At 69.9% G+C, this 57,671-nt stretch carries 43 protein-coding genes and 1 pseudogene (1 of these 44 running past the window's edge); 25 read left to right on the top strand and 19 right to left on the bottom strand.

Features of this window, described 5'->3' with window-relative positions; translation table 11 throughout:
* The 3 genes from AC16DP_RS36005 to AC16DP_RS35995 form a co-directional block, all read left to right on the top strand.
* Positions 1-1,207, top strand: the 3' portion of a protein-coding gene (locus AC16DP_RS36005) for a hypothetical protein (protein ID WP_329733812.1). It extends 275 nt beyond the left edge of the window; only the last 1,207 of its 1,482 coding nucleotides appear in the window; its start codon lies beyond the left edge, outside the window; the stop codon is at positions 1,205-1,207.
* Positions 1,208-1,243: 36 nt separating this feature from the next.
* Positions 1,244-3,067 carry an AMP-dependent synthetase/ligase gene (locus tag AC16DP_RS36000; RefSeq protein WP_329733813.1) on the top strand — a complete coding sequence of 608 codons (1,824 nt, stop codon included), beginning with the start codon at positions 1,244-1,246 and terminating at the stop codon, positions 3,065-3,067.
* Between the two features lie 200 nt (positions 3,068-3,267).
* Positions 3,268-3,489 (top strand): hypothetical protein, encoded by a 222-nt coding sequence (locus tag AC16DP_RS35995; RefSeq protein ID WP_329733814.1) that lies wholly within the window; start codon positions 3,268-3,270, stop codon positions 3,487-3,489.
* 50 nt (positions 3,490-3,539) lie between these two features.
* On the opposite strand, the gene lepB is transcribed toward AC16DP_RS35995, so the two are convergent.
* On the bottom strand, positions 3,540-4,109 hold the full coding sequence (gene lepB / locus AC16DP_RS35990) for a signal peptidase I (protein ID WP_329733815.1): 570 nt from the start codon (positions 4,107-4,109) through the stop codon (positions 3,540-3,542).
* A 39-nt stretch (positions 4,110-4,148) separates the two neighbouring features.
* Positions 4,149-4,421 (bottom strand): hypothetical protein, encoded by a 273-nt coding sequence (locus tag AC16DP_RS35985; RefSeq protein WP_329733816.1) that lies wholly within the window; start codon positions 4,419-4,421, stop codon positions 4,149-4,151.
* A 178-nt stretch (positions 4,422-4,599) separates the two neighbouring features.
* Between AC16DP_RS35985 and AC16DP_RS35980 the strand changes: the two genes are divergently transcribed.
* The 3 genes from AC16DP_RS35980 to AC16DP_RS35970 all read left to right on the top strand — a co-directional run bounded on the left by AC16DP_RS35980 (position 4,600) and on the right by AC16DP_RS35970 (position 8,572).
* Positions 4,600-5,775, top strand: a complete 1,176-nt coding sequence (locus tag AC16DP_RS35980; RefSeq protein WP_329733817.1) for an SRPBCC family protein — start codon at positions 4,600-4,602, stop codon at positions 5,773-5,775.
* A 39-nt stretch (positions 5,776-5,814) separates the two neighbouring features.
* Positions 5,815-7,497, top strand: a complete 1,683-nt coding sequence (locus AC16DP_RS35975) for a bifunctional metallophosphatase/5'-nucleotidase (RefSeq protein WP_329733818.1) — start codon at positions 5,815-5,817, stop codon at positions 7,495-7,497.
* 88 nt (positions 7,498-7,585) lie between these two features.
* Positions 7,586-8,572: an alpha/beta fold hydrolase gene (locus AC16DP_RS35970; protein WP_329733819.1), complete on the top strand. Its 987-nt coding sequence runs from the start codon at positions 7,586-7,588 to the stop codon at positions 8,570-8,572.
* 6 nt (positions 8,573-8,578) lie between these two features.
* On the opposite strand, the gene AC16DP_RS35965 is transcribed toward AC16DP_RS35970, so the two are convergent.
* Positions 8,579-8,851, bottom strand: a complete 273-nt coding sequence (locus AC16DP_RS35965; RefSeq protein WP_329733820.1) for a hypothetical protein — start codon at positions 8,849-8,851, stop codon at positions 8,579-8,581.
* A gap of 227 nt (positions 8,852-9,078) precedes the next feature.
* A complete protein-coding gene (gene clpP / locus AC16DP_RS35960) occupies positions 9,079-9,696 on the bottom strand; it encodes an ATP-dependent Clp endopeptidase proteolytic subunit ClpP (RefSeq protein WP_043389552.1) in 618 nt (205 codons plus the stop codon).
* Positions 9,697-9,794: 98 nt separating this feature from the next.
* Between clpP and AC16DP_RS35955 the strand changes: the two genes are divergently transcribed.
* The 8 genes and pseudogenes from AC16DP_RS35955 (at position 9,795) to AC16DP_RS35920 (ending at position 17,137) form a co-directional block, all read left to right on the top strand.
* Entirely contained in the window at positions 9,795-10,481 is a 687-nt protein-coding gene (locus tag AC16DP_RS35955) for a phospholipase D-like domain-containing protein (protein ID WP_329733821.1), read from the top strand.
* A 261-nt stretch (positions 10,482-10,742) separates the two neighbouring features.
* Complete coding sequence (locus AC16DP_RS35950; RefSeq protein WP_329733822.1) at positions 10,743-11,585, top strand: DUF2169 family type VI secretion system accessory protein; 843 nt, start codon at positions 10,743-10,745, stop codon at positions 11,583-11,585.
* Positions 11,582-12,184: pseudogene (locus AC16DP_RS35945) on the top strand (3-oxoacyl-ACP synthase); the annotation flags it as partial. The gene AC16DP_RS35950 and the pseudogene AC16DP_RS35945, both read left to right, overlap by 4 nt.
* 451 nt (positions 12,185-12,635) lie before the next feature.
* On the top strand, positions 12,636-13,733 hold the full coding sequence (locus tag AC16DP_RS35940) for a DUF4150 domain-containing protein (RefSeq protein ID WP_329733823.1): 1,098 nt from the start codon (positions 12,636-12,638) through the stop codon (positions 13,731-13,733).
* Positions 13,734-13,774: 41 nt separating this feature from the next.
* Positions 13,775-14,509: an SMI1/KNR4 family protein gene (locus AC16DP_RS35935; RefSeq protein WP_329733824.1), complete on the top strand. Its 735-nt coding sequence runs from the start codon at positions 13,775-13,777 to the stop codon at positions 14,507-14,509.
* 30 nt (positions 14,510-14,539) lie between these two features.
* A complete protein-coding gene (locus AC16DP_RS35930) occupies positions 14,540-14,989 on the top strand; it encodes a hypothetical protein (protein WP_329733825.1) in 450 nt (149 codons plus the stop codon).
* A 17-nt stretch (positions 14,990-15,006) separates the two neighbouring features.
* Positions 15,007-16,290, top strand: a complete 1,284-nt coding sequence (locus AC16DP_RS35925; RefSeq protein WP_329733826.1) for a HEAT repeat domain-containing protein — start codon at positions 15,007-15,009, stop codon at positions 16,288-16,290.
* A gap of 103 nt (positions 16,291-16,393) precedes the next feature.
* Positions 16,394-17,137, top strand: a complete 744-nt coding sequence (locus AC16DP_RS35920; protein WP_329733827.1) for a hypothetical protein — start codon at positions 16,394-16,396, stop codon at positions 17,135-17,137.
* An 8-nt stretch (positions 17,138-17,145) separates the two neighbouring features.
* Here AC16DP_RS35920 and AC16DP_RS35915 read toward each other — a convergent pair whose 3' ends face one another.
* Positions 17,146-17,538, bottom strand: coding sequence for a hypothetical protein (locus AC16DP_RS35915; protein ID WP_329733828.1), 393 nt, complete (start codon positions 17,536-17,538; stop codon positions 17,146-17,148).
* Between the two features lie 31 nt (positions 17,539-17,569).
* Positions 17,570-18,673 (bottom strand): D-TA family PLP-dependent enzyme, encoded by a 1,104-nt coding sequence (locus tag AC16DP_RS35910; protein WP_329733829.1) that lies wholly within the window; start codon positions 18,671-18,673, stop codon positions 17,570-17,572.
* 226 nt (positions 18,674-18,899) lie between these two features.
* Here AC16DP_RS35910 and eutB point away from each other — a divergent pair, with 226 nt between their 5' ends.
* Positions 18,900-21,206: an ethanolamine ammonia-lyase subunit EutB gene (gene eutB / locus AC16DP_RS35905; protein ID WP_329733830.1), complete on the top strand. Its 2,307-nt coding sequence runs from the start codon at positions 18,900-18,902 to the stop codon at positions 21,204-21,206.
* Between the two features lie 133 nt (positions 21,207-21,339).
* Positions 21,340-23,241, top strand: a complete 1,902-nt coding sequence (locus AC16DP_RS35900; protein WP_329733831.1) for a glycoside hydrolase family 88 protein — start codon at positions 21,340-21,342, stop codon at positions 23,239-23,241.
* Between the two features lie 141 nt (positions 23,242-23,382).
* Here the strand turns inward: AC16DP_RS35900 and fumC are convergent, their stop codons facing one another.
* Positions 23,383-24,780, bottom strand: a complete 1,398-nt coding sequence (fumC, locus tag AC16DP_RS35895) for a class II fumarate hydratase (protein ID WP_329733832.1) — start codon at positions 24,778-24,780, stop codon at positions 23,383-23,385.
* Positions 24,781-25,261: 481 nt separating this feature from the next.
* Here fumC and AC16DP_RS35890 point away from each other — a divergent pair, with 481 nt between their 5' ends.
* The 3 genes from AC16DP_RS35890 (at position 25,262) to AC16DP_RS35880 (ending at position 31,971) form a co-directional block, all read left to right on the top strand.
* Positions 25,262-28,438 carry an Ig-like domain-containing protein gene (locus tag AC16DP_RS35890; protein WP_329733833.1) on the top strand — a complete coding sequence of 1,059 codons (3,177 nt, stop codon included), beginning with the start codon at positions 25,262-25,264 and terminating at the stop codon, positions 28,436-28,438.
* Positions 28,439-28,512: 74 nt separating this feature from the next.
* Entirely contained in the window at positions 28,513-31,365 is a 2,853-nt protein-coding gene (locus AC16DP_RS35885; RefSeq protein WP_329733834.1) for a Kelch repeat-containing protein, read from the top strand.
* A gap of 123 nt (positions 31,366-31,488) precedes the next feature.
* Positions 31,489-31,971 (top strand): MOSC domain-containing protein, encoded by a 483-nt coding sequence (locus tag AC16DP_RS35880; RefSeq protein WP_329733835.1) that lies wholly within the window; start codon positions 31,489-31,491, stop codon positions 31,969-31,971.
* A 9-nt stretch (positions 31,972-31,980) separates the two neighbouring features.
* Here AC16DP_RS35880 and AC16DP_RS35875 read toward each other — a convergent pair whose 3' ends face one another.
* The 3 genes from AC16DP_RS35875 to AC16DP_RS35865 form a co-directional block, all read right to left on the bottom strand.
* Entirely contained in the window at positions 31,981-32,538 is a 558-nt protein-coding gene (locus AC16DP_RS35875) for a Uma2 family endonuclease (protein WP_329733852.1), read from the bottom strand.
* 91 nt (positions 32,539-32,629) lie between these two features.
* The gene (locus AC16DP_RS35870; RefSeq protein ID WP_329733836.1) at positions 32,630-33,193 is read right to left on the bottom strand and encodes a Uma2 family endonuclease; all 564 of its coding nucleotides are present in this window, start codon (positions 33,191-33,193) and stop codon (positions 32,630-32,632) included.
* A 201-nt stretch (positions 33,194-33,394) separates the two neighbouring features.
* Positions 33,395-33,760, bottom strand: a complete 366-nt coding sequence (locus AC16DP_RS35865; RefSeq protein ID WP_329733837.1) for a PspC domain-containing protein — start codon at positions 33,758-33,760, stop codon at positions 33,395-33,397.
* Between the two features lie 318 nt (positions 33,761-34,078).
* Between AC16DP_RS35865 and aceB the strand changes: the two genes are divergently transcribed.
* Together aceB and aceA are read left to right on the top strand one after the other, a co-directional pair.
* Complete coding sequence (aceB, locus tag AC16DP_RS35860) at positions 34,079-35,668, top strand: malate synthase A (protein WP_329733838.1); 1,590 nt, start codon at positions 34,079-34,081, stop codon at positions 35,666-35,668.
* 76 nt (positions 35,669-35,744) lie between these two features.
* Entirely contained in the window at positions 35,745-37,031 is a 1,287-nt protein-coding gene (aceA, locus tag AC16DP_RS35855; protein WP_329733839.1) for an isocitrate lyase, read from the top strand.
* Between the two features lie 64 nt (positions 37,032-37,095).
* On the opposite strand, the gene AC16DP_RS35850 is transcribed toward aceA, so the two are convergent.
* The 4 genes from AC16DP_RS35850 to AC16DP_RS35835 all read right to left on the bottom strand — a co-directional run bounded on the left by AC16DP_RS35850 (position 37,096) and on the right by AC16DP_RS35835 (position 46,982).
* Positions 37,096-41,421, bottom strand: coding sequence for an immunoglobulin-like domain-containing protein (locus tag AC16DP_RS35850; protein WP_329733840.1), 4,326 nt, complete (start codon positions 41,419-41,421; stop codon positions 37,096-37,098).
* 226 nt (positions 41,422-41,647) lie between these two features.
* A complete protein-coding gene (locus AC16DP_RS35845; protein ID WP_329733841.1) occupies positions 41,648-42,442 on the bottom strand; it encodes a hypothetical protein in 795 nt (264 codons plus the stop codon).
* Positions 42,443-42,507: 65 nt separating this feature from the next.
* Positions 42,508-45,729 (bottom strand): AAA family ATPase, encoded by a 3,222-nt coding sequence (locus AC16DP_RS35840; protein ID WP_329733842.1) that lies wholly within the window; start codon positions 45,727-45,729, stop codon positions 42,508-42,510.
* Positions 45,726-46,982 (bottom strand): metallophosphoesterase family protein, encoded by a 1,257-nt coding sequence (locus AC16DP_RS35835; RefSeq protein ID WP_329733843.1) that lies wholly within the window; start codon positions 46,980-46,982, stop codon positions 45,726-45,728. The genes AC16DP_RS35840 and AC16DP_RS35835 overlap by 4 nt, the downstream gene beginning before the upstream one ends.
* Positions 46,983-47,170: 188 nt before the next feature.
* Here AC16DP_RS35835 and AC16DP_RS35830 point away from each other — a divergent pair, with 188 nt between their 5' ends.
* A complete protein-coding gene (locus tag AC16DP_RS35830) occupies positions 47,171-50,647 on the top strand; it encodes a chitobiase/beta-hexosaminidase C-terminal domain-containing protein (RefSeq protein ID WP_329733844.1) in 3,477 nt (1,158 codons plus the stop codon).
* Positions 50,648-50,757: 110 nt separating this feature from the next.
* On the opposite strand, the gene AC16DP_RS35825 is transcribed toward AC16DP_RS35830, so the two are convergent.
* A complete protein-coding gene (locus AC16DP_RS35825) occupies positions 50,758-52,038 on the bottom strand; it encodes a TIGR04013 family B12-binding domain/radical SAM domain-containing protein (protein WP_329733845.1) in 1,281 nt (426 codons plus the stop codon).
* A gap of 199 nt (positions 52,039-52,237) precedes the next feature.
* On the opposite strand from AC16DP_RS35825, the gene AC16DP_RS35820 reads away from it, so the two are divergent.
* Positions 52,238-52,654 (top strand): hypothetical protein, encoded by a 417-nt coding sequence (locus AC16DP_RS35820; RefSeq protein ID WP_329733846.1) that lies wholly within the window; start codon positions 52,238-52,240, stop codon positions 52,652-52,654.
* On the opposite strand, the gene mug is transcribed toward AC16DP_RS35820, so the two are convergent.
* Positions 52,655-53,161 carry a G/U mismatch-specific DNA glycosylase gene (gene mug / locus AC16DP_RS35815; RefSeq protein WP_329733847.1) on the bottom strand — a complete coding sequence of 169 codons (507 nt, stop codon included), beginning with the start codon at positions 53,159-53,161 and terminating at the stop codon, positions 52,655-52,657. It abuts the gene before it with no gap.
* A 188-nt stretch (positions 53,162-53,349) separates the two neighbouring features.
* Between mug and AC16DP_RS35810 the strand changes: the two genes are divergently transcribed.
* Positions 53,350-53,652, top strand: a complete 303-nt coding sequence (locus AC16DP_RS35810; RefSeq protein WP_329733848.1) for a hypothetical protein — start codon at positions 53,350-53,352, stop codon at positions 53,650-53,652.
* Here the strand turns inward: AC16DP_RS35810 and AC16DP_RS35805 are convergent, their stop codons facing one another.
* Both AC16DP_RS35805 and AC16DP_RS35800 read right to left on the bottom strand, forming a co-directional pair.
* Positions 53,653-55,170, bottom strand: coding sequence for a pyridoxal-dependent decarboxylase (locus AC16DP_RS35805; RefSeq protein WP_329733849.1), 1,518 nt, complete (start codon positions 55,168-55,170; stop codon positions 53,653-53,655). It abuts the gene before it with no gap.
* Positions 55,171-55,268: 98 nt separating this feature from the next.
* Positions 55,269-56,192 carry a polysaccharide lyase family 20 protein gene (locus AC16DP_RS35800; protein WP_329733850.1) on the bottom strand — a complete coding sequence of 308 codons (924 nt, stop codon included), beginning with the start codon at positions 56,190-56,192 and terminating at the stop codon, positions 55,269-55,271.
* 309 nt (positions 56,193-56,501) lie between these two features.
* Between AC16DP_RS35800 and AC16DP_RS35795 the strand changes: the two genes are divergently transcribed.
* Entirely contained in the window at positions 56,502-57,527 is a 1,026-nt protein-coding gene (locus AC16DP_RS35795; RefSeq protein ID WP_329733851.1) for an arginine N-succinyltransferase, read from the top strand.
* Positions 57,528-57,545: 18 nt separating this feature from the next.
* Here AC16DP_RS35795 and AC16DP_RS35790 read toward each other — a convergent pair.
* Positions 57,546-57,671: Imm52 family immunity protein (locus AC16DP_RS35790; RefSeq protein ID WP_483956828.1), on the bottom strand; the 126-nt coding region annotated here is incomplete at its 5' end.

The raw sequence follows: 57,671 nt of genomic DNA, 5'->3' as shown, positions 1-57,671 counted from the left end.
ATCCCGCTTCGGATACCTGGCCATGGCGAGCTGGGGCTCGGACGCTCGGGGTGGGGTGGCGCTCGCCGCCGTCTGGGCGCTCCTGCGTGCGCGCAATCCCTCCCCCGAGGATCGCGCCTGGGTGGACAAGAAACTCGAAGAGGCGGACAGCCCGCTGCGAGGCGCCGGCATCGCCGCCCACGGGTTGATGGCCGCCTCGCGCGGAGACCTCGAGACGGCACGCGTCCTGTGCCGCAGCGTGAGCCTCCTCGACAAGCGCGTCGCGCCCCGGCTCGCCCGGAAGCTGGCGCTGGAGTGGTGCCTCGCCGACGCCGCCGCCCACGGACGGTGGCGCGAGGTGCTCGAACTCTCCCTGAAAGGCAGCGGCTCCTACTCGCTCGCCGCCTTCTTCCGTGCCTCGGCCCGGCGCCTGCTCGCCGAGCCTCGCGCGGGCAGGTTGCCCCTCGGGGTGTGGTGGGTGCTCGCCCTCCGGTGGAGGTCCACCTGGCCCCTGCTGAAGCGCGCGTGGGGGACACCTCGCCGCCCGTTCTCCCTGCTGGACCTGGAGGCGGGCGAGACCCAGGCCGTGGATCCCCTGGCACGCGCGCTGGAGCTGCATGCCGCCCTCGCCCGGGTGCCCGTGGGACACGAAGCGGTGGCCCTCTCCGCCGCGGCGGTCGCCTGGGACGAGGCACTGGCCTCATCGAAGGTGCAGGACCTCGCGGCGGAGCGGGCACAGGGACTCGGCCCCCACGCGGGCGCCGAGGCCCTGGACGTGCTCGAGGACGAGGTCGCCGAGGAGCTGGCGGCCTGGGCCCTGGCCCGGGAGGTGAAGCTCGCGCAGCTCGAGCCCGGCAGCGACATGGTGGAGAACGTGGCCTACCGCGTCCGCAACGAGCTCCTCGAGCGCATCGAATCCGCCGCCCAGGACGTGAGCGACCGGCTCGCGGAGCGGCGGCCCCTGGCCAGCGAGGAGGAGTGGCGGCACTTCCTGGCCCTCCAGCGCCAGTGCACCCTGGCCACGCAGCTCGGCGGGCTCGAGGTGCGGCGGCTCGCCTTCGACGCGGTGAACGTCCCCCTCTGCAACCTGGGCGCGTGGCTGTTCAACGAGCGCCAGGAGAAGGCCATCGCCAACGGCATGTTCCGCTGGCTGCTTGAGGAGTCGCGCGACGTGGGCACCGAGGAGGATTGCCGTCGCTACCAGAACAACGTCGGCTGCAACCCGTAGCAATCCCGGCCTCCAGCATGATGGTGTGCGCCCTATATGAGTGGGAGCACACAGACGAAGGAAGCCGTGGGTCAGGGGCAGGTCACGCTCGCGCAGGACGCACACCTGCTCCAACCCCTCCTGGAGCACGCTCGCAAGACGCCGGACAAGACGCTGTTCTCGCGCCGCGTGGGGGACAGGTTCGAGCCCCTCACCGCCGCGGAGATCGTTCGCACGGTGCGCCGGCTCGCCCGGGGGTTGCTCTCGCTCGGCGTCGAGCCGGGTGACCGCATCGCCCTGATGTCGAAGACGCGCGTGGAGTGGGTGCTGCTCGACTACGCCATCCTCGCCACCGGCGCCACCACGGTGCCCATCTATGAAACCTCCTCCGCCGAGCAGGTGGAGTGGATCCTCTCGGACAGCGGCGCGGGGGTGGCCTTCTTCGAGACCGACACCCTGCACGGCCTCTACCGGCAGGCCGCGGACCGGCTCCCGTCCTGCCGCCACACCTTCGTCATCGACCAGGCGGCGCTCGAGCACCTCCAGCAGCGCGGGGACGCGGTGGACGAGGCCCGGCTCGACGAGCGGCTGTCCGGGCTGAGGACGAGCCACCTCGCCACCCTCATCTACACCTCGGGCACCACCGGGCGGCCCCGGGGCTGCGAGCTCACGCACGGCAACCTCCGGATGAACGCCCTGCAGGTGCTGGGCTACGCGGGCAACATCATCACGCCCGAGGACCGGACGATGCTGTTCCTCCCACTCGCCCACGCGCTGGCCAAGATGCTCTTCCTGGCGTCCGTGGAGCGCGGCAACGCGGTGGCCTTCGCCACCAGCCCCGGCAAGCTGACCGAGGAGCTGGCCCTGGTGCGGCCCACCTGGTTCGGCACGGTGCCCCGCGTCCTGGAGAAGGTCTTCCAGCAGGCGCAGCAGAAGGCCGAGCAGGCGGGCCGCGGACACGTGTTCACCCTCGCCGCGGGCGCGGCCATCCGGTACTCGCGCGAGCAGTCCGCGGGCAGCGTCTCGCTCGTGGCGCGGCTGCAGCACGCGGTGTTCGAGCGGCTCGTGTACCGCACCCTGCGCTCGGTGCTCGGCGGCGAGCTGCGCTTCGTCGTGTCGGGCGGCGGGCCCCTGCCGGAGCGGCTCAACCACTTCTACAACGGCATGGGCGTGCAGGTGCTCGAGGGCTACGGCATGACCGAGACGAGCCCGGTGCTGAGCATCAACTCCGACCAGGCCTCGCGCATCGGCACCGTGGGCCGTCCGCTGCCCGGCACCACCGTGCGCATCGCGGAGGACGGCGAAATCCTCGTGAAGGGCCCTCAAATCTTCCAGGGCTACTGGCACAACGAGGAGGCCTCCCAGCGCGCCTTCACCCCGGACGGGTGGCTGCAGACGGGAGACCTCGGGAGCCTGGACGCGCAGGGCTTCCTGCGCATCACCGGCCGCAAGAAGGAGATCCTCGTCACCGCCGCCGGAAAGAACGTGGCGCCGGGGCCCCTGGAGGACCGCATCCGCGAGCACCCGCTCGTCAGCCAGGCCCTGGTGGTGGGCGAGGGCAAGCCCTTCGTGGCGGCGCTCGTCACGCTGGACCCCGGCGCCTTCAAGCAATGGGCGAAGAAGAACGGCAAGGAGGGCCAGCCCCTGGAGTCGCTGCTGGAGGACCCCGCGCTGCGCACCGAGGTGGGCCAGGCCATCGAGGGCGCCAACCGCTCGGTGTCGCGCGCGGAGTCCATCCGCAAGTTCGCCCTCCTCCCCCAGGACTTCACCATCGAGCGCAACGAGCTGACGCCCTCGCTCAAGGTGCGGCGCCACATCGTCGCCGAGCACTACGCCCAGGTCATCGCGCAGCTCTTCGAGCGCGGGGGCGGAGGCGACTGACACCACCCTCCTGGCCCACCCACACTCCCTCCAGACAAATACAGACACACCGAATCCGCTCCCCGCTGGATCAATCCAACACCATCAAATCTGGATATACGGATTTGAACTTGTTGTCCTGTCTGGCTCGTTTTGGTAGGTATTGGACACGCCACGGCAATGACTGCCGTTGCGTGTACCTCGACAAGGGAGGAAACCACATGAAGGCTCTGAAGATCGCGCTGTTTGGCTTGGCGGTGGCGGTGGGTGGCGTGCTGGGTGCCACCACGGGTGTCGAGGAGACGGCGGCCATCCCGTGCTGCTCGAGCTGTCTGCCCACCTACGACCGGTGCGTCACGGGCTGTGCCGGCAGCGCCTCCTGCCTGGCGACCTGTGAGTCCCGCCTCGCCTCCTGCGAGAACAACTGCAGCGACGGCTGCTAGCCGCCGCTCCCCCCGCGGAGCCGGCGTCCGCCCGTCTCCGCGGGTGCGTCTCAGAGGCTCCCGGCACGCCCGGGGGGCCAGAATCGCAGGCCCACCCGGCCGAGCACGTTGCGCCGCGGCAGGAATCCCCAGACGTGGGAGTCCGCGCTGGCGTTGCGGTTGTCCCCCAACACGAAGAGCATGTCCTCGGGCACTCGCGCCGGTCCCCACTCGTACGCGGGCGGCTCGGCCACGTAGGGCTCGCGCAGCGGCTGCCCGTCGATGAGCACCCGGCCCTCGTGCACCTGCACCACCTGCCCCGGCAGACCGATGACCCGCTTGACGTGGGCCTCCACCCGGAGCGCGCCCCGCCGGTCCACGCCCGGAAGCGGCTCGAAGACGACGATGTCCCCGGCGCGCGGTGGGTGCAGCCGGTAGGACACCTTCTCCATCAGCAGCCGATCCCCATACGCCAGGGCCGGCTCCATGGAGTCCGAGATGATCAACCGGGGCTCCGCCACGAAGACGCGCACCAGCACCGCCAGCAGCAGGGCCACCGCGACCAGGACGAGCCCGCTCCACGTCCGGCCCCTCGTCCCGGCCCGGCGCTTTGCCTCGCTGTCGTTGGCGGCCTCGTCCACGCGCCGGAGTCTACCGCCGGCGCGCGGAGACGGCGGCACTCACGCGATGACGTCGGGGGGCGAGCCCATCGGCTGCCCGCCGGGGTCCGGCGCCTCGTGGATGCCCGGCGGAGTGAGCTCCGGCTCCGCCTGGCGTCCCGGCTCCTCCATGGGCGGCTCGCGCCGGGAAGGCGGCTCTATCTCCGGCTGGTGCCTCCGGGTGGGCGGCTCTATCTCCGGGGACGGCGTGGGACCCGGCTCCTGATTGGGGGCCTTGCGCGGCTCCGGCTCGTGCATGGGTGCTCCAGGTGTCGTCGGCGTCTTCTCGGGCATGTGTCCCCCTCGGTGGTGACCGGACCGTGCGTCCAGCGTCCCCAATCTGCGCATCCAGGTGGGGACAGGTATGAGACGGCCAGGGAGACAACCCCTCGCCCGCCTGCTGTCGAGCACGCCCGTCAGCCCCACGTTGGGGGCACCGGAGTTCCAAGGAGGGCGGGAGATGAGAGTTCCGATGGGAGTTCTTGGGTCGCTCGTGGGCGGAGTGGGGTTGGGCGCGGGGCTCATGTACCTGACGGACCCGCGCAATGGCCGGCGGCGCCGGGCCGTGGTGCACGACAAGGCCCTTCACGTCGTGCACGAGACCGGGGAGGCGGCCGAGGTGGTGGTGCGCGACATCGTCCACCGCACGCGCGGCTTCGTCTTCGAGACCCTGGGACGGATGCGCCGGGAGGAAGTGGACGACCGGACCATCGAGGCCCGCATCCGCTCGGCGCTCGGCCGCGTGTGCTCGCACACCCACGCCATCCACGTGAGCGTCCAGCAGGGCCGGGTGCGGCTCGACGGCGTCGCGCTCGAGGCCGAATATCCGAGAATCCTCTCGCGCATCGCGCACGTGCGCGGCGTGCTGGATGTGACGGACAACCTCCAGGTCTTCGAGCAACCCGGCGGCCATCCGGAGCTACAGGGCGGCAGCATCCGGCCCGGAGACCGGCCCGAGTTCCTCCAGCACAACTGGTCCCCCGCGGCGCGCTTCGTGGCGGGGCTCGGGGGCGCCAGCCTGCTCACGTGGGGACTCAACCGGGGCGGCGTGGGCGGCCTGGGCTCGCTGCTGCTCGGCTCGCTCCTCACCCTGCGCAGCATCACCAACATCGGGCTCAGGAACCTCACCGGCGTGGGCGGCCGGCGGCTGGCCATCGACGTCCACAAGAACATCATCGTCCACGCCCCGGTGAAGGAGGTGTTCGGCTTCTGGCGCGCCATGGAGAACTTCCCGCGCTTCATGAGCCACGTGGAGGAGGTGCGCACCAGCGGTGAGGACCGCTCGCACTGGCGGGTGAAGGGCCCGGCCGGCATCGCCTTCGAGTGGGATGCCATCGTCACCCGGCTCATCCCCCACCAGGTGCTCGCCTGGAAGAGCGTGGAGGGCTCCACGGTGGAGAACGCCGGCACCATCCACTTCGCGCCGTGCCACGGCGGGCGCTCCACGCGGCTGGACATCCGCATGTGCTACCACCCGCCCGCGGGCGCGCTGGGCCACGCCTTCGCCCGGCTGCTGGGGGCCGACCCCAAGAAGCAGATGGATGATGACCTGATGCGGCTCAAGTCGCTCATTGAGGCGGGCAAGGCCCCGCGCGAACAGGTGTCCCCCTCGATGCCGGAGTGGACCGGACCCCGGCCCCTCCACTGAGGGTGCCCCGAGGCAGCGGGTTGTGTATAGGGGCCCCCCATGCGCCTCCCTCCCCCCCGCTGCTTCCCGCCCCTGCTGCTCACCGCCTCGCTGCTGCTGTCCTGTGTCCACGGCGGCAGCGCCCCCACAGCGGACCTCCGCCCCCGCAAGGTGTCCCTGCAGGTGCTGGCCATCAATGACTTCCACGGCAACCTCGCGCCCCCCGAGGGCTCCTCGGGCGAGCTGCGCACGGGCAGCAACCCCGATGGCAGCCCCGTCCGGGTGAAGGCCGGCGGCGCCACCCACCTCGCCCGCCACCTCGCCCGGCTGCGCGAGCTCGCGCCCAAGAACACCGTCATCGTGTCCGCGGGAGATCTCATCGGCGCGAGCCCGCTCGTCTCCGCGCTCTTCCACGACGAGCCCACCATCGAGGCGATGAACCTCGCGGGCCTGGACTTCAACGCCGTGGGCAACCACGAGTTCGACGAGGGCACCACCGAGCTGCGGCGCATGCAGACGGGCGGCTGCCACCCGGTGGACGGCTGCCAGGACGGCACGCCCTTCGAGGGCGCGACGTTCAAGTTCCTCTCCGCCAACGTGATGGACGCCCAGGGCACCACCCTCTTCCCGCCCTACGGCGTGCGCGAGGTGGAGGGCGTGAAGGTGGCCTTCATCGGCATGACGCTCGAGGGCACGCCGGAGATCGTCGACGCCGCCGGCATCCGGGGCTTCCAGTTCCGCGACGAGGCCGACACCGTCAACGCCCTGGTACCCGAGCTGAAGAAGCAGGGCGTGCGGGCCATCGTGGTGTTGATCCACGAGGGCGGTGTCCAGAAGGGCTCCTATGACGGCTGCGAGGGCATCTCGGGGCCCATCGTGGACATCGTCCAGCGCATGGACGCGGAGGTGGACGCCGTCATCTCCGGCCACACCCACCAGGCCTACAACTGCGTCATCGCCGGCAAGCGCGTCACCAGCGCGGCCTCCTACGGGCGGCTCATCACGGCCATGAACCTGGTGCTGGATGGGGCCACCGGGGACGTGGTGGAGATCACCGCGCGCAACCTGCCCGTCACCCGCGACACCGAGGGCGTCCCCGAGGTGCAGGCGCTCGTCGAGCGCTATGACGGCCTGTCCGCCCCCCGGCGCAACCGCGTCCTCGGCCAGGTGACGGCACCGCTCCAGCAGCCCAACGCCCAGCGCTGGCCCTCGGGCGAGTCCACCCTGGGCAACGCCATCGCCGACTCGCACCTCGCCGCCACGAAGGACGCCGGGGCCCAGGTGGCCTTCATCAACCCGGGCGGCATCCGGGCGGAGATCGACGCGGGCGACGTCACCTATGGCGAGGCCTTCAGCGTGCAGCCCTTCGGCAACGCCCTGGTGACGATGACGCTCACCGGCGCGCAGCTGCACACGCTGCTGGAGGAGCAGTGGGAGGGCACCCTGGTGCGCATCCTCCAGCCGTCCCAGGGCTTCGGCTACACGTGGAAGGCCTCGGCGCCGGTGGGCCAGAAGGTGGACCCGGCCAGCATGCGGCTCAATGGCGCGCCCGTGGACCCGGCGGGCCGCTACCGCGTGACGGTGAACAGCTTCCTGGCCAATGGGGGCGACAGCTTCCGGGTGTTCACCGAGGGCACCGAGCGGCGCGGCGGCCCGCTGGACGTGGACGCCATGGAGGCGTGGCTGAAGGCCCGCTCGCCCCAGCCCCCGCCCGAGACGAACCGCATCCAGCGGGCGCAATAGCCGCCAGCCAACAGTCGCGCCGGACAACCGTGGACAGTTCCCGCGCGGGGCACGGGCAACCCCGGGCGGGAGACACCACATAGGGGCCATGCGTTTCTCGCGTCCTGGCTTCCTGGCCTGTGCCGTCCTGTTGTCCGCCCTGGTGACCGCCTGTGCGCACCACGTGCCCCTGTCCGATACCCACGCCGGGCCCCCGCTGGCCCCGGGAGAACACCAGCGCGTCATCAACGGGGTGCGGCTGTACTACCGCATCGCCGGAGAGACTCCGGCCGGGCGCGCCCCGGTGCTCTTCCTGCACGGAGGCCCCGGGCACAACAGCTACAGCTTCGCCCGGCTGATGGGGCCGCACCTGGAGAAGGGCCGGCGCATGGTGTACCTGGACCAGCGCGGCTGTGGCCGCTCCGAGCGTCCGTGGGATGGGCGCTACTCGCTGGACGTGCTGGTGTCGGACCTGGAGGCGCTGCGCCAGGAGCTGGGCGTGGAGCGCTGGGTGCTGCTGAGCCACTCCTTCGGCGGGACGCTCGCGCTGGAGTACGCGGCGCGCTACCCCGAGCACGTGGCGGGCCTGGTGGTGGTGAGCGGCTTCTCCGACGCGGCGAGCACCTTCGCCACCTGGAAGCGCGAGCTGGAGCGCCTGCACCCCGGGAAGATGACCGCGCCGGCGAGCGCCTCGGGAGACACCTCGGACTACGCGCAGGTGATGCGGGCGCTGCGGGGCATGGACGGGCAGGCCTTCTTCAACCAGCTCCAGTTCCGCGCCCCCATGTACCAGCAGATGCAGGAGGCGGTGGACGCGGAGAGCGGCCTGCGCAACACGGGCGAGCTGTCCCGCATGCTGTTCTCCACGGAGCTGCAGCGCTACCGCTTCCCGGCCGCCGCGAAGGTCACCGCGCCGGTGCTCGTCATCGCGGGCCGGTACGACCACTCCATCGGCCTGGAGAGCATGCAGGCGCTGGCGCAGTCACTGCCCCACGCCACCTTCCTCGAGTACGAGCAGAGCGCGCACTTCCCCTACCTGGAGGAGTCGGAGCGCTTCGCCTACGACGTGAACCAGTTCCTGTCGTCGCTGCCGTAGGCAGGCTCAAGGACCCGGCGTCACGCGGCCGGCGGCGCCACCCACCTCGGTGGAGCCGACGACCTGGCGCCGGGCCTCGTCGAACTCGACATCCAGCAGCTTGCCCGAGCCCCGGGGAGCCAGGCCGAAGCGGATGCGCCAGTAGTTGGGACGCGTCTGCACGGCCTCGGCGACCTCCACGACGTCATAGCCGGAGGAGGTGGCGTATTCCTGGCCGATGCGGACGACGTCGCGGTAGCCGAGCTCCTGCTGCACGGTGTTGGAGGGCTCGGGGTACATCCGGCGCTCCTGGGCCGGTCCGGCGCAACCGACGCCGAGGAGGGTCGAGGAGAGAACGAGGGCAATGGCGGGGCGGAGAGGGACCATGACAGTCCAAAGGTGAGCATGGCCCGTGCCAAGGGAGGCTCCCTCGCGACGCGACGAAAGCCCCGGCGCCCGGCACGCAAGCGTTGCGGCCCGGGAATGCCGGACCGCAGCCCTTGCGCCCACCGTCCGCGGGTGAAGGCCTAGAGCTTGTCCTTGTTGGTGTTGACCGCGGGCGAGAGCACCTGCTTGGTCACCACCTCGTCGAGGATGCCGTACTGCCGGGCCTCCTCGGCGCTCATGAAGTAGTCGCGCTCGGTGTCCTTCTCGATGCGCTCCACGGTGTGGCCCGTGTGCTTCACGATGAGGCCGTTGATGTAGGAGCGCAGGCGGAGGATTTCCTTGGCCTGGATGTCGATGTCCGAGGCCTGACCCTGGGCGCCGCCGAGCGGCTGGTGGATCATGATGCGCGCGTTGGGCAGGGCGTAGCGCTTGCCCGGCGCCCCGGCGAGCAGCAGCAGGGCGCCCATCGAGGCCGCCTGGCCGATGCAGATGGTGGACACCGGACACTTGACGTACTGCATCGTGTCATAGATGGCCAGACCGGCCGTCACCGAACCTCCGGGCGAGTTGATGTAGAGGTTGATGCCCTTGTCGGGGTCCTCGGACTCGAGGAAGAGGAGCTGGGCGACGATGATGTTCGCCACTTCATCGGTCACTGGCGTGCCGAGCATGACGATGCGGTCCTTGAGGAGCCGGCTGTACAGGTCGTATGCGCGCTCACCCCGGTGGGTGGTCTCGATGACGAAGGGGATGTTCATGGCCCTCCAACACTAATCCGCCTTCCCGCCGGGCGCCCGTCCGTTCTTTCAGGACCGTGCTCCAGGTTACGCTCGGGGCCCCCACCCGGGTGTCCCCCATGAACGCCTCCGACATCGATGCCATCCTCGCCGCGACGCTGGAGGACCGGACGCTGACCCGGACGGAGCGGCAGGCGCTCCAGGCCGTCCTGGACGACCGCAAGGCGGGCGAGGCGGTGCTGGCCCTGTTCCGCTCGAGGGCCTTCGAGCTGGCGCGCGAGGCGGTGAGCGACCCCCGGGCCCGCGAGGTGATGGGTTGGCTGGAGGACATGGTGAAGGCCCTGCAGCCCTCGCGAGAGCTGCGGGAGACGAGCCGGATGGAGGCGCACTTCAGCCCCGGGGAGGCCCCCTTGAGGGCCATCGTGCGGCTGATCGGCGAGGCGAGGGGCAGCGCGGACGTGTGCGTCTTCACCATCACGGATGACCGCATCACCCGGGCGCTGCTGGAGGCACATGAGCGGGGCGTGCGCGTGCGGGTGGTGTCGGACGGGGACAAGGCGATGGACCCCGGCTCGGACATCCACCGGTTGGGGCACGCGGGAGTGGCCGTGCGGGTGGAGCGGACGGCGGCCCACATGCACCACAAGTTCGCCGTGTTCGACCGGGTGCGGCTGCTGACGGGCAGCTACAACTGGACCCGCTCGGCCGCGGACGAGAACCACGAGAACGTGCTCGTGTCGGACGATCCCCGGCTGGTGCTCCCCTTCTGCCGGGCCTTCGACGACCTCTGGGCGGCGCTGGGGTGAGCACCTGCCGAGCAGTAGCCCGGCCAGAGAGGGCATGGCAGAAGAGCCGCTGAAGAGCCTGTCGTCACCGGGGGGATGACACCACCACCATGCCGAACCTCGAGAATCTCACCCACTTCGAGGCCACGACCTTCCCATCACTGGATGAGGCGGGACGAGAACTGCTGGTCGCCTGTGTCGCGGGGCGCTTCGAGTTACCCCCGGCCGGCCGTTCCTCGGAGGCCCCCCCCTGCGCGCAGCGACAAACAGCTCCCACCTTCCATGGAGGATGGCTGGTGGGGACAGCCAGACGCCTCCAGCCTCCGCGTGGAGGGACAGAGCACCTGGTTCCGCCCCGCCACCGACATCTACATCTCTGGAAAAGCCTGGGCACCGCGAGGAAGGCCCCTCAAGGAGATGCAGGTGGGCGTCCGCATTGGTCCCTGCCGGAAGCTCCTCCAGGTCTTCGGCGAGCGGGTATGGGCACAGGGTCTGCTGGAGCCCCGTCCCTCGGACCCCCTGCCCTTCGAGTCCATGCCGCTCGTCTACGAGCGCGGGTTCGGCGGGGCCAGCGAGCCGCGCAACCCGGTGGGCAGAGGGCTCCACGCCTCGGCCCGGGCCGCGGTGGAGCAGCCACTTCCCAACCTGGAGGACCCCCACCAACTCATCCGCCGCCACTCCGACCGGGTCACCCCCGTGGGGCTCGGCCCCATTGCCCGGAGCTGGCAGCCTCGCCTCGCCTACGCGGGCACGTACGACGAGGCCTGGCTCGAGAACCGCGCCCCGCTGTGGCCCCTCGATTTCGATCGCCGCTTCTTCCTCGCCGCAACCCCTGGCCTCGTCGCCTCCCCCTGGTTGAAGGGGGGTGAACCGGTGGTCCTGAGTGGTTTGTCTCCCGACGGGCAGTGGGCCTTCCCGCTTCCCCGGCATCGCCTGGCCGTCAAGGTGGTCTTCCAGCACCGGGTCGAACGGCGCCCGCTGGTCCTGGACGCCGTCCACATCGAGCCCGAGGAACGGGCCCTGACGCTCATCTGGCGTGCGGCGGTGGTCGCCCATGAGGAGCTGTCCCGGCACGAATACAGCGTGGTGCGTGAACTGGAGCCGTGGGAGGAGGCCTCCCCATGAGGGCCTGGCCAGAGGACATGGCGGTGCTCGGGCTGGGACTGTGCACGCCGCTGGGGCTGACCACCCGGACCACCCAGGTGGAGATGGCGGCCGGCACCGTGCGCTTCTTCCAGACGGAAGTGCTGGACAGAAAGGGAGAGCCACTCCGGGCCTCCCGGCTGACACTGCTGGAGCCCGAGCGCACGCGCTCGGAACGCATGCGGGCCCTGGCCACCACGGCGCTCCAGGAATGCTTGAAGCAAGCACGGGTGGAGGGGACCGGGACCCTGCCCCTGGTGCTGGCACTGCCGACACCAGGGAGTGGCCCAACCGTTGACGAGGCGCCGCTGCTCCGGGCACTCACGGAGGTGGCGGCTCCAACCCGGCTGCTGGTACGGCCCGAAGGGCTGTGCCGCGAAGGGCGCGCGGGATTCTTCGTGGCGTTGGCCCGCGCCGCGGAGCTGCTCCTGTCCGGGCAAGCGGAGCGCGTGCTGGTGGGCGCGGTGGACTCCCTGTGCGATCCGGGCTCGCTGGAGCACCTGCTGGCACGGAGACGGCTGCTGTGCTCCTCGGTACGGGAGGGCATCCTCCCAGGGGAAGGGGCCGGCTTCGTGCTACTCGCGCGGGCCTCGGCGCTCAGACGCGACAGGCCACGGGCCCAGGGACGCATCCTCGCCCTGGCACTGGCGATGGAGCCCCGCCACAGACTCCAGTCCGAGCCCAGCCTGGCCGAGGGGCTCACGGCGGCCTTCCGCCAGCTCCACGCCCACCCGGCCGCCGGCTCCCGGCGGGTCGCGCACGTGCTGTCCTGCCAGACGGGTGAGACGTTCTGGGGCCATGAATTCAACCGGGCCTACCTGCGCAACGCGGCCCTCATGCCCGAGCCGTTGGTGGGGCATCTGGTGGCGGAGAGCCTGGGGGACGTGGGGGCGGGCGCCGGTGCCATCCAACTGGGCCATGCGCTCCATGTCCTGGGGGAGCTGAACCCGGAACACGGACAGCCCCCCGGGCCCTGGTGTACGGCTGCTCCGACGAGGGCCGGGTCGGAGCCTTCATCCTCTCGAGGGAGACATGACGAAGACATTCGCGAACGGGCGCAGCATCGTCCACAAGGGAGACGGCAAGACGAATGTCTCCGCGGCACCCGACGTGTGCAAGACGCCCTCTCCGGGAGGGCCGGTGCCCGTCCCGTATGTCAACGTGGCCAGGAACAGCGACTTGTCCGAGGCCAGCAAGACGGTGGAGATCGAAGGCAATCCGGTGGCGCTGAAGAGCTCGGCCCTGAGCACGAGCACGGGGGACGAGGCCGGAACGGCGGGCGGTGGGCTCATCTCCTCCAAGACGAAGGGGAAGATGACCTGGGGCACCTATAGCCTGGACGTGAAGTTCGAGGGCAAGGGCGTGGTGCGCTTCATGGACGTCACCCAGCACAACGGGAACACCTTCAACACGGCCTTCCTCCAAGACGGAGGAACGGGGCTGGCCTACGGTGATGACCCGGTCAAGGGGAATACGAAGTGCCCCCGGTGCAAGAAGGACAAGTCGGAGCACCGTCTACACGAGAGGCACTCCGTCCAGGCGGAGGCGCGAAAACTCTCCAAGGAAATCTTGAGAGTGGCGAGCAAGCAGAAGCTGGAGATGCTCAAGACGCACGAAAACCAAGAAGGCGTCGAGATTCTTTCGGGCTACATGATTGGCGCGCTCATCTGCAAGTGCGGACAGAAGCTCTATGCGGCCATGTCTGGCGGCTACTACGTCGATGCCTTCACAGAGGCGGTCAAGAGCCTTCGACAACGAGACGGCAGGTGGACCCTCTGTTCTCCTCTGGGAAAGGACGCCATCGTGACGAATCCCCAGGGGAAGAAAATGAAGCTCTCTGAATTCAAGGACAACATCGGTAAGAACAGACCAGGGGTTTGCGCGGGGCCACAGCTCATCCAGAAGGCATTGGGTGATGGACACGTGCCTGGGTCCATGTCCGAGATATGGTTCCGCCCTCCCATTCTCCGGCGCTTCCCACAAGGCAGCAAGGCCGTCAGGGTCAAGCATCTCCGCAATGAGCTGGAGTTGGAAAGAGCGTTCAGGCATCGCCAGAGCGTTCCATCATGTGACACCTGCAAGGTGGTCTTGACCGCGATGCTTTGTGAAGTCCAGGAAAAGACGTGTTGAGTACGGTGGCTGATTGTTCTTGAAGCCACCGGGAGAAAAAGATGCGCGACCTGATTGAATTCATCCGGCAGTACGATCCGGAATTTCCCTCGAAGGTTCGAGGCGCCTCCATTGAGGAGACGGCAAGACTCGAGCAGTTGGTGGGCCGAGACCTGCCAGCACACTACAAGGAGTTCCTCCTGCATCTGGGCAAGAACATGGGCGATCTCCAGATGCCAGAGACTGACTTCCATATCGGACGGGTGTTGAAGTTTTACGAAGTTGGCAAGAGAAAGCCGCCTGCCCGGTATATCTTCATTGGTGCACAGCTCGAGGATCCCTACGATCGCTACCTCCTCGATTGCGGTGACAGCGCACGCCAGGACTGCCCCGTAGTCAGGGCCGATCCTCAAGAGCCATTCAAGACGACAGACAATCTCTGGGTCTCTTTTCCGTCGCTCAAGGACATGTTGTTCGTGCTCGCCTTCAGTGTCAAACGAATGGAATCATTGCCCCATCGGCGGCAGTTCACCCCCTCGCTCGAGGAGGGAGAGGACGGGTTGTCGCGCGTTCCACCTGGGCTGATGGACTCCTTGGGGAAGATCATGGCGATGCAGGGTTTCGAGAGGCAGCCCTACACCAGCGAACTGAACCCGTTGTTCGAGCGAGGAGACGCGGCCTTCTATGCCAGCCGCAATCCCGAGGGAGGTGGAATGACGGCGGAACTGGCCGCGCAGGATGAGAGGGAGTTCAAGAGGTTGATTGAGGTCATCCGTGACAACACGGCACTCCTCTGACCTGCGCCTGGCATTCTTGTCTCCGCTCCCATGATGGATGAATTCCTCACATTCCTCGGCCAGTATGACTCCGACTACCCCTCGAGCGTGCGGGGTGCGTCGGCGGAGAGGATCGAACGGCTTTCCGCCGTCATGGGCCAGCCCATCCCTCCCATTCATGAGGAGTTCCTGCTCCGTATGGGTAGCAGCCTTGGAAGACTGGAGATTCCCAACCTGAGCTTCGATATCGAGCAGCTCATCGGACTCTACGAGGCCGAGGAGTGGCGGCCCCCTCCACGTTATGCGGTGATTGCGGTGCAGCTGCAGGATCCGTACTTCGACTGCTACCGTCCGCAGTGCCTTCTTCTTGAGCGGGAGGATGCGGCCATCCATGGGCATCTCCCCCCTCGTGGTGGATTCAACGCGAAGGCCGCAGCCACGGACAGGGGCCAGCTCTCCAAGCTCTGCGAAATCCTCCGTGACCAGACGATCCTCGTTTGAGCGCCGTGGCTGACGTCATGACCAAGACCCTGCTGGACCATCCTGGCGCCGAGTCCTTCCTGCGCGAGTTCCAGGAGGAGCACCTCTCCGAGGTGGAGTTCCTCCTCCAGCAGCGCAGGCGCCTGCTCCATGGGCCCGGTGCCCGCTGGACGGATGCCGAGGAATTCGAAACCCGGCTCGCCCTCCACCTCGCGGCCATGCGCGCCTCCGCCGAGGTGGCCCTGGGCCGTGCGCGAGAAGCCGTGGCCTCCGGAGATGACGGGCAGTTCCTCGCCGGGCTCCATGTGCTGGCCTCGCTGGCTCCCGAGGAGGCCGGTATCGACGCGCTCCTCCAGACCCGGGAGGCGGCTCTCGAGGAGGTGCTGCCCACCTGGACCGAGGCGCTCGCCCTGTCGCTCCACCCCGAGGTAGCGGGGTGCTGCACCCGAGCGTTGGCGGATGGGCGCCCCCAGGTACGTGCCGCGGCCGCCGGCCTCCTGGGACACCGGAGGGAAGGCGAACCCTCCCGGCTCATGCCCCTGCTCGAGGACGAGGACGACCCCGTCCGTAGCGCCGCCGCCCTGGCCCTCGCCCGCCTGGGCCACCGGCCCGCGCTTCCCGCCCTCGAAGCCCTCCTCGCCCATTCGCCCCCCGAGCAGGCCGAGCCACTGGCTCGGGCCGCGCTGCTGCTGGGCTCACGCCGGGCGCTGACGTTCTGCCGCCAGCTCTGCAACTCCGGTCTCCCACCTCCCGAGCTCCCCCGGTTGCTCGCGTTGGCCGGGGATGCCCAGGATCTGCCCGTGTTGCGCCGGCTCGGTGCGCGCCCCTCCCTCGCCGAGGCCTCACTCGAAGCGTTGGGCTTGCTGGGGCTCTCGGCCGCCGTGCCCGAGCTGCTGTTGCACCTGGAGGCAGAGGACCCCCTGCACCGTCAGAGCGCCGCCTCGGCGCTCGGGCTCCTCAGCGGCGCGGGACCCGGGTTGAAGATTCGCGTGGCCGCCCGGGAGGACGAGGAAGAGGGCCACGAGCGGGAACAATGGAGCACCGACCCACGAGCCTGGCGTCAGTGGTGGGACGCCCATGGACACCGTTTCGAAGGGGGGCGGCGCTGGCGCCATGGCCATCCATTCACCCTCGAGGGCTGCCTGGAGGAGTTGGAAGACCCGCCCAGCCCGCTCACGGTCCGAAGCCGTGCGGCCCTGGAGCTGGTACTCCACTCCGGAAGGCCCCTGGACCTCGAGCCCGACTGGCCCGTGCGCCGCCAGCGAGCGTCCCTCACCCGGTGGCGCACTGGGAGCGGAAGGGCTGGTCCCCTCACCTGCTGAATCCCAGGAGTACGCCTCCCTGCCCGCTCTCCGTCCAGGCATGGCGCGGAGATTGGCCGGGCGCTCCACCCCACCCCACCCTGTGCAGCCGGGGGAGGTGCACATGGGACTGTTGGGTGAAACGGTGGGGCAGACGGTCGGGGCCCTGTTGTCTCCACAATTCCGTGCCATCTCGGGCCTGCGCCACGCGCGGGCCGTTCACGCCGAGGGCATCTGTCTCCAGGCCGAGGTCGTTCCCGTGAGGACCGACCCGCCCTTCCTCTCCGTGGCCAGCCGCCTCGCGGGCCCGGCGCTCGTGCGGCTCTCCACCGCCACCTGGCGGGGCGGACGCGAGTGGCCGGACATCCTCGGGGCCTCGATACGCTTCCGGCGCGACACGCGCCTCACCGAGGAGGCCTCACCCGGCGACCAGGACGTCCTCTGCGCCACCCTGCGCCATGTCTGGACGTTGGGCCCCGCCTTCCTCACCACCCGCGTCCATGACTGGCTCCAGAACGACTACTACGGCCTCGCGCCCTTCACGGTGCGGGGACTCGGGAAGACGAAGCTGCGGCTCACCTCGCAGCGCGGCCCCCGGCGATTCGGCTCCCGGGTGGCCCGGTTGCGCGACGCCATGCACGACGGCAATGCCCTCCTCACCTTCGAGGTGCTGCCCCTGGAGCATGGACTGCCGCGCACCTGGACGCCCCTCGCCGACATCTTCCTGCGCCAGGAGGTGGTGTTGGATCCGGCGCGCCTGCGCTTCAACCCCTTCCGCGATGGGCTCGGCATCCGCCCTCGCGGCTTCCTGCACGCCATGCGGCTCCCCGTCTACCGCCAGAGCCAGAAGGGCCGCGTCGAGCACTGAGCGGCGCGCTACTGCGCCTCGAGGATCATGAAGCGCTCGACGTGCACGAGCTTCTTTCCCTGCTTCACCTCGAGCCGGTACTGGCCAATCGGCCAGCCGCTGGTGGGCCGCCCGAGCGTGAAGGTCGCCGCCATCTTGTCCGCGGCCGTCACGGTGGCGGAGTCGATGACGAAGTTCTTCGGTGCGGCCTTGCCCACATCCTCGGCGATGAAGGAGCCCGTGAGCGTCGTTCCCGCCGGAGCCCGGAAGTAGAAGGTGACCTTGGGCAGACTGGCGGGCAGGACCATGCCCATGGGCTCGATGACCGCGCGCGCCTTCGCATGGGAGGGGGCAGAACCCAGGATCGCGAGGGTGGCACCGAGGGCGAGAACGGCGAACACGGACAGCTTCTGCGTCTTCATGGGGGGCTCGCTTTCGAGGAGGGGCGGGACACTATAGGACAGGAGACGGCCCCCGGCCCCGTCCCGTCACGTCCCAGTGGCCCACCACCTGCCCGCCGCGCACGGCCCACAGCTCGTCCTGCAGGTTCACCGAAACACAGACATGGTTGGGCACCACCCGCACCCGCTCGCCCACGCGCGGCCTCCACGAGGTGCGCGACAGGTCCAGCATCCCGTGCTCCTCGGACAGCGCATGCACGACCACGTCCGGCCGCTCCAGCAACGCGCCGTAGCCGCCTATCGGTAGCTCTTCCTTCGCCAGCGCCTTGGAGCCCGCGTCGATGACGGCCTGTCCCGGCACCGCCGTGCTCACCACCGTCGCCAGCACCGAGTAGGCCACCTCGTCCCAGCCACACGCGCCCATCCACGCGCTCGCCCGGTCGAAGAAGGGCGTGATGCCCGGGCGGATCTCATTCATCCCCACCACCTCGTGCGAGCGCCAGAGCGTGGGCGTGGAGCCTCCACTCACGATACCCGGCGTCAACCCCGCGGCCCCGAGCGCTTCCAGGAACGTCCCCAGCCGCCGTGACACCTCCGCGAGCGCCGGACCCTGCTCGGCCATCGGCATGCGGATGTGCCCCGGGTAGAACATCACGCCCTGGTAATCGAGCGCCTCCGTCCCGGCGACCTCGCGCGCCAGCGCCACCGCCTCCTCCGGCATCGGCACGCCCACGCGGCGCATCCCCAGGTCCAGTTCCACCAGCACGCCCACGCGGCGCTTCGCCCCGCGAGCGGCCTCGGCAAGCCCCGCCAACACCTCGCGGGAGTCCACCGCCACCGAGAGCCGCACCCGTCCGGGCAGCGCCATCAACCGCGCCAGCTTGGAAGCCCCCACCGGCGAGTAGGCCAGGAGCACGTCATCGGCCACCGTGCCCATCACCTCCGCTTCTCGCGGCGTGGCCACCGTGACGCCGGAGGCTCCGGCCTGGAGCTGCCTCGCCGCCAGCTCCGGCACCTTGTGCGTCTTCGTGTGCGGCCGCCACCGCAGCCCGTGCTCGCGCACGTACGCCGCCGCCTTCTGGAGGTTCTTCTCCAGGCGGTCCTCGTCCACCAGCGCGGCCGGGGTCTCGATGCTGTCCAGGGAAGGAAGGCTCATAAGGGCTCCGGACGGTACTCCTGAAGCCACACCGTCTCGAAGCCCCACGTGCTCACCCCTGGGCAATGTCAGACAGGGCCGTTTTGCCTCGGCGTCAGCGCTCCTGGTAAAATCTCCTCCATCCAACGCAAGGGGGACAGCCATGAAGACGATGCACCGGGTCCGGCCACGCCGTGGAACGCAGCGTAACCCCTCGCCCCCGAGTCCTCGCTGGGAACCCGTGGTGATGCGCCGCCGGATGTTCATGAAGTCGGTGATGCTCGGTGGCTCCGCGCTCGCCCTCGCCTCCTGCCGCGAGGAGCCCACACCTCCACCTCCACCCGGCGTCTACGTCCCCTCGGTGAAGAACGGAGAGAGCCTTTTCGCCTACCTGGAACGCACCCGGGGAGGCTTCGACCTGACGCTCTACAAGCAGCTCATCGGCGCGGCCAACGAGTACAAGGAAGGTGACGAGGCCGCGCACCTGGCCGCCGCGGACGACACCTCCCGCGCCAACGCGCGCCTCCTCCTGTCCAACACGCGCATCGGCGACCTGCGCGCCCACCCGCTCTTCGAGGACGGCCTCTTCACCCTCATCGAGCAGGGCGTGGACGCCTCCGCGGCGGACTCCGTGAAGGGGTGGACGATGGGCGAGCTCAAGCGCTTCCTGCTCGACCGGGACGAGGCGGAGATCAAGTCCATCATGTCCGGGCTGAGCAGCGACATCATCGGCTGCATCGTGAAGCTGATGAGCAACGAGGAGCTCATCTCCGTGGGCAGCAGGGTCTTCAACCCGCTGCCCGGCAGCCGGATCGGCTCCCAGGGCTACCTGGGCGCGCGCATCCAGCCCAACTCGCCCACGGACCACCCGGATGACATCCGCTGGCAGGTCTTCAACGGCTGGGCCTTCGCCGTGGGCGACGTGGTGCTCGGCACCAACCCCGTCTCCAGCGAGGTGGCCTCGGTGCGCACCGTGGAGAACACGCTCCGGGATACCCTGGAGACGTTCGGCATCGCGGACGTGATGCCCCACTGCGTGCTGGCCCACATCGACATCCAGGCCGAGGTGGAGAAGCTCGAGCCCGGCTCCACCGCGCTCTGGTTCCAGAGCCTCGGCGGCACCGAGGGCGCCAACCAGACGTTCGACGTCACCCTCCCCAAGATGCTCGGGCACGCGGCCGCGCGCACCGGCAAGTACGGCCTCTACTTCGAGACGGGCCAGGGCGCCGATGGCACCAACGGCCATGGCAACGGCTTCGACATGGTGGTGCACGAGTCGCGCAAGTACGGCTTCGCCCGCGTACTCCAGCAGCGCGTGGCCCAGGCCCAGCTCGGCGCTGGCAGGCCCGCCGCTCCCTGGGTGCACCTCAACGACGTGGCCGGCTTCATCGGCCCCGAGGTGTTCCGCACCCGCGAGCAGCTCGTGCGCTGCTGCCTCGAGGACATCGTCATGGGCAAGCTGCACGGGCTCACGCTCGGCCTGGACGTCTGCTCCACGCTGCACATGGAGGTCAACCTGGATGACCTCGACTGGTGCCTGGAGCAGATCATGCCCGCCAACCCCGCCTACCTCATGGCGCTGCCCACCAAGAATGATCCGATGCTCAGCTACCTGACCACGGCGTTCCAGGACCACGTCCGCATCCGCGAGCGCTTCGGCTACAAGGTGGATGACCGGATGTGGGCCTTCTTCCAGGAGCTCGGCGTGCTCGACGCGCACGGCGCGCCCACCGAGCACTTCGGCGACCCCACCTGGGTGTACCTGCAATACCGGCGGCGCAAGGGCGACACGCGCCCGGACGCGGAGGTGCTCGCCGAGGCCCGGAAGCAGATGGCCGAGGTGCGCCAGCGCGGCGTGTGGCTCGCCGAGGGCCATGGCGCCCGGTTGTGGGACCTGAACCCCGACCTGGACCGGGAGATCCGCTACCTCTACGACGACGCGAAGAAGAGCATCCACGCCGAGCTGCCCGACACCTTCGCGAGCACGATGGCCGGCGCCGTCTCCGTGGTCACCGGCTCCAAGGACCGCCAGGACTACATCCTCCACCCGCCCACGGGCGAGCAGCTCACCGCCGAGGCCGTGGAGGCCCTGCGCCGCCTGCGGGACACGCACGCGGGCCAGTACGACGTGCAGCTCGTCATCTCCGATGGGCTCAACGCCTACGCGCTCACGGACGAGGGACACCTCGCGCCGTACCTGGAGCGGGTGCGCACGGAGCTGGCGGCCGCGGGCTACAAGGTGGCGCCCCAGCCCATCGTGGTCCGCTCGGGACGCGTGCGCGCCGGCTACCACATCGGCGAGGTGCTGTACGGCTCGCTGCCGGAGGCGGACTCGCACCGGGCCATCCTGCACCTCATCGGCGAGCGGCCCGGCTCGGGGCACCACGCCTACTCCGTCTACATCACCGCGCCCCCGGTGAGCACCTGGTCCCGCGAGGGCGAGGTGGACCACGACATCACCCGCGTGGTGTCCGGCATCGCCGACACGGCCCTGTCCCCCTCCACCGCCGCGGTGGACACGGTGAGGATCCTCCAGCGGCTCACCTCCGCATGAGGTGATACCGGGAAGCCCCTCCCTGCCGGCGAGAAGCGTCGAGGCATGGACGCATCCCTGCCACGCGAGGCCATTGGCCTCTCCCCCCACCCACCCCATCTTCCCTGGACCACAGGACACAGGGAGGGTGGGCATGGTGGAGAGTGGAATCAGGGAAAAAGCTTTCTCATGGTGGCTCGCGGGTTTCCTCTGCGTGTTCGCGGCGGCGCCCGCTCTCGCCTTCGATGACGCCACGGCGGACCGCGTCCTGCAGCACGCCCAACAGAAGCTGCGGGCCACGGCCACCCATCCGGCGATCCCCACGAACCAGTATCCCAAGGCCACCACCAACGGGCCGTGGAGACTCGTCCCCAACACCGCCAACCTCGACTGGGTCCAGGGCTTCTTCCCGGGCCAGCTCTGGCTCATGTACGAGCCCACGAGAGACCCTTTCTGGCGCTCGCGGGCGGACGCCTGGACGCGCAACCTGGAGATCCAGAAGAGCAACCCCGACATCCGGCAGATCACCCATGACCTGGGCTTCAAGTTCATGAGCAGCTTCGGCCAGGGGTACCGGCTGACGGGAGATGACTACTACCGGCAGGTGATGTTGACGGCCGCGACCTCGCTGGCCCGGCGCTACAACGCCACGGTGGGCGTCATCGACTGCTGCGATTGGAATGACGGCGTCTGGCACGTGCCCATGGTGACGGACACGATGATGGACCTGGAGCTGCTCTTCTGGGGCGCCCGGAATGGAGGCAATGCCGCGTGGAACGACATGGCGCTGCGCCATGCCGTGAGGACGCTGACGGACATGGTCCGCGCGGATGGCAGCACCTTCCACGTGGTGGACTACAACACCTCGGGCGGCATCCTCTCGCGAGGCACGTACCAGGGCTACTCCAACAGCTCCACCTGGGCCCGGGGACAGGCGTGGGCCATCTACGGCTTCACCATGGCGTACCGGTACACGCGGGACGCGCGCATGCTGCAGGGCGCCCAGCGGACCGCCGAGTACTACCTGTCCCACCTGCCCGCGGACGCCATCCCCAACTGGGACTTCAACGCGCCGCAGGACCAGCAGCAGAAGGACTCCTCGGCCGCCGCCATCGCCGCCTCGGCGCTCCTGGAGTTGAGCCGGTACGTCAGCGACCCGGCCGTGGCCCAGCGCTACCGGAGCGCGGCCCTGGCCATGCTCGACACCCTCAGCTCGCCGGCCTACCTCACCCCCGCCGCCAGCGACAGCCCGGGCATCCTGCTGCACGGGGTCGCCTTCTACCGGACGGCCATCAACCCGCAGGGCGATGACATCGACAAGAGCCTCATCTACGGGGACTACTACTTCGTCGAGGCGGTGAGCCGCTTCAAGCGGTGGAACGCGGGCGGCTGGCTCTCGACGCTCGGCTTCCCCGGGAGCCTGCATGACCTGGGGACTGGCAACACCGGCGTGCGCGTGGTCGAGTTCGACGTGACGCCGCTCGGCAAGTTCATCGACGCCGTCATCGGCTACGCGGACACGTCCACCTCCGTCACCAGCTACGCCAGTCTGGCCATGCTCATCCGCCTGAACCCGAGCGGCTTCTTCGACGTGCGCCGGGGCGGGGACTACGCCGCGCTCGCCAGCGTGCCCTACGAGGCCAACGCCACCTACCACGTGCGCATGCGGACGGACCTGGGCGCCAGGACGTACAGCGTCTGGGTGACACCGCCCGGAGGCGGCGAGGTGCTCCTGGCCGACCGCTTCGCCTTCCGCTCCGACGCGCCCGCCACCGATGACCTCGGCAAGGTGTCCCTCAAGAGCGGACACTTCGATGATGAGATCCGGGTGCGCAACCACGGCGTGAGGGCCGAGAGCACTCCCGCGACGCCCGACGCCCCGGGGATCCCGGAGCCGGAGTCGCCGGAGCAGATTCCTCCCCCCGACGAGCCCGGGTCCGACGACGGCATCCTGGGCTGCACCACGGCCGCTGGCACTCCGTTCGCGGCCGCCGCACTGCTGCTCGCGGGGTGGAGGGCGGGCCGCCGCCGGCGCCGGTCATCGTCCGGGCGCTAACGCGGAGCCAGGCTGGCCTTCCCCGTCTTCAACGGCGTGTGCCCCAGCGCGAACAGCCGCTGTACCAGCAGGTCATGGCCTCTCGAGAGCGTGCCGGTTCCCTCACACCGTCATCCTCGACGTGCCGTGGGGCCGGTGAACCTACAGGTTGCCGGTCATCTTCTCCGGGCGCACCCACTGGTCGAACTGCTCGGCGGTGAGCAGGCCCAGCTCCACCGCGACCTCCTTGAGTGTCTTGCCCTCCTTGTGCGCCTTCTTGGCGATCTTCGCCGCGTTGTCGTAGCCGATGTGCGGGTTGAGCGCGGTGACGAGCATCAGCGAGCGCTCCAGGTTCTCCTTGAGGCGGGGCAGGTTCGGTTCAATCCCCACCGCGGCGTGGAGCCGGAAGCTGCGCATGCCGTCCGCCAGCAGCCGGCAGCTCTGCAGGAAGTTGTGGGCGAGCAGCGGCTTGAAGACGTTCAGCTCGAAGTTGCCGGAGGCGCCGCCCAGGGAGATGGCCACGTCGTTGCCCATCACCTGCGCGCACAGCATGGTGAGCGCCTCCGACTGCGTGGGGTTCACCTTGCCCGGCATGATGGAGCTGCCCGGCTCGTTCTCCGGGATGGTGATCTCCCCGATGCCCGAGCGCGGCCCCGATGCCAGCCAGCGCACGTCGTTGGCGATCTTGAAGAGCGCGGCGGCCAGGCCCTTGAGCGCGCCATGGGCGTGCACCAGCGCGTCATTGGCCGCGAGCGCCTCGAACTTGTTGGGCGCGGTGACGAAGGGATGGCCCGTGAGGCGCGCGAGCTCCTGGGCCACGCGCTCGGCGAAGCCCTTGGGCGCGTTGAGGCCCGTGCCCACCGCGGTGCCACCGAGCGCCAGCTCGGACAGGTGCGGCAGGGACAGCTCGATGTGCCGGCGCGCATGCTCGAGCTGCGCCACGTAGCCGCTGAACTCCTGGCCCAGCGTCAACGGCGTGGCGTCCTGCAGGTGCGTGCGGCCGATCTTCACGATGTCCCGGAACTTCTCCGAGCGCTCCGCGAGCACGTCCCGCAGCGCCAGCAGCTCGGGCAGGACGTTGCGCACCACGGCCTCCGCCGCGGCCACGCTCATGGCGGTGGGGAAGACGTCGTTGGAGCTCTGCCCCTTGTTGACGTCGTCATTGGGGTGCACCTCGCGCTTCTCGCCGCGCTCGCCCCCGAGCAGCTCCGAGGCGCGGTTGGCCAGCACCTCGTTGACGTTCATGTTCGTCTGGGTGCCGCTGCCCGTCTGCCACACCAGCAGTGGGAATTCCTCGTCGTGCTGGCCGTCGAGCACCTCGTTGGCGGCCTTCACGATGGCCTCGCCCTTGTCCCCGGGCAGGGTGCCGTTCTCCATGTTGACGATGGCCGCCGCCTTCTTCACCAGCACCAGGGCGCGGATGAGGGCCGTTGGCATGCGCTCGGTGGAGATGGCGAAGTTCTGCCGGCTGCGCTGCGTCTGCGCGCCCCACAGGCGATCGGCTGGGACCTCGATGGGACCGAACGTGTCCTTCTCGATGCGGACGTTCTGGTTGCTCACGTGGCTGCCTCCTCGGAGGAAGCCGGTGCGATAACACGGGCCCAGCCTCCCCGCCCCCGTGAGCCTCCGCATCCGTTTTACGGTGGGACGAGGCCCGGGATAGGATTCTGGAAGTGAACACTCGGCGCTTCCCGTGCGCGTCTTGCCCCAGGGCCAGCGCCTCGAAAGGCACCGCACATACCGTCACCGCGCCTCTGTGATCGGGCTCACCTCATCCGAGTGGGCCCGGCTACAGCCCGGACGAGAGCATTTCTGTACTTCATGCATGGTCACGACGCGAACGTGAACGGCCTTCCGTGAATGAGCCTGCTGGGGGGTCGCGGTGCCGGATTTCAGAATCATCCAGGTGGAACGAGGAGGTCTGGTCATGGGCAGTCTGATGAAGAGGCGCGAACCTGCGCTGACCGCTGGAGTGCCGATACTGCTGCTGCTGGTCTGGGTAGGGTTGGGCTGCAGCGTGCCTCCAGGGCTGGAGGCTGCAATGGAGCGCCTGAGGGTGGGGCGGATGGACCCGCTCACGGCGGGGTACACGTGGAGTTACACGGGCTCCATGGCCACGGAGCGCAACGGACACACGGCGACACTGTTGCCCGATGGCAAGGTCCTGATTGCCGGCGGCGCCAACGGTACACTGGTGACCAGCGCGGAGGTGTACGACCCGGGCACGGGGGTGTGGAGCCCGACAGGCTCTCTGGCCGAGGGCCGCATTGGGCACACGGTGACACTGTTGCCCGATGGCAAGGTCCTGGTCGCCGGAGGCAGCGGCTCCAGTGGCAATCTCTCCGGCGCGGAGGTGTACGACCCGGGCACGGGTATGTGGAGCCCGACGGGCTCTCTGGCCATGGCCCGCCGCCAGCACACGGCGACGCTGTTGCCCGATGGCAAGGTCCTGGTCACCGGAGGCAACGGCTCCGGTGGCACTCCCTCCAGCGCGGAGGTGTACAACCCGGGCACGGGGGTGTGGAGCCCGACGGGCTCTCTGGCCGGGGGCCGCTTCTCGCACACGGCGACCCTGTTGCTCAATGGCAAGGTCCTGGTCGCCGGAGGCGAAAGCTCCAGTGGCAATCTCTCCGGCGCGGAGGTGTACGACCCGGCCACGGGGGCATGGAGCTCCACGGGCTCTCTGAGCATGGCCCGCCGCTGGCACAATGCGACGCTGTTGCCCAATGGCGAGCTGCTGGTCACCGGAGGCTTCGGCTCCAGTGGCACCGACTCCAGCGCGGAGGTGTACGACCCCGGTACGGGGGCGTGGAGCACCACGAGCCCTCTGCTCATTGGCCGCGGCTTTCATACAGCCACACTGTTGCCCTCCGGCATGGTGCTGGTCACAGGCAGCACTAGCATCAGCACCAACGCGGAGCTATATGGACCCCCAGGCATCTCGCGCCCGACAGGACCACTGGCCGAAGCCCGTACGGCCTCCATGGCGGTGCTCCTGCCCAAGGGGCAGGTGCTGGTGGCTGGGGGCTCGGGTTCCAGCGGCTCCCTGGCCAGCGTGGAAATCCTCGACACCAGCACCGGTCAACGGACGACCACGGACCCCATGAGCACGTCCCGTGCCTCCTCCACGGCCACGCTGCTGCTCACGGGCGAGGTGCTGGTCGCCGGCGGCCTGGGCCAGGCCGGCAGCGGCCTGTGGACCCTGAGCACGGACCAAGCGCTCTCGAGCGCCGAGCTGTTCAACCCGGAGACGCAGACCTGGCGCCCCACCGGTCCGCTCAACGAGGCCCGCCACTCCCACTCCGCGCTCCTGTTGTCCACCGGCGAGGTGCTGGTCGCCGGCGGCGTGGACAGCCAGGGCCAGCGCCTCTCCAGCGTGGAGTTGTACGACCCCGCCAAGGGCACCTGGCGCATGTCGAGCCCCATGCTCACGAGCCGCCAGAGCCCCATGGTCGTCCAGCTCCCCACGGGTGAGGTGCTGGTCGCCGGCGGCCTCGATGCTCGAGGCCACCCCCTCGCCAGCGTGGAGCTGTATGACCCGGGGAACGGGAAGTGGACCGAAGCGACCGCGATGAACGCGGCCCGCGCCTCCTCCACCGCGGCGCTGCTGTACACGGGCGAGGTGCTGGTCGCCGGTGGCACGGATGGGAGCCAGGTGCTCTCCAGCACCGAGGTGTACGACCCGGGGGAGCGGACATGGACCGAAGTGGGCAAGCTGAACACGGCCCGCCAGTCCCACGCGGCGCACCTGATGCCCACCGGCAGGGTGCTGGTGCTTGGCGGCTCGAGTGGGAAAAGCCCCCTGGATGGCGTGGAGGTGTATGACCCGAAGCATAGAGAATGGCAGGTCAGTACCAGGCTGAGCACGCCTGGTGAGGACTCCACGACGGTGCTGCTGCCCACGGGGACGTTGTTGGTGATCGCGGGCACGAACGAGCACGGCCCCATGTCCAAGACCGAGCTGCATGACGAGGTGCAGGGGAGCACGCGCCCCATCGTCAGACCGCTGCTTCCCCAGAAGCCCGGTGCAAGTCTCGCCTTGGCGGGGAGCGGCTTCAGAGGTGGCAGTGGTGATTCCGGCATCGTCCGCCTGCTGATCAAGCCACGAGGAGAGCTGAGGGACCTGCCGACGCAGGAGCTCTCGGACACCTCCGTACAGGTAACCCTGACCGATGTGCCGGATGGCTATCACCTGCTCTTCGTCGTGGCGGATGACATGTCCGGAGGCCAGGTGGTGCATGTGGACGGGACGCCGCCGGAAGCGCCCGCGGTGACGGAGCCGTCAGCATTCGTCGGTACGCCCCAGCCCAAGATTGCTGGCACAGCAGAGCCGCGCAGCACCGTCGAGGTGTTCCTGGACGGGCAACCGGAGGGCACGGCGACCGCGAACTTCCGGGGGAACTGGAGCTTGGTGCTGGCCACCACCCTCGAGGAGCGGACGTACCACCTCACCGCCCGGGCCACGGATGAGGCCGGCAACTCCAGCCCGCTCTCCGAGGCCCGCAGCCTCACCTTGGACCAGAAAGCGCCACGGGCGCCCGAAGTGCTCACACCCGGCGAATGGGTCAATGACCGCAAGCCCACCGCGAGTGGCACCTCGGAGAAAGGCAGCACGGTGACGGTGTATGTGGATGGGAAGAAAGCAGGCAGTACCACCGTGGACCTGGATGGGCGCTGGAGTCACACCCTTCCCGAAGAGCTGAAGCTGACGGACGGGAGGCACACGGTCTCGGCGACCGCCACGGATGAGGCAGGCAACGTCAGCAAGTACTCCACGCCGCGCGACTTCACCGTGGACACGCAGCCCCCCCCGGCGCCCGAGGTGCTGACGCCCCAAGAGGGGAGCACGGTTGCCACCCGCCCGCCGGTCTTCAGCGGGAAGGCGGAGCAAGGCAGCACGGTGACCGTGCTCTTGAATGATGGGGAAGCGGGTACCACCACCGCGGATTCGGAAGGAAACTGGAGCGTCACCCAGCGCACGGAGCTGGAAGATGGGGAGTACACGGTCTCGGTGAACACCACAGACGCGGCAGGCAACACCAGCGAGGCCACGGTGCTCCGCATCACCGTGAGCAGCGCCTCCGGCCTGGACGACTTCATCATTGTCGGCGGCGGAGGTTTCGGCTGCACGGCGGGCCCGGGACAGGCCCCTCCGTGGCCGCTGGGTCTGACACTCCTGGGGTGGCTGCTCGCCCGCCGCCGTCCTGCTCGAGCGTGAGGGAGCACATGAAGCGCATGAAGATACACAGTGGACCGCGGACAGCCCCTCGTCGCGGAGGGCTTCTCCTCCTGGTGTGCGTGTGGCTGGGCTGCGGCCTGCCAGAGCGCTCGAAGCACGAGGGCTGGCAAGCGGCGGAGCCGGGCATGGGGCGGAGCGCGCTCGCGGGCTCCAGCGAGGCGGGGGCGGGCTGGAGCAACGGCCCCGAGCTGGGCTCCATCCGCTCCAACCACACGGCCACGCTGCTGCCCTCGGGCAAGGTGTTGATCGCCGGGGGGTACGGTGCCACTGCGGGCCTCCTCAACAGCTCGGAGCTGCTCGACCCGATGACCGGCGCGAGGGAGGGGACCGGCTCGATGCGCCACGCCCGCCAGAGGCACACGGCCACGCTGCTGACCACGGGCCAGGTACTGGTGACGGGAGGGATGGACTCCGATGGCAACCCCCTCGCGAGCGCCGAGGTGTACGACCCGGTGGAGAAGACCTGGAGCGAGGCGAGTCCGATGGACCAGGCTCGCTTCGGGCATACAGCGACGCTGCTGCCCTCCGGCAAGGTCCTGGTCGCCGGGGGCACCGCGGATGGCAGCAATGCGCTCACTCTCGCGCGGGTGTACGACCCGAAGGACAAGACCTGGAGCGGTGTGGATCCGATGACCCATGCCCGCTCCGGTCATACGGCGACGCTGCTGCCCTCCGGCAAGGTCCTGGCAGCCGGGGGAGCATCCGCGGAGCTCAAGGAGGTCGAGGAGTTCGATCCAACGAGTGGGACGTGGAAGCCACGCGGCGAGCTGCACATCAACCGCTCCGGGCACACGGCGACGCTCCTGCTGCCCTCCGGCGAGGTCCTGATCACCGGGGGCACCTCGGATGGCGGCAGCGGCCTCGACTCGGTGGAGGTGTATGAGCCGGACGAGGGCACCTGGAGACAGAGCGGGCACTCGATGGGCCAGGCCCGCGTGGAGCACACGGCGACGCGGTTGCCCTCCGGCAAGGTGCTGGTGGCTGGAGGCCGCGCCGGGCCGTCGCCGGACAGTGTCCTTTCCAGCGTGGAGGTCTACGATCCGTGGGATGGGAGCTGGAGCCCCGGCCTCCGCCTGAGCAAAGGCTCCTTTCAGCACGCGGCGACGCTGTTGCCCTCCGGCAAGGTCATGGTCACCGGAGGAGTCGGAATCCAGGGCCTCGATAGGACGGAGGTATACGATCCAGGGCCTGGGGACTGGCGGGAGGGGCCACAACTGTCCATGGCCCGTTCTGGCCATACAGTAACGCTGTTGCCCTCCGGCGAGGTGCTGGTCGCCGGCGGCACCTTGGACGGAAGCAGCCCCCTCCGCGAGGCCGAGCTGTATGATCCGGTGAGCGGCACATGGAAATGCACGGGGCCCCTGGGCACCGCCCGCTTCAACCATACGGCGACGCTGCTGCCCTCCGGCCGGGTGTTGGTGGCCGGAGGACGCAAGGACGCGAACAGTCCCCTCGACAGCGCCGAGCTGTATGATCCGGCGAGCGGCTCGTGGCGCCCCACCACCATGTCCCTGGGCACCGCCCGCTTCAACCATACGGCGACGCTGCTGCCCTCCGGCCGGGTGCTGGTGGCCGGAGGACGCAAGGGCGCGAGCAGCCCCCTCGATAGCGCCGAGCTGTATGAGCCGGTGAGCGGCTCGTGGCTCCCCACCGTGTCCCTGGGCACCGCGCGCTCCGAGCATACGGCGACCCTGCTGTACTCCGGCGAGGTCCTGGTGGCCGGAGGACGCAAGGGCGCGAGCAGCCCTCTCGACAGCACCGAGCTGTATGAGCCCGCGAGCGGCTCGTGGCGCCCTACCGCGCTGGGGCTGGGCACCGCGCGCTCCGAGCATACGGCGACGCTGCTGCCCTCCGGCCTGGTGCTGGTCACGGGAGGCCGGAATCAAGACCCCCCGCTGCGCGGCGCGGAGCTCTACGACCCGCGGGAGAGCACCTGGTCTCAGCACCCCACGCTCCTGGCCCACTCGCGCTACGCCCATACCGCCACGCTGCTGCCCTCCGGCCTGGTCCTGATCGCCGGGGGGACACAAGGGCTCGAGTCCCTCGCCAGCGTGGAAGTGTATGACCCGGCACTGGGCGTATCCAACCTCGCGAGCGCCCTGACCACCTCGCGCTCCGAGCACACGGCAACCCTGCTGCCCTCCGGCCAGGTGTTGCTCGCCGGAGGCGTGAATGGCACCCAGCGCTTGGCCAGCGCCCAGGTGTACACCGGGACGGTGGCTCTCGCGGACAAGGCCTCACGCCCTGAAATCCACGCGCTCTCCGCCAAGAAGCCGGGCACACAGCTCGATTTCACCGGGCGCCGCTTGCTCAACCCTTCCACGCTCCCCCTGCTCAGCCTGACAGCGGTGGAAGGCGGAGCGCGGACACCCATCGACCGATGGATCTCGGCCTCGGACACCGGGTTCGCCGTCACCCTGCCAACCGTGCCGACGGGCTACTACGTCCTCTCCGTCATGCTCCCTGGCACCTCCGGTGGGCAGCTCCTCCTCGTGGATGGAACGCCGCCGGATGCCCCGCAGGTGACGAAGCCATTCCAGAAGCAGGTGTTCTTCACCACCTCGACACCGGAGATCGTCGGCACCGCGGAACCGGGCAGCACGGTGGCGGTGATGCTGGATGGGGCAGAGCCCGAGGAGGTGCCAGCGGATGCTGTCACGGGCGCATGGAGCTACACGCCCCAAAAGCCGCTGGAGCCTGGGACTCACACGCTCTCCGTCACCGCCAGGGATCAGGTTGGCAACGTCAGTAGCGAGTCCCCCACGGTTGACTTCCGCCTCGACGTCCCCAGGAGCCATTACGGCTGGAGCTGTGCCACGGTCCCCGCGCTCCCGGCCAGCTGCGTCTGGCTCGTGGTGACCTTGTGGCTCAGGCGCCGCAGCAGGTGCTCGATGCGGACGCCCTGATTGCTCACGGGGTTGTCTCCTCGGCGGGAGCCGGTGCGATACCACGGGCCCGGCTGCCCCGAGCCCCCGCGCGTCTGCGCATCCGTCTTGCGGTGGGACGTGACGCTGGACAGGATTCAGGGTGTGGAGACTCCCGCCTGCACCATCCGCGCCCTGCTCCTCGCCCAGGAGCGGGGCACCCCCATGAAGCGCGTCCCCGAGGCCCAGGCCGTGGAGGGCCGGGGCTTCGTGGGCGACCGCCATGGAAAGAAGAAACCCAACGGGAAGCGGCAGCTCCTGCTGCTCGACGAAGCCTCCCATGTCGCGTTGCGGCTCGGGCCAGGCGAGTTGAAGGAGAACGTGGTCATCTCCGGGTTACCGCTGGAGTCCCTACCACCAGGGCAGCGTCTGGCGCTCGGCGCCGAGGTGGTGGTGGAGTTGACCGAGCCCTGCGTACCCTGCTCGAAGCTCGAGCGCATCCGCCCGGGCCTGCTCAAGGAGTCCTGGGGGCAGCGGGGCCAGCTGGCCAGGGTGTTGCGCGGAGGCACGGTGCGCGAGGGAGACGGCGTGCGCCTGCTCGACATCAACCCGGACGTGCCCCGCCCCATCCGCCCCAAGCTGCCCTGATCAACGCCTCTAGAGGCGGCCCAGCTCCAGGGCCAACGCCTCGAAGGGCTCGGCCCGCACCGCCACCTCTCCCACGTGCTTGCCCAGCATCGACCAACCGCCGCTCTCCCGCCGGAACACCTCCAGGGACCGGGCAGACGGATCCACGAGCCACAAGTGCTTCACCCCCTCACGGGCGTACGAGCCCATCTTCCAGTTCCGGTCGAGCGCGGCCGTGGAGGGAGAGAGCACCTCGCAGACCCAGTCCGGAGCGAGCGTGATTCCCACATCGTCTGGGAGCGTGGGCATGCGCTCGCGGCGCCATCCGGCCAGGTCCGGAACCAGGACCTCGTTCCCCAGATGCAATTCGGGCTCGACGAGGAGGACCCACCCTCCGGGTCCCTCCTCTCCCGGATCCTGGTCGAATGGACCCAGGGCATTGCAGAGCCGGAAGGCCGCCCGGGCGTGCCTGGGCCTCGGCCGGGGGCTCACATACAGCTCACCGCCGATGATTTCGCCCACGGCATTGGGCGGGAGTTCCTCCAGGTCCGCGTATGTCGCTTCACACCGGGGCGGCTTGTCGGCCATGGAGGCAGCATGTGACCCGGCTCCAGCCGTATCAAGCCGGGGTGGTGGCTGCTTGCCCTCCGGCAGCTTCTCGGGAATTCGTCTGGCCATGTCAACGCTCCCAGAGCGCACCCAACTCCAGGGCCAGCGCCTCGAACGGCTCCACGTGCACCGTCACCCCTCCAGCGTGCGTGCCCAGCAGTGACCAACGTCCGTTCTCCAGAAGATGGACCTCCAGCGTCTGGAGCAGGGGATCCACGAGCCAGAAGTGCCTCACGCCTTCGCGGGCATACACGGCCATCTTTCGAGATCGATCGAGCCTGGCCGTGGAGGGAGAGAGCACCTCACAAGCCCAGTCCGGTGCCAGCGTGAAGGCCGTTGTGTCCGGCATCTCCGGCATCCGCTCCCGGCGCCAGCCCGCCAGGTCGGGCACCAGCACGTCCTCGCCCAGGTGAAGCTCCGGCTCGTCCAGGATGACCCAGCCCCCGGGCCCACCCCGTCCCCGGATGAACGGCCCCGAGAGCTCCCCGCCCAGCAGCGAAGCCGCCCAGGCATGCGGCGAAGCAGGCCGCGGGCTCGCGTACAGCTCGCCCCCGACAATCTCACCCACGAGGTTGGGTGGAAGCTTCTCCAGCTCCGCATACAGCGCATCCCGGCGCGACCGCTCGTCGCTCATACCCACAGGATGCAGTTTCACCTCGACGGCCGCAAGCCGCCCTCCCCACTCTCCACCGTTCTCCGGATTCATGCGGCCAGGATGCACCTGACCTCTGACATCCTGTCGCCGACCCTCACCCCAACCCTCTCCCAGAGGGAGAGGGAGCACCTCGGGAGAGGGGGGACACCTCGCTTTTACAAAATTACCAACGCCAGGCCTTCAGACGCGGCGCTCCATCCGCGGCTCCTCCACCGGCGCGCCCCCCACCCGCCCCACGAAGCCCATCACCCGCTGCACCGGCGCCTTCCCCATCACCGACGGCGGCGTGAGCGCCCACAGCAGCAGGTAGAACCCCAGCGCGGCCCCGCCCGTCATCACCAGCGCCAGCACGAAGGCCACCCGCACCAGCGCCACCTCCAGGCCCAGCAGCCTCGCCAGCGCCAGACACACCCCCGCCACCACCCTCCCGTGTCCCCCTCGGTGCATCGGCTCGCCCGTCGCCTGCCGCTCCCGGCAGTGCGGGCACTTCGTGGCATCCGCCCGGATGTCCATCCTGCACGCCACGCACTGCTTCGTCTCTTCCATGATGGCTCCGCTCCTCGTGGAGGCCCCATCCGCTCCGGCCTCTTCCCTCCCTACGCACCACCCCGGCCCCCATTGCACCGGGGCGCCCGGCCGCTCCCCACCGTTTTTCAAGCCGGTGAATTTACAAATTTAATCCCGGCTGTGTTGACACCCTTACAAATCTGTCGACTTTCAGCCACGGGGGCTTCACACTTCCTCGAAGCGGACACAGATTGGTGGCCGTCTACGCCTTTTACAACGCACCCCGTCAAGGAGCTTTGCATGGATGCGGCCGTTCCCTCCTCCCCCCACACGCAACGTCCCGAAGGACATGGGACCGTGGGACAGGGTGTCGCCCTCCGGGGGGCCTGGCATCCGGATTATGCCCCCATCCTCACGCCCGAGGCCCTGGAGTTCGTGGCGAAGCTGGCGCGCGCCTTCGGGGCCCGCCGCGAGGCCCTGCTGGAGCGGCGCAAGGCGGTGCAGGCCGCCTATGACCAGGGCGAGCGGCCCCACTTCCTCCCCGAGACGAAGGACATCCGGGAATCGGAGTGGACGGTGGCGCCCCTGCCCGCGGACCTGTTGGACCGGCGCGTGGAGATCACCGGCCCGGTGGACCGGAAGATGATCATCAACGCGCTCAACTCGGGGGCCAACGTCTTCATGGCGGACTTCGAGGACGCCAACAGCCCCACCTGGGACAACGTGGTGCGCGGGCAGCTCAACCTGCGCGACGCGGTGCGCGGCACCATCAGCTACACCGCCGAGAACGGCAAGCACTACGCGCTCCACGAGAAGACGGCCGTGCTCCTGGCCCGCCCGCGCGGCTGGCACCTGCTGGAGCGCCACCTGGAGGTGGACGGCAAGCCCGTGTCCGCCTCGCTCTTCGACTTCGGCCTCTACTTCTTCCACAACGCGCGCGCCCTGCTGGAGAAGGGCAGCGGCCCCTACTTCTACCTGCCCAAGATGGAGAGCCACCTGGAGGCCCGGCTGTGGAACGACGTGTTCCACCTGGCCCAGAGCGAGCTGGGCATCGCCCGCGGCTCCATCAAGGCCACCGTCCTCATCGAGACGCTGCCCGCCGCCTTCGAGATGGATGAAATCCTCTACGAGCTGCGCGAGCACTCGGCGGGGCTCAACTGCGGCCGCTGGGACTACATCTTCAGCTTCATCAAGAAGCTCCAGGCGGACCCCAGGTTCGTCCTGCCCGACCGCGGGCAGGTGACGATGGACAAGGCCTTCCTGCACAACTACTCGCTGCGCCTCATCCAGGTGTGCCACCGCCGCAACGTGCACGCCATGGGCGGCATGGCGGCCTTCATCCCCATCAAGGGAGACCCGGCCGCCAACGAGGCGGTGATGGCCAAGGTGCGCGCGGACAAGGAGCGCGAGGTGCGCGACGGCCACGACGGCACCTGGGTGGCCCACCCCGGCCTCGTCCCGGTGGCGCGCGCCATCTTCGACCAGCACATGCCCGGGCCCAATCAAATCGCCAGGAAGCGCCCGGACGTGCGCATCTCCGAGGCGGACCTCATCGCCATGCCCGAGGGCTCGCGCACCGAGGAGGGCCTGCGCCACAACATCCGCGTGGGCGTGCAGTACCTGGCCGCATGGCTCGGGGGCCTGGGCTGCGTGCCGCTCTACAACCTCATGGAGGACGCGGCCACCGCTGAAATCTCCCGCGCCCAGGTGTGGCAGTGGATCCACCACCGCATGCCCCTGGCCGACGGCAAACCCGTCACCCTGGAGCGCTTCCGCCAGGTGCTCGCCGAGGAGATGAAGCACGTGGAGGCCGAGGGCGCCACCGGGCGCTACGGCGCCGAGCGCATGAAGGAGGCGCGCGAGCTCTTCGAGAAGCTCTCCACCGCGCCCCGCTTCGAGGACTTCCTCACCCTGCCCGCCTACGAGGCCCTGATGACGCACGGCTGAGCGAGCGTGCCGCTACGACCCGAGACCACTTTCTCATCTCAACACTGGTTCATACCTATCGACTGAGGAGCCGACCATGTACGACGCCGTGACGACCACGAATGACGCCTCGCCCCACGCCAAGCTCCACGCTCAGCGCTTCGAGGGCATCACCCGCAACTACTCGCAGGCGGACGTCGAGAAGCTGCGCGGCTCCATCCGCATCAGCTACACGCTGGCGGAGATGGGCTCCCAGCGGCTGTGGGAGCTGCTCCACACCAAGGACTATGTGCACGCGCTCGGCGCGCTCACCGGCAACCAGGCCGTGCAGATGGTGCGCGCGGGCCTCGAGGCCATCTACCTCTCCGGCTGGCAGGTCGCCGCCGACGCCAACACCGCCGGGCAGATGTACCCGGACCAGAGCCTCTACCCGGTGGACAGCGTCCCCAACGTGGTGCGCCGTATCAACGCCGCCCTGCGCCGCGCGGATCAGATCGACTGCGCCGAGGGCAAGCGCGAGCGCTACTGGTTCGCCCCCATCATGGCCGACGCGGAGGCCGGCTTCGGCGGCCCGCTCAACGCCTATGAGCTGATGAAGTCGATGATTGAGGCGGGCGCCGCGGGCGTGCACTTCGAGGACCAGCTCGCGAGCGAGAAGAAGTGCGGCCACATGGGCGGCAAGGTGCTGGTGCCCACCCACAACTTCATCCGCACGCTGACGGCGGCGCGCCTGGCCGCGGACGTGATGGGCGTGCCCACCCTGCTGGTGGCCCGCACGGACGCCGACAGCGCCAAGCTGCTGATGAGCGACGCGGACGAGTACGACCACGCCTTCATCGACCGCAAGGCGGGCCGCTCGGCCGAGGGCTTCTACCGCCTCCAGGGCGGCCTGGAGTGCGCCATCGCCCGCGGCCTGGCCTACGCGCCCTACGCGGACCTCATCTGGTGCGAGACGAGCACCCCGGACCTCGACCAGGCCAGGAAGTTCGCCGAGGGCATCCACAAGAAGTTCCCCAACAAGCTCCTGGCCTACAACTGCTCGCCCTCCTTCAACTGGAGGAAGAACCTGGACGAGAAGACCATCGCCAGGTTCCAGCGCGAGCTGGGCGCCATGGGCTACAGGTTCCAGTTCGTCACGCTCGCCGGCTTCCACGCCCTCAACTACTCGATGTACGAGCTGGCCCGGAACTACAAGGACCGCGGCATGGCGGCCTACTCGGAGATGCAGCAGAAGGAGTTCGCCTCCGAGAAGGACGGCTACACCGCGACGCGCCACCAGCGCGAGGTGGGCACCGGCTACTTCGACAAGGTCGCCGAGGTCATCTCCGGCGGCTGCTCCAGCACGCTGGCGCTGAACGACTCCACCGAGGCCCACCAGTTCTGAGTGGCCCCGGCCGGGCTCCTCCCAAACCGCACCGCGTGGGTCTGGGAGGAGGGGCCAGGAAGCGCTACGGCACCGGCAGGTGGTAGCGCTCCACGGAGGTCTGGTCTCCCGTGCTGAAGCCGCCCAGCACGAGCACCTGGCCATCCGCGAGTTGCGCGACGGCCGGCTGGTAGCGGCTCACGCGCATGGACGTCGTGGACACCCAGGTGCCGCCGCACGGCTCGTACAGCTCGGCCGTGGAGAGGATGCCCGTCAGGTCGTCATAGCCGCCCAGGACGAGGACGAAACCCGAGGGCAACACGGCGGCCCCATGCATGCGGCGGGGCGAGGCCATGGCCCCCGTGGCGGAGAAGGTGCCCGCGGCCACGTCGTACAGCTCGGCCGAGCTGGCCGCCGCCTCGCGAGCGCCACCGGCCAGCAGCACGCGCCCGTCCTTCAGCAGCAGGGCGGTGTGCTGGCGGCGGGCCGCCGTCATCGTCCCCACGGCGCTCCAGGTGCCCGTGGCCACGTCATACACCTCGGCCGAGGCCAGCGGCCCGCCAGTGGGGGAGAGTCCTCCCGTCACCAGGACGCGCCCGCCGGGCAACGGGGTGGCGGTGTGCTGGACGCGTGCCACGGACAAGCTGCCGGTGGCCTGGAAGGTGCCCAGGGCCGGGTCATAGAGCTCGGCCAGCGCGCTCCCTCCGCCCACCACCAGCACCCGGCCGTCCGCCAGCGACGTCGCGGTGTGCTCGCGCCGGGCCACCCGCATGGAGCCGGTGGCGCTCCAGGCCCCCGTGGCCGGGTCATACACCTCGGCCGAGGTGTCCGGTGCGCCGCTCGCGCCCCCCGTCACCAGCACCCGGCCGTCCGCCAGGAGCGTCGCGGTGTGGGAGCGGCGGGTGGTGGCCGGGCTTCCCGTCTGGCTCCACCCATGGGTGGCCGGGTCATACACCTCCGCCGAGGCGGCGAAGCCGCCGGTGACGAGCACCCGCCCATCCGCCAGCCGGGTGGCGGTATGCAGCAGGCGGTGCGGGAGGAGGTGGCCCGCGTCCGTCCAGGTGGCCTGGAGTCCATCCACCGCGCGTGGGCTCACCCGCACCTGCCGGGTGGCGCTGGCGCGGTGGCCCAGGGGGTCCTCCACCTCGTAGGACAGGGAGTAGGTGCCCGGCCTCCAGGAGTCCACGCTTCCGGAGACGGCCACCTGCGAGGTGAGGCTGCCATGGCAGGCATCCCTGGCCACGTAGCCCGGCTCGACGAAGGGCTGCCCGCAGGCCAGCGCGTGCACGGAGGAGCCCTGGAGGGTGAGGGTGGGCGCCTGCGTGTCCACCGCCTTCACGGTGGTGGTGCAGGACACCTGGTGGCCCGCGGTGTCCGCCGCCGTGTACGTCACCCCGGTGGTGCTGCCCACCGGGAAGGAGCGGGGCCCCTCGATGAGGGGAGGCTGGCAGGAGTCCTGGGCCACCAGGGGCGGCTCGGGGAGCGTGGCGAGCCCGCGCCCGTTGCACTCCGCGGTGATGGAGGCCGGGCACTCGAGGGTGGGCGGCTCGTCATCCACCACGGTGACGGGGAAGAAGCAGCGGGCCTGGTTGCCGGAGGCGTCGATGGCCGTGCACTGCGCCTGCGTGGTGCCGGGCGGGAAGGTGGCTCCGGAGCCCGGGTAGCACGTCGTCGTGACGGCGCCGCAGTTGTCCTGGGCGGACGTCTCGTAGCTCACCGGCGCCCCGCCCTCCCTGCACACCAACTCGGGCACCTCCCCGGGGCAGGTGATGACCGGGGCCACCTCGTCCTTCACGGTGACGGAGGCCTCGCACCAGGAGGACAGGCCCCGCGAGTCGGTGCACGTCAGCCGCACGCGCTGGGTGCCCACGGTGTAGGGGCAGTCCGGCGTCTGCACACACGACAGCGTGTCTCCCTCGTCCGGATCATACGAGCCATCATCCACCGAGCCGCACCCCTCGCAGGACTCCCCGGTGCGCACGGTGATGTCGGTACAGCGGGCCTGGGGCGGACGGTTGACGCAGGTGGAGCCGCCGCAGCTCGGCCCATCCGCCGGGTCATCCCAGACGATTTGAATCGAGCTGCCCGCGGGCTTCTCCATCCCCTCGGTGAAGGCGAAGACCTGGATGTCGTTGCCGCAGGCCTCGAGCGGGACGGTGAAGGAGAAGGACGGCTCCCTTCCACAGTCCGTGCAGAGGGTGACCTCGGGTCCTCCGTTGAGCTGGTACCAGACGCGGTCCACCACGGCCGGGCCGCTCCTCACCACGCCGGAGACGGGGAGCGTGGACGCGCTGGCGCAGCCCGGAGGCGCGGTGAGGGTCACCGCCAGGGGCGGGACGATCTTCACGTCCTGGCCACACCCCAGCGTGAGCTGGACGGGCTGGAAGTTGGCGACGCTGATGGCCCCGCTGTCCGCGACCAGGGTGGCGCTGGGCGTGAGGGAGAAGCTGCCCTGCGGCAGGGTGAGGGAGACGGTGCCCCCCGGCTGCGCCATGGCGCGCCCGTCCGTCACCCAATCCCCGCCCAGGATGGCCGGGGTGCCGTAGAACCAGCCTCCCGAGCCGTAGGACACGGAGCGCCCCCTCCAGTCCACGCCCTCGAAGCCGCCCGAGAGGTCCACCCGGGGGTTGAAGAGGCGCCCGAGGCTGGCCGCGTAATACAGCGACACCTCGTTGTAGCAATACTCGTGGTCCACCCGGTGGCGCTGCTCGGGGGCCATGAGCCTGGCGTTGCCCTGGCGAGGGGAGTTGCCCTGCAGGCCATAGCGGTAGCGCTCTGGATCATACTGGCCCGGCCGCGTCTGGAAGTGCAGGTTGCGCTCGGACCAGAAGGACAGCACCAGCCCCTCCTGGGCCCACCACTGCGGCTCGTCGAAGGGGCTCACCAGCACCTGCTCATAGGTGGAACCCAGCTCGCCGGTGGTGGGGTCGAAATGGCCCGGGAAGCTGGTGGTGGAGCGCCCTCCCCCGCTGCTCACGGCGGTCACGTAGGTGGTATGCCACCCGGTGCTGTCCGGCCAGCCATCTCCATTGGCGTCGAAGTCCGCGTTGAAGTGCAGCGTCCGCAGGGTGTTGAAGCGCTCCGGCTGCTCCGCCGCGGTGGGGTTGGCCAGGCGCACCGAGCCGTAGAAGTGGGAGGGCCGCATCAGGTACGCGTGACGAAGCTCCCCGTCCACCTCCTTCGTCAACGGCGTGACCGCATCCGTGACGACGGGGTGGGAGTTGATGCCGGGCACATTCAACCACGTGAGCTCGCGCCCCCCGCGCAGCCAGGCCGAGCTGGAGAAGTTCCAGAGGCCCTCACTGGCCCGCGACAGCTTCCACCACGCCCCCGGGTCCGCCTCGGGCATGTCCTGGGGAATGACGGCCCTCCGGTGGAGGGGCCACGTGGCGTGGCTGGCGTTGACCTCGGAGCCGAGGGTCGGCTCGCCGGAGATCTGCCAGGGCCCCGTGAAGTCCCCATCCCTCGCCGCCACCGCGGGCTCCACGGGAATGCAGACGCGCGCCACCTGGTCACAGCCCACGCTCCACTCCAGCGCCCTGCGGACCACCAGGGTGATGGGGCCGCCGCGCGAATCCGTCCCCTGGACGTAGTAGTAGAAATGGCCCTTCCAGTTGGAGCCATCCGGGACGTACCCCGTGTACAGCTGGGGCCCGGACTCGTACACGGAGATGGGCAGGGAGCTGCCCTGGAAGATGGGCGAGCGCTCCTCGCACGTGTCGTCCGTGCCGAACTGGAACTGGACCACGCCGGTGCAGGCCTCCAGGGACACCTCCGTGGGCTCCGGCTGGAGGGAGCGCGGCTTCACCGTCGCGTACTGGGTGGGAAAGCCAATCATCCACCCCCGGTGGGCGTTGACGGCGTAGGAGACTCCCGCCTCGCCTCCCGCGCCGGCCTCCACCAGCATCTCGAAGGAGAAGCCCAGCGGGCTCGTGTCCTCGAAGGTGTACGCCGTGGACGAGTAGCCCGCCGGAGCGTAGCTGTAGGCGTTGGCGCCGAAGCCGTGGCGCCAGGGGTCGCTCCGCAGCAGCGCCAGGATTTCAGGATTGGTATTGGTGAGGCGAGCCGTCCCGCGCAGGACGTTGGCCGACAGCTCGACGGCGCCGGGAGAGGCCGCGGCCGCGGGAGCGGCCATGGGAGAGAGGCCCAGGGCCGGGGACCCGGCTCCCCGGAACGGCGCGGGCTCCCAGGGCGGAACGGCCGGCCCTCCAGCCCCCGCCGGGGGGGACAGCTCGGGCAACGGCGCTCCCTCGGGGAGGCTGGCCACGACCTCCTGCTCCGAGGTGATGGCCGCCCGCCATTGCTTCGGCCGCGCTCCCTCCCCTTCCTGCGAGGGCCGCGGGCTGCACGCCACCCATGCCAGACATCCCAACAACGTGAACCGGCGCAAGGCCGGTGATTCCATGCGCATCCAGGAGGCTCCAACCAACGGGTGAGGCCGCCACGCCAAGGCAATAAGCAAGCCACCTGGAACGTCCTCTCGTGGACAGCCCCTCCCACCTGCTCACGGCTGACTCCCGCTGGAGCCACCCGGCCCAGCCCGCTGCATCCCGGCGGATGCAGCGGATACGGCGGAGCGCTGGCACCGGCATGCGGGCGCGTTCCACCCGCATGCACGCCAGACACTCCACCAAGCGTCAGAAGCTGCCGCGCCAGCTGCCGCACAGCCAGCCCGTGCGGTTGCCGGCCTTGCCGCCGCCGTAATAGGCATCCACCGTCTGCTGCGACAGGCCCAGGTCGAAGAAGTTGGGATTGGCACCGATGCCGCCATTGCCACAGTAGCCCGCGCAGTAGCAGCCCAGCGGGCCGCCGGAGCCGCGGATGGCGGCGGGCACCACGCACGTCCAACCGGTATTCGCATTGGCCTGGAAGTACTGCTGGACCTGGCTCAGCGAGATGTTGGTGAAGATGTCGCCCTGGTAGGCGCCGATGGACCCATTGCCGCACGCCCAGCCGGTGCACACGCAGGCGCGCTTGCAGACATCGGCGACGGCGTAGGAGACCGACTTGAAGCTGCTGGTCCAGCAGGTGGTACGGGTGCCGGAGCTGTCGACGACCATGGGGTAGGCCTTCACCACCAGGTTGTGCGCGTAGCAGGAGGCACCCGACAGGCTGAAGGACCAGCCCCCGGACGACCCGAGGCGCTCCTCGGAGCTCTGCAGGACACCATCCACCGTGTACTCCAGCCGCACCCCGTTGGCCGGATAGGCCACCGCCCAGCTCCCACCTCCGGCCAGCACGCCCTCGTAGGTGCTCGCCCCATCGATGGTCACCGTGGTGACACTCGAGCCCGCGCACATCGCCGACTCGAGGGTGCCCTCCGGCGCCTCGGGAGCCAGGGCCTGTCCGGCCTCGGGGGGACCTCCACAGGCGGCCAGCAGGACACCGCACAGCAGGACGGAGAACGGGGCTCGAGTCTGTTCACGCAGCATGGGACTTTCCTCAGGCGCCAGGCCATGAATGGGAGGCCCCGATGATAACCAGGAGTGGAAAACAGTTAAACAGGGAGTACTGGTTTTCCAGGCAAGGCGGAAGAAAGCGGGGAAAGCGTACGGAGCGGGTCCGGCCTCGCCCCTGAGGGCCCCAGCTCCACCACCCGCGCGCCCTCCGCCTCGAAGCACTCGCGCATCCACGGGTGGCAGGTGAAGGCGATGACCTGGTGGTGCTCGGACAGGCGGGACAGCAGCTTCAGCGCTCCTCGCGTCCGCTCCAGGTCGAAGTTCACCAGGATGTCGTCCACGATGAGCGGCAACGCGCCCCGCGTCTCCCCGAAGTCCTGGATGACCGCCAGCCGGAACGCCAGGTAGAGCTGCTCCCGCGTTCCTCTCGAGAGCTGCTCCGCGCACCAGTCCCTCCGCGCATCGCTCACCCGGAGCTCGCGCTTGCCTCCCGCCGGGAGGAACACCCGCCGGTACCGGCCCGCCGTGAGCGCCGCGAAGTGCTCCGAGGCCAGCTGGATGACCCGAGGCTGCTGCTCCTCCTCGAAGCGTCTCCTCGCCCGGGACAGCAGCGCCAACGCCAGCCGATCCCTCGCGTACCTCGCCGCCAGCTCCGCCGCCCGCGCCCTCAGCCGTTCCTCCTGGATGCGCAACGCCGCCAGCGCCTCGTCCGTCTCCCAGCGCTCGAGCTGGCTCCGCGTCGAGCCGTACTCGGTGTGCAGCAGCTTGAGCTGTCTGGCACAGGCCGGCTCCTGCATCCGCAGCTGCCCCAGCTTCTCCTTCAGCTGCTCCTCGCCTCCCGCCGCCAGGATGGCCTCCCGCACCGCGGGCTCCTCCAGCCCCGTGGCCGCCTCGATGCGCCAGGTCAGCTCGCGCACGCGCCGGGTGAGCGCCTCGAAGTGCTCCGCCTGCCTCGCCCGCTGGCGGAACGTCTCCTCCGTGGTGCAGCCGCCCCGGGCCAGCAGCGCCGCCAGGGCCTGCTCCTCGGCCTCCCGGAGCCGGGTGAAGCGCGCCCTGTCCCCCGCCCACTCGTCCGCGCGGGCCCGCAGCGTCCGTGCCTCCGCGTCCCGGGCCTTCAGCTCCTCCAGCGCCGAGGCCACCCGGGCGGCCACCGCCTCCACCGGCCCCGTGGGCAGCCCCGCCGCCCGAGCCTCCTCCAGCAGCCGCGAGACGGCCGCGTCACAGGCCGCCTCGTCCGTGGCCAGGGCCCGCTCGTCCGCGCCCAGGTCCGCCAGCCGCTGCCGCTGCTCGGCCACGTCGCGCCACAGCGCCAGCGCCCGCTGCGGAGAGAGCTCCACGGGAAAGCCTCGCGCCTCCAACAGCCCGGCCAGCTCCGCCCGGAGCGTCCGCCCCCGCGCGTCCGCCCGCCGTCCCGCCAGCTCCGCCGCCTGTGCCTCGCGCACCACCCCGTCCCGCTCCGCCTCGCGCGCCTCACGCTCGCGCCCGAGGTGCTCCACCCGCTCGGCCTGCCGCAGGGCCTCCGCCAGCGCCGCCTCCGCTCCCGCGAGTCCCGCCGTCGAGGTCTCGGCGGTCACGCCCGCCTCGCTCAGGGCCGCCGCCAGCTCCCGCTCCAGCCCCAGCAACCGTCCCGACAGGGTGTCCAGCGACGACTGCAGCCGCGTCAGCTCCTGCGCACGCTGCCGCTGGCGCGCGGCGTGGGCCTCCACGTTCTCCCGGTGGCTCCTCACCGAGCGCATGTAGCCGAGCACCAACGGCACGATGAGCAGCAGCGCGCCCAGCAGGGCCATGGCGCCTTCCTTCGCGCCCCCCTGGAGCGCCAGCACGCCCACCCACACCACCGCCACGCCCGCGCCGATCAGCACCAGCCAGGGCGCGGGGGCCGCTCCAGGCTCCGGCTCGGCCTGCGCGCGCAGGGCCTGGAGCCGCTGTTGCAGCTCGGCCCGCTGTACCGCGACCTGCTCGCGCTCCACCTTCAGCAGCCTCGAGCGGCTCAGCGCCGCCTGCCGCTGGCGCAGCTCCGCCGCGGACACGTCCGGGAGCTTCGTGCGCTCCGCCTGCAGCCGCGCCAGGGAGGCCTCGATGCGCTCCCGCTCCACGCGCGCCCGCCCGAGCGCCACCTCCGCCTCGCGCCGCTCCGCCTCCGCCTTCGCCAACCGGTCCGCCAGGGACTCCAGCGTGCCTCGCGCCGCCGCCCCCAGCTCCAGCGCCAGCAGGCCCGCCGCGTCCACCTCCAGCCCCAGTCCTCCCAGCGCCTGCTCCACCTCTCGGCGTCTCGACTCCAGCGCCGCACGGCGGCCCGGCAACGCCCTCCACGGCTCGGCCCTCGCGGTGAACGCTCCCAGTGCCAGGCGCAGCGCCTCCTCGCGCTCCCGGACCGCGGAGGCCGCCGACAGCCGGGCCAGCTCGGCCCCCGCCGTGGACAACAACTCCTCCACCCGGGCCTGCTGCGCCCGCGCCTCCGTCCGCCGCAGGAGCAGCTCCTCCAGCCGCGCCTCTCCTCCCGGGGGGAAGGCCGACAACTCCGGCAGCAGGGCCAGCTCCGCCCTCAGCCTCGCCAGCTCCCCCAGGTCTCCGAGCGCCGCCTCCAGCCGGGACAGCCGCCCCAGCTCCCGGGAGATCTGCTCCTGGAGCGCCACCGCCTCCTCCTGCTGCCGCCCCAGCGACGCCAGGCGCTCGCGCTCATTGAAGTACTCCTCCGGCCTGTCCTTCAGCCCGTCCAGCTTCCCCCGCACCTCCTCCAGCTGCCGCAGCACCTGGTTGAGCTCGGGGTTCTTCCCGCTCACCTTGAAGAGCTCACCGGCGCGCTTCTCCAGGTGCTTCTCCACCTCCGGCAGCCGGCGCGCTCCCCGCAGTCCGGCGGCGAAGAGCGCCCGCGAGACGCCATCCTCCTCCACCAGCTGCTCGAAGCTGGAGAGCTCGTCCAGGCTGAAGGCGAACACCTCGCAGAACAGCTCCCGCGACACGTGCGCCAGCGCCTCGTCCAGCCGCGAGGCGAGCAGCTCGTGCCCCTCCGGGCTCAGCACCGTCACCGCCGCCTTGCCCTTCCTGTCCGCCACGCGGCGCACCACCAGCGGGCCCGCCCCCGAGCGCATCCACAGCTCGCCCCCATGGGGCCCCGCCTCCGGCTCGTACCGGGACTCCGAGCGGCCCCGCTTCTCGAAGCCGAACAACATGCCGCGGATGAACGCGAGCAGCGTGCTCTTGCCCGCCTCGTTCGGCCCGTACAGCAGGTTGAGCCCCGGCCCCAGCTCCAGCTCGTACCCGGAGAAGTGGCCGAAGCCGTGCACCTTCAGCACGTCGATGCGCAGGGCCCCGCTCACGCCGCGTCCTCCTCGTGCAGCTGCTCCACCACCTGCCATCCCGCCTGCTCCACCAGCTCCGGCCTCGGGTTCTCCAGGGCGTCCACGCCCAGCCGCCGCAAGCGCTGCCCGAGCGCCCTCAGCTCCGCGTCCTCCGCCCACAACGCCGTCAACGCCTCCGGCTCCGCCACCAGCGCCTCGGCCTCCGCCAGCAGCGTCCCGGAGAACCCGCCCGACAGGCGCACCGTCTCGAGGTCCAGCTCGGGCCGGCTCGCGTCGCGCAGGGACTCCAGCAACACCGGCGGGTGACGCTGGGCGAGCTGCTCGCGCAACTCCGTCTCCAACTGTCCGAGCGCCTCCGGCCGCGACAGCTCGCGGTGCAGCGGCCCCCGGCCCGTGAGCGTGAGGCGCACCGCGTGGCCCTCCAGCTCGTCCGGGCAGCTCGCGTCCACCTGCTCCGTCACCGCGGCCAGCAGCCCATCCAGCGACCCGAGCCCCGTGAGCCCCACCTCCAGCCGATGCCAGCGCACCCGGTCCACCGGAACGAAGCGGCGCCGCGTCCTCCCCTCCTCCACCTCCACCAGCACGCAGCCGCGCTCGCCCGGCTCGTTCACGTGCCGCCCCTGCGGGTTGCCCGGGTACACGGCCACCGCGCCTCCCGCGAGCAGGTACTCGGCGCGCGTGTGCACGTGGCCCAGCGCCCAGTAGTCCAGGCCCCCTGCGCTCAGGTCCTCCACCGTGCAGGGCGCGTAGTTGGCGTGCCCCTCCACTCCGCCCAGGTTCGCGTGCAGCAGCCCCACCGTGAAGTCCGGCGCCGTCCGGCGGAAGCGCGCCGACAGGTTCTCGCGCATCTCCGCCTCGGGATAGGACAGGCCCTGCACCCGGCACAGCACCCGCCCCTCGCGCCGCACCTCCACCTCTTCCCAGTCCGCGCCGAACACCTTCACCGAGTCCGGCAGCCCGAGCGCTCCCGTGTCCCCGCTCAGCGGATCATGGTTGCCGTGGACGATGAAGCTCTGGATGCCCGCCAGGTGCAGCCGCTCCAGCTCGCGCCGCAGCGCCAGCCGCGCACGCACCGAGCGATCCTTCGCATCGAAGAGGTCCCCCGCGAGCACCAGGAAGGCCACGTGCTCGCGCAGGCACACGTCCACGATGCGCGAGAAGGCCCGGAAGGTGGCCTGCTGGAAGGTGCCCGTCAGTCCCGAGTCCGCGGGCACGCCGCGGAAGGGAGTATCCAGGTGCAGATCGGCGGCATGGACGAACTTGAAGCGCATCGCGGCCACGCACAGTAGCCGCCCTGGACGCGCGCACCAGAAACCCGAGTTCCCGACCCAGCGGGAATTACCGAGCGGGATTTTCGGGAGTTCGCCCGCTTGTCACGCACCACACGGGCGGCAACTTGCGACGCGGTGTCGGCCAGTGAAAGGCTTCGCCCGCTTTCATCCCCGACACCGGAGTATTGATGCACCCCACCGCTTCCTGGTCGAGCCGGCTCGTCCTGGCTCTGCTCGCGCTCCAGTTCGCGAGCGCGTGTGACCCCAAACCGCCCCCGCCCCCGCCTGCCCCGGATACGGCGCCTCCGTCGACCCGGGCCACGCCGAGCGGAGGAACCTTCAAGACGAACGTCTCCGTGACGCTGCTGTGCGAGGACGGCACGGGCAGTGGCTGCGACGCCACGTACTACACCACCGACGGCTCCGCGCCTTCCGCGAACTCGACGCGCTACTCGGCGCCGGTGGTGATCAGCCAGAACACCCCGCTGAAGTTCTTCTCCGTGGACAAGTCGGGCAACGCGGAGAGCGTCCAGAGCCAGTCCTTCGTGGTGGACACGGTGGCGCCCACCACCACGGCCACCCCACCGGGCAGCATCTACTACAGCGCGCAGAGCGTCGAGCTCACGTGCAATGACGGCACGGGCACCGGCTGCGCGGCCACCTACTACACCCTGGATGGCATCGAGCCCACCGCGAGCTCGCCGCGCTACACCACGGCCCTCGCCATCGCCACCAGCACCACGCTGAAGTTCTTCTCCGTGGACAACGCCGGCAACGCGGAGCTCGTGCAGACGGCGAACTACGCCATCAACTCGGCGATTCCGGCGGTCTCCGCGACGCCCGCGGGCGGCTCCTTCCGCGGCCCGCAGAGCGTCACCCTGAACTGCGACCCAGGCGCCAGCAGTGCCACCTGCGAGGCCATCTACTACACCACCGATGGGAGCACGCCGAGCACGAGCTCGGCCACGTACTCCGCGCCCATCACCGTGGATGCCGCCACCACCACCCTCCAGTTCTTCGCGAGGAACTCGCTGGGCAACTCGAGCCCCATCCGCACCGAGACCTACCGGATCGACGGGGTGGCCCCCACGACGACGGCCATCCCCTCGGGCCGCGCCTACAAGGAGAACCAGTCCGTCACGCTGTTGTGCGAGGACGGCACGGGCACCGGCTGCACCGCCACGTACTACACGCTGGATGGCAGCACGCCCACGCGTACCTCCAGCACGTACTCCGCCGCGCTCTCCATCTCCGCCGACACCACGCTCAAGTTCTTCTCCGTGGACGCGGCCGGCAACGAGGAGCCCGTGCGGACCGAGACGTACGTCATCGACACGGTGAAGCCCACCGTCGCCGCGGCTCCCGCGGGCGGCTTCTACCGCTCCGCGCGGGACATCACCCTCACCTGCACCGACAACACCGGGGGCAGCGGGTGCGGCGCCATCCACTACACCACCAACGGCAGCACGCCGGACACGGGCTCCACCGAGTACACCGCGCCCATCACCCTCTCCGCCGACACCACGCTCAAGTTCGTGGCGGTGGACAAGGTCGGCAACGAGAGCGCCGTGCAGACGGAGGTGTACACCTTCGACGCGGAGGCGCCCACCACCACGGCCTCGCCCACGAGCGGCACGTACCGCACCCGGCAGACCATCTCCCTGACCTGCGCCGACTCCGGCCCCAGCGGGTGCGAGGGGACGTACTACACGCTCGACGGCAGCACGCCCACCACCAGCTCGACGCTCTACACCGGCCCCTTCACCCTCCTGGCCGACACCACGCTGAAGTTCTTCTCCGTGGACAAGGCGGGCAACGAGGAGACGGCTCGGACCGAGACGTATGTCTTCGATCTCGACACGACGGCGCCCACCACCACCGTCACCCCGGCGGGTGGGCTGTACACCTCCGCGCAGAGCGTCACCCTGGCCTGCGCCGATGATGCCCGCGGCATCGGGTGCGCGGACACGTACTACACGCTCAACGGCAGCACGCCGACCACGAGCTCCACGCGCTACACCGGCCCCCTCTCCCTCACCGCCAACACCACGCTGAAGTTCTTCTCCGTGGACAAGGCCAACAACGAGGAGAGCGTGCGGACCGAGACGTACATCATCGCCACTCCGGCCAACGTCTCGGCGCAGATCGCCACCATCCGCGCCAGGGCGAACGGCGCCATCAGTGACTTCATCGACTACGCGCTCGTCACCTATACGAAGCCGCTCACGGGCAGCTCCGATCCCGCGGGCTTCTTCCTCCAGTCCGAGAAGAGCGGCCCGGCGCTCTTCGTCGCGGTGGACCCCACCACGCTCAGCCCGGCGCCCAAGGTGGGCGACCGCGTGCGCATCCGCGCCACCGAGAAGGCGACGGCCAACGGGCTGGTGCAGGTCACCAGGCTCGACACCTTCACCGTGCACGCCAGCGGGGAGGAGGTCGAGTCCCTCGTCAGCGACGTGAGCAACGTCGACCTCGTGGCCAATCTGGACGCCTACGAGAGCGAGCTCATCTCCGTCAACGGCACCGTGGCCAGCACCTTCGGCACGGCCAGCGCCGGCCACGTCTCGGCGAGCTTCGTGACCCTGGGCAACTCCACCGTCAGTACCAACCTCAGACTGCGCCTGACCAACGCGGTGCAAGATGCGCTCGACGTGGCGCAGGACTGCTCCGTCAGCACCCGAGCGCCGCTGTGGCGGTTCAGCGCACAAGCCCAGCCTTCCGCCTGGGCGAACAGCGACCTCACCCTCCTGTCGTGCCCCGCCCCCAAGGTGACGAGCGCGGCGGCCACCAGCAGCTCGAGCGTCGTCGTGAACTTCGACCGGCGTATCGATCCGGCCAGCGTGCTCGCCGACGGCAGCCAGTTCACCCTCGACAATGGTCTGGTGGCCTCGTCCGCCACCGTATCGGGCCGTCAGGTCCAGCTCACCACCACCCCGCAGGTGGTGGGTACGTCCTACAAGGTGACAGTGGCCTCCAGCGTGAAGGACACCCTGGGCAGCAGCGTCAGCGCGACGGCCAACAGCGCTACCTTCGATGGCTACGTGAAGCCCGCCAGGCTCCTCATCAACGAGGTGAATCCCAACATCTCGGGCGGCAAGGACCTGCTCGAGTTGCTCGTGCTGGAGGGAGGCTCGGTCAACAAGATGACCGTGACCGTCGACGGCACCGCCACTCCGGTGGCCACGATGCCCAACGTCCAGGTGGAGACGGGCGACATCATCGTGGTGCACTTCGCTCCGGCGGCAGGCGATGTCTCGGAGACGACCGCGAAGGATCAAATCAAGGCCTCGTCCTATTACGACACGGCCTGGGACTTCATCGGGGGCTCGTCGGGCCTCACCTTCTCGCACCGCGTGCTTCGGGTGAGGGACTCGGCGAACATCACCGTGGATGCCGTCCCGTTCGTGGTCTCCACCAGCACGTCTCCTCCGAGCGCCTTCCCGGGTCAGCTGCAGACCCTGCAGGGTGAGGGACTCTGGTTCCCCGCCAACTGCGGAGGGGACCCGTGCTCGACCAACACCGCTGCCGTGAGCGTCTCCGTGGACTATGCCAGTGCTGGAACCTCCGCCACCGGCAAGTCGGTGCAGCGGAAGGCCGGAGAGAACACGCGCCAGAAGAGCGATTGGGTTGTCGCGAACACCCCCTCGTTCGGCGTGCCCAACCCGTAGTCCGCAGCATCCGCGTGGGAGGGGCCGGTCACTCCGGCTCCTCCCGCGTCCCAGGGGAAGACCCTCACCCCAGCCCTCTCCCAGGGGGAGAGGGAGCAGGGCGGGTCACCTCACCGCCTCGGCTGGCGCCTCGCGGCGATTCCGTTCGCCAGCGACACCTGCTGCTTCCAGTGACCGTACAGCCGGCCTTGTGACGCCAGCCGGTCCAGCTCCTTGCGCGTCTCCTCATCCACCGAGCCCGGTGGGGCATCGCGGTACGGCGTTCCCGGCAGCGGCATGAACGTGTGCCCGTGCACCTTCGCCCCCAGCTCCGACAACCGCCGAATCAGCGCCAGCGTCGCCCGCACGTCCTCCGGCGCCTCCCCCGGCAGCCCGAGGATGAAGTCCACGTTCGGCACGAAGCCCGCCTCCACCGCCAGGCTCGCCGCCCTCACCACCGTCTCCACGTCGTGCCCCCGGCGGCTCGCCTGCAGAATCCGCTCGCTCCCCGACTGGCCTCCGATGATGAGGTTGTCGTTGTGCACGTAGCGCTTGAGCAGCGCCAGTGACTCCGGCGTCACGTGCTCCGGCCTCACCTCCGAGGGGAACGTCCCGTAGAACACCCGCCCCCCGGGGCTCATCGCCTCGTGCACCGCCGCCAGCAGCCGCTCCACCGCCTCCAGGTTCATCGTCTCGTCCGACGTGCCGTACGACATGGACGTCGGCGTGATGAAGCGCACGTCCCGCTTCCCCGCCTCTCTCAGCACCCGCGTCCACCGCGCGATGTTCTCCACGCTCCGATGCCGGAACCGCGCCTTGTTCAAGAATGGCGTCTGGCAGAACCGGCACGCGTAGATGCAGCCCCGGGTAATTTCAATGGCCCCGAACATCCCGTGCCTCGCCGCGAACGGCGGGTACGTGTCCAGCACCACGCCCTCCCCGCGCCCCTGCGACACCACCTTCCCGTCCACCAGCCGCGACATCCCCCGCGTCTGCCTCGGGTCCTCGTCCCGCACCAGCCGGCCGAGCAGCTCCAGCAGCACGGGCTCCCCCTCGCCCACCGCCACCAGGTCGAACCCGCCCCGCAGCGTCTGCTCCGTCTCCGCCGTGGCATGCACCCCGCCCGCGATGCACAGCACCTCGCGGCCCTCCAGCCGCTCGCGCAGCCACGCCAGCTCCTCCACCGCCCCGGGGAAGCTCGCCGAGTAGAACGACCACGCCACCACCACCCGGTAGCCCGCATCGTGACACTCGCGCACCGCGGCCAGCAGCGACTCCCTGTCTCTCGGGAAGCGCAGGGCCACGTCCTGCCCCACCGGGTCCGCCTCCACCGCCCCCGCCAGCACGGTGAGCGCGTACTTGCCCGGGTACTGGTAGCTCAGCACCAGCGCGACCTTGTTCTTCGACGCCATTTCCCCTGAAAACCAACACGGCCCCCCCTACGTCAAGGGGCCGCCCGCCCGCTCCTCGGCGCTCCGGCCGGGCGACTCCGCTTCGTGCCGCTGCTCCGGGGTACAACCACAGGTGCTCCAGCGCCGCGATGGACGAGTCCGGGTGTCCCCGCCGCGATCTCCGGCTACAATGCGCCACCACTGCCGGGGGGACACGCACATGGCGGAACAGAAGCAGGAGTGGTCGTTCGGCAAGCATCGCATCTGGCTCGAGCCGCCGGACGTCCTGGTGGTGAAGTACGACGGAGACGTGCGCCTCGAGGATGCCCGGCGCGCCATGGAGATCTTCCAGGAGGTGGGCTCGCGGACGCCCTTCCACGCGCTCATCCACTTCGGCGAGGCGGACATGGACAAGGACGCCCGCGCTCACATGATGCAGCAGGCCCGCGCGGAGTGGTTCAAGGGCATCGTCGGCGTGGGCGGCAACATGGTCCAGCGCGCCATCTCCAAGAGCATGATGGTGGCCCTCTACATCACCGGGAAGTGGCCCGTGGAGTCCGACTTCGTCGAGACCGAGGCGCAGGCGCGCGCCGCCATCACCCGGCAGCGCTCCAAACGGTTGAACAGCGCCGCGTAGCTACGTGCGGGTGCGCTCCACGGCCAGCCGCAGCTCGCGGAACAGCCGGGCCAGGTCCTGGGGCCGGTAGTGCGCATTCAGGCCGCTCGGGTTGGGGAGCACCCAGACGCGCGTGCCGCCCAGCCTCTTCGGCTGCGCCCCCAGCGAGGCCTTGGGGTGTCCGAAGGCCGTGCGCCAGGCGCCGATTCCCAGCACCGCCAGACACCGGGGACGGTAGCGCCGCACCTTCGCCTCCAGCTGACGCCCGCCCGCGGCGAGCTCCTCCGCCGTCAGCACGTCCGCGGACACGGTGGCCCGGTCCACCACGTTGGTGATGCCGTAGCCGAGCGCGAGCAGCGCCTCCTGCTCGGAGGGCGCCAGCAGCCGGTCCGTGAAGCCCGAGGCATGCAGCGCGGGCCAGAAGCGGTTGCCCGGCCGCGCGAAGTGGTAGCCCACCACGGCCGAGTACACGCTGGGGTTGATGCCACAGAAGAGGACCTTCAGCCCGGGGGCGAGGAGGTCCGGCATGTGGCGCCCCACCGCGGCGAGCAGCTCGTCCTTCGTGGGCCTGCGAGGTGACTTCAGGCGTTCCTCCCGTGGGCTGAACCTATACCGTCTCCCCCGCCGGGGCATCCCCTCCGAATGGTGCACCGGTGGACGGCGGCCCTCCCCCCGGGCCCCCTCCCCTGCCCGGCGGGCGGCTACAGTCTTCCCCCATGCGCTCCCTCGATATGAAGCACGGGCCCATCGCCTCCGTGTTGATCGCCGACGAGCTCGCCTCTCCCCAGAGTGACAGCCTGGACGTCGTGGTCCGCCTCCAGGACGGCCGGCGCTTCGGGCTCACCCTCTTCACGCTCGAGCACCTGCGGCGCCAGCTCGGCACGGCGCTCTCCTTCGTCACCCCCCGGATGCTCCTCGTGAAAGACTTCTCCGACGAGGCCATCCTCGACGCGGTGCGCTCGGCCATGAGCCAGGACTTCGAGCGGCTCGGCGTGCTGCAGCCGCTCATCAACCAGTAGTCACGCGCCCTTCGCGAGCGCCGCGAGCTGCTCCCACACCGCGCGCACGTGGCGCTCCTCGGTGCGCGCGGAGCCGATGGCCATGCGCAGCACGTAGCGCGCGGGCGCTCCGTCCACCCCGGGCAGCACCGTGTGGGTGAGGAAGGCCTTGCCGCTCGCGTTGAGCCGCTCCAGCAACTGGCGGTTGCGCGCGTCCGTGGCCGCGGGCTCCTCGCCGGGCGCCGGCCGCAGCCGGAAGCACACCAGGGCCAGCGAGCGCGGCGTGGCCAGCTCGAAGCGCTCGTCCGCCTGCACCCAGGAGGCGAAGCGCTCGGCCTGCCGCACGTGCTCGCGGATGTAGGCCCGCAGCCCCTTGGCCCCGTAGTGGCGCAGCACGAACCACAGCTTGAGCGCCCGGAAGCGGCGGCCGAGCGGCACCTGCCAGTCCCGGTAGTCGATGACCGCGCCGCTCGCGGTGGCCGCGTTGCGCAGGTACTCGGGCATGACGCTCAGCGCGTCCAGCAGGGCCTTGCGCTCGCGCGTGTAGAAGGCGTTGCAGTCGAAGTTGGTGAGCAGCCACTTGTGCGGGTTGAAGGCGAAGGAGTCCACGGACTCCAGGCCCTCCAGCATGGCGCGGTGCTCGGGGCAGACGAGCGCCGAGCCCGCCCACGCCGCGTCCACGTGCAGCCAGCCGCCCGCCGCGGTGACGCCCGTGCGCTCCAGCACGCCGGCAATGGCGCGCACCGGGTCCATGGCGCCCGAGGAGGTGGTGCCCAGCGACGCGCACACGAAGAAGGGCTGGCGGCCCGCGGCGAGGTCCTCGCGGATGGCCTTCTCCAGCACCTCGGGGCGCAGGGCGTACACGCCGTCCGTGCCGAGCTGGCGCAGGTGGACGTCGTCCGACACGCTCCGCGCCACACCGCACAGCATGGCCGCCTTGAGCACGGACGAGTGCGCCTGCGTGGAGGTATAGGCCACCAGCTCCGCGTCCCGGCCGAGCTCGCGCCGCACCCGCTCGCGCGCGGCGACCATGGCCACCAGGGTGGCCTCGCTGGCGGTGCCCTGGATGACACCACCGCCCGTGCCCGAGTCCGAGCGGAAGGAGGCCGGCAGCCCGGTCAGCTCGGCCAGCCAGTCGAGCACGCGCGTCTCCATCTCGGTGGCGGCGGGGCTGGTGGACCAGAGCATGCCCTGCACCCCCAGGCCCGCGGACAGCAGCTCGCCGAGCACCGCCGGCCCCGAGGCGTTGGCGGGGAAGTAGGCGAAGAAGGAGGGAGACTGCCAGTGGGTGAGCCCGGGCAGCACCACGTCCTCGAGGTCCTTGAAGATGGCCTCCCAGCCCGCGTCTCCGCCCAGCCCCTCCTCGGGCGGGTGCGCGGGGAGCTTCGCCATGACCTCGCCCGGAGCCACCGCCGAGCGCACCGGGAAGGACTCCAGCCGGGACCAGTAGTCGGCGATCCAATCCACCATCCGGTGGCCCAGCTTCCGGAACTCCTCGGGGCTCAGGTGGGGCACCGCCCCTTCACGCGCGTCGCTCATCTCGAGTCTCCTCTCGGGGTGGCCTCTCATACGACGGCCCTTCGGACACGGGTAGCGCCGATTACTTCTCCCTCTCCCCTCGGGAGAGGGGAAATTGTTCAGCGCCGCCGGGCGCGATGCAGCAGGCCGCCGAGTCCCAGCAGCGCCATCACCCACAGGGGCCCGCCCGCGCTCGAGCAACCCACGTGCATGGGCGCCTCCTCGAACGTCGGCGGGGTGGCACCGGTATCCGGCACCGGTGAGCTGGGCACGATGGGCGGCGTTTCCCCTTCCGGCGTGGTGCCCGCGTCCGGCGTGCCCGCGTCCGGCGTAGGCGGAGCCACTGGCGGCAGCACGTCCTCCAGCCGCGTCCCCTGCACGAAACCGTCGTGGTACACGACGCCCACGGGCTGCACGGTGTCGCTGCGGTACAGGCCCAGCTTCAGGTAGATGCCATCGCCCGGGTACATCGTCGCGTGCGCGTACCGCGACAGCACGCGCTGGCCGTTGTGCCACAGCTCGATGAAGCCCACCGATGGATCCGGCGACCACTTCACGTGGAAGATGAAGTCCTGCCACTGCCCGCGCACCAGCGCCGTCTTCCACGGCGTCACGCTGTCCGTGAGCGTCAGCCGGAGCTCTTCGCCGTAGACGAAGAACTCCACCGGCGGCGAGCCGCAGCACCCGGTGTGGTGCCACTGCGTGAAGAGCTGCCACGTCTTCACGCTCGGGTAGTCCAGCGGGAACAGCACCTGCCAGCGGTAGTAGTACTCCGAGCCCTCCTTCTCGTCACCCTGGTAGACGAGCTCGTTGCGGTTGCCGCTCGAGTTGATGGGGTCATCCCCCTGCATCACCGTGGCCTTGAGCGCGTAACGCCCCTGGAACACCGGCGACTGCACCACCTGGAGCCGAGCCGCGCTCACCTGCTGGGCGCGCGTGTACTGGGAGCTGTTGCCCGTCTCGAAGTCCCCCCGCCACACGACGTCGGCCCGCGCCAACCCCGGCATCAGGATGGCGAGCAGTGAAACCAGCAGTGCTCTCAAGGCGCCCTCTCTCATGTTTGACACCCAACGGCGAGCGCCACGCTCCCACGTTCCTCCTTTATTTCAAGCGGCTGTTATTTCTTTTACCTTGACAGCCTGGCGGGCGGACAAGGAAGCGGTTGTCCCTCGGAAACAGCCCTTTTCCGAGGTGGATGGGTTTGGGCGAACCGGGCAGCCAGCCGGGCAGGCGGCCCATGCGACGCGGCGCGTCGAGGCGGGGGGACAGACGAGCGGCTGACGGAGTACCCGGGTGGTGTATGGTGCCCCCCCTCTGCGGTCCCCCATGCGAGGGGTGATCCGGGTGCTCCCATGCTCGTCCTGCGCGATGTCCAGAAGACCGACCTGCCCGGCCTGAAGCGGCTCGCCGCGGTGCTCAACACCGTCAACCTGCCCAACAACGAGGAGACGCTCGCGGCCATCATCGACAAGTCCGTGAAGAGCTTCGCGGGCAAGGTGAAGAATCCCTTCGAGCGCGAGTACCTCTTCGTCCTGGAGGACGTGCGCAACGAGCTCATCATCGGCACGTCGATGATCATCGCGCAGCACGGCACCTACGAGGCGCCGCACACCTACTACGACGTCTCCGAGCGCGAGCACTACTCGGCCACCATCGGCCGGCACTTCCGGCACAAGGTGCTGTCCATCGGCTACAACTACGAGGGCCCCACGGAGATCGGCGGCCTGGTGGTGGACCCCCCCTACCGCGCCACGCCGGACAAGCCCGGCAAGCAGCTGTCCTACGTGCGATTCCTCTTCATGGCCATGCACAAGCGGCTCTTCCGGCCCAAGGTGCTCGCCGAGCTGCTGCCGCCGCTGCTGCCCGATGGGCGCAGCCTCCTGTGGGAGGCGTGCGGCAAGAAGTTCACCGGCCTCACCTACCACGAGGCGGATCGCCTCAGCCGGCAGAACAAGGAGTTCATCAAGGAGCTGTTCCCCAACTCGGACATCTACGCGTCGCTCTTCCCCGAGCGCGTGCAGAAGGTGCTCGGCGAGGTGGGCCCCAACACCAAGGGCGTGCAGCGGATGCTGGAGCGCGTGGGCTTCCGCTACGTGGAGCGAATCGATCCGTTCGACGGGGGCCCGCACTTCGAGGCCAACCTGTCGGACATCACCCTGGTGCGCCGCTACCGCTCCCTGAAGCTGGCCGAGCAGGACTTCGACATGGAGGGCGACGACGTGCTCGTGGCCTACGAGCACGAGTCGGGGCGCAACCGCTTCCGTTCCGTTCGCACCACGGCGCGGCTGGACGACAAGAACGCCTACCTGCCGGCGAAGGCCAAGGAGCTGCTGGAGGCTCCGGCGGGCGCGAAGTTGTCCGTGATTCCCTTCGACTGAGCGGAGGCTCCGCCGGAGTCACTCGCTGGCGGGCCGGGGCTCGGGGCGTTCGATGAGGCCCGCCCGGTCGAGCAGCTCGCGCACGCGGGCGGTGAAGGCCACGTGCTCGGGGTTGCTGGCCGTCATGGGCTCGGGGGAGAGCAC

It is taken from the genome of Archangium sp. (assembly GCF_057119385.1).
The sequence above is the reverse complement of the archived record's forward strand: the minus strand, read 5'-3'. Positions and strand labels throughout refer to the sequence as shown.

Bases quoted from the DNA above. Each gene is read 5' to 3' on its own strand.
- aceA (WP_329733839.1), top strand. From the start codon at position 35,745: ATGTACGACGCCGTGACGACCACGAATGACGCCTCGCCCCACGCCAAG.
- AC16DP_RS35920 (WP_329733827.1), top strand. From the start codon at position 16,394: ATGGGACTGTTGGGTGAAACGGTGGGGCAGACGGTCGGGGCCCTGTTG.
- AC16DP_RS35910 (WP_329733829.1), bottom strand. From the start codon at position 18,673: ATGAGCCTTCCTTCCCTGGACAGCATCGAGACCCCGGCCGCGCTGGTG.
- AC16DP_RS35970 (WP_329733819.1), top strand. From the start codon at position 7,586: ATGCGTTTCTCGCGTCCTGGCTTCCTGGCCTGTGCCGTCCTGTTGTCC.
- AC16DP_RS35900 (WP_329733831.1), top strand. From the start codon at position 21,340: ATGGTGGAGAGTGGAATCAGGGAAAAAGCTTTCTCATGGTGGCTCGCG.
- AC16DP_RS35985 (WP_329733816.1), bottom strand. From the start codon at position 4,421: ATGCCCGAGAAGACGCCGACGACACCTGGAGCACCCATGCACGAGCCG.
- AC16DP_RS35865 (WP_329733837.1), bottom strand. From the start codon at position 33,760: ATGGAAGAGACGAAGCAGTGCGTGGCGTGCAGGATGGACATCCGGGCG.
- AC16DP_RS35795 (WP_329733851.1), top strand. From the start codon at position 56,502: ATGCTCGTCCTGCGCGATGTCCAGAAGACCGACCTGCCCGGCCTGAAG.
- AC16DP_RS35930 (WP_329733825.1), top strand. From the start codon at position 14,540: ATGATGGATGAATTCCTCACATTCCTCGGCCAGTATGACTCCGACTAC.
- AC16DP_RS35805 (WP_329733849.1), bottom strand. From the start codon at position 55,170: ATGAGCGACGCGCGTGAAGGGGCGGTGCCCCACCTGAGCCCCGAGGAG.
- AC16DP_RS35940 (WP_329733823.1), top strand. From the start codon at position 12,636: ATGACGAAGACATTCGCGAACGGGCGCAGCATCGTCCACAAGGGAGAC.
- clpP (WP_043389552.1), bottom strand. From the start codon at position 9,696: ATGAACATCCCCTTCGTCATCGAGACCACCCACCGGGGTGAGCGCGCA.
- AC16DP_RS35915 (WP_329733828.1), bottom strand. From the start codon at position 17,538: ATGAAGACGCAGAAGCTGTCCGTGTTCGCCGTTCTCGCCCTCGGTGCC.
- AC16DP_RS35975 (WP_329733818.1), top strand. From the start codon at position 5,815: ATGCGCCTCCCTCCCCCCCGCTGCTTCCCGCCCCTGCTGCTCACCGCC.
- AC16DP_RS35980 (WP_329733817.1), top strand. From the start codon at position 4,600: ATGGGAGTTCTTGGGTCGCTCGTGGGCGGAGTGGGGTTGGGCGCGGGG.
- AC16DP_RS35870 (WP_329733836.1), bottom strand. From the start codon at position 33,193: ATGAGCGACGAGCGGTCGCGCCGGGATGCGCTGTATGCGGAGCTGGAG.
- AC16DP_RS36000 (WP_329733813.1), top strand. From the start codon at position 1,244: ATGAGTGGGAGCACACAGACGAAGGAAGCCGTGGGTCAGGGGCAGGTC.
- AC16DP_RS35875 (WP_329733852.1), bottom strand. From the start codon at position 32,538: ATGGCCGACAAGCCGCCCCGGTGTGAAGCGACATACGCGGACCTGGAG.
- AC16DP_RS35935 (WP_329733824.1), top strand. From the start codon at position 13,775: ATGCGCGACCTGATTGAATTCATCCGGCAGTACGATCCGGAATTTCCC.
- AC16DP_RS35835 (WP_329733843.1), bottom strand. From the start codon at position 46,982: ATGCGCTTCAAGTTCGTCCATGCCGCCGATCTGCACCTGGATACTCCC.
- AC16DP_RS35810 (WP_329733848.1), top strand. From the start codon at position 53,350: ATGCGCTCCCTCGATATGAAGCACGGGCCCATCGCCTCCGTGTTGATC.
- AC16DP_RS35850 (WP_329733840.1), bottom strand. From the start codon at position 41,421: ATGCGCATGGAATCACCGGCCTTGCGCCGGTTCACGTTGTTGGGATGT.
- AC16DP_RS35845 (WP_329733841.1), bottom strand. From the start codon at position 42,442: ATGCTGCGTGAACAGACTCGAGCCCCGTTCTCCGTCCTGCTGTGCGGT.
- AC16DP_RS35890 (WP_329733833.1), top strand. From the start codon at position 25,262: ATGGAGCGCCTGAGGGTGGGGCGGATGGACCCGCTCACGGCGGGGTAC.
- AC16DP_RS35955 (WP_329733821.1), top strand. From the start codon at position 9,795: ATGAACGCCTCCGACATCGATGCCATCCTCGCCGCGACGCTGGAGGAC.
- AC16DP_RS35820 (WP_329733846.1), top strand. From the start codon at position 52,238: ATGGCGGAACAGAAGCAGGAGTGGTCGTTCGGCAAGCATCGCATCTGG.
- AC16DP_RS35825 (WP_329733845.1), bottom strand. From the start codon at position 52,038: ATGGCGTCGAAGAACAAGGTCGCGCTGGTGCTGAGCTACCAGTACCCG.
- AC16DP_RS35995 (WP_329733814.1), top strand. From the start codon at position 3,268: ATGAAGGCTCTGAAGATCGCGCTGTTTGGCTTGGCGGTGGCGGTGGGT.
- AC16DP_RS35965 (WP_329733820.1), bottom strand. From the start codon at position 8,851: ATGTACCCCGAGCCCTCCAACACCGTGCAGCAGGAGCTCGGCTACCGC.
- mug (WP_329733847.1), bottom strand. From the start codon at position 53,161: ATGCCGGACCTCCTCGCCCCCGGGCTGAAGGTCCTCTTCTGTGGCATC.
- eutB (WP_329733830.1), top strand. From the start codon at position 18,900: ATGCGCCGCCGGATGTTCATGAAGTCGGTGATGCTCGGTGGCTCCGCG.
- AC16DP_RS35925 (WP_329733826.1), top strand. From the start codon at position 15,007: ATGACCAAGACCCTGCTGGACCATCCTGGCGCCGAGTCCTTCCTGCGC.
- AC16DP_RS35830 (WP_329733844.1), top strand. From the start codon at position 47,171: ATGCACCCCACCGCTTCCTGGTCGAGCCGGCTCGTCCTGGCTCTGCTC.
- AC16DP_RS35950 (WP_329733822.1), top strand. From the start codon at position 10,743: ATGGAGGATGGCTGGTGGGGACAGCCAGACGCCTCCAGCCTCCGCGTG.